The organism is Salinibacter pepae (assembly GCF_947077775.1).
Classification (GTDB): domain Bacteria; phylum Bacteroidota; class Rhodothermia; order Rhodothermales; family Salinibacteraceae; genus Salinibacter; species Salinibacter pepae.
In genome coordinates, this window is record NZ_CAMTTE010000001.1 from 3,358,891 (window position 1) to 3,416,166 (window position 57,276).

Here is a 57,276-nt window from a genome sequence, read left to right on the forward strand (position 1 = left end):
GTCACGCGCGGGTACTCGATCTCCGGAAGGAGGTCCACCGGCAGGTAGTAGAAGCTGACGCTGCCGACCACCAGGATGGCGAGGAACGTCATCGCCGTCGCGACCGGGCGTCGAATGGAGGCGTCGTAGAGGGACATGGGCAGGGGCGATCAGGCAAGGGCGAGAGCGACGAGGGGGGAAGAGCAACTACCGGCGTTGGGTCGTCGCCATGTTGGGGGCGGTGGTGTCTGCGGACGCGTCCGGGGGGGAGACGGACGACCGGGCCGTGTCGTCGGGCGCCGTGTCGGGCCCAAACCGCTGGTCCGCGAGGCGCTGCTGCCGTTCGAGCACCCGGTTCAGAAGGTCGGTGTCCTGTAGGCGCTGCAGCGCCATGAGGCGCGACCAGGGCACCGGACGCACCCGGGCGTCCACTCGCTCGCCCGCGCCGCTTTCGAGTAGGTTCTGACCCACCGTCACGACCCAGTCGCCAGGCTCGACGCCCCGGATGCCGGCGGTCTGTTGGCCCTCCGCGAGCACCTCCACCTCCCGAAACGTGGTGGGGGTCGGCGGCGTGAGCGGCGGTGGATTGGCCTCGTCAAAGCTCTCGGGCACGTCTACAGGGATTTCCGTTCCCAGTGTCGGGGCCACGAAGACGCCGCGGGCATTCGAGCCGGGGTTCTCGTAGAGGGCGCTGAGGGGGACGATCGTGGCCCGTTCGCTCTCCCCGTAGGCCACGTCCACCTCAACGAACATGCCCGGGTTCAGGAGGCCGGACGCGTTCGGGACCACAATTTCGGCCTCGGCGCTGTACGATTCCTCGCTCAGAAACGGGGACATGCGGGTCACCGACGCCTGAATGACGGTGTCCTGTTGCGGCACGTGGAGGCGGGCCGTCTGTCCGGGGCGGACGCGGCCAAACATCCGGTCCGTCACCTCCACGTGCACCTTCACAGAGTCGAGGTCGCCGATGGTGTAGAGGCGGGTGTCGGGGCCCACCCGCTGGCCCACCTGCACGTTGCGCTGCCCCACATGTCCACTGATGGGGGCGCGCACGACCGTCCGGCGGAGGGTTGTCTCCCGTTCCTGCAGGGCGGACTCGGCCTGTTCCACCTGGGCCTGAGCCTGCTCGTAGGTCGCCTCGGCCTGCTCCACCTGGGCCCGCAGCGATTCGAGCTGCTGCTGGCTCTCGAAGTCCTGGTCGGCGAGGCGTTCGGTCCGTTTCAGCTGAGAGCGGAGCTCGCGGAGGCTGGCCCGAGCGCCCTGCGCTTCCGCCTTGGCGGTTCGGAGGGCGGCTTTCGCCTGTCGAACCTGTTGCTCGTAGGTGACGCGCCGGAGCCGCACGAGGGGCTCGCCCTTCTCCACGTAGTCGCCCGTCTGGGCCTCCACGGCGACGACCGGCTGGCTTAGCTCCGCGTAGATGGCGACCTGGTTGCGCGCCCGGACCGTGCCGCTCATCCGTTCCTCCAGCGGGAGGGTTCCGTCGCGGGCCTGCACGGCCTCCACGGAGGGGGGGGAGCTGTTGCCCTGTCCCCGGCGGGGGGCGTCTCCCTCGTCGGAGGACGAGCCACAACCGCTTAGCAAGAGGAAAAACGTGAGACCGACGAAAGCCAACCGGGCCATGAGTGGATGCGGAGGAACTGGGAAAGGGATGGGAAAATAATACCGAATGGGCACCGATGATGTGTCCCCAGCACCGGGGACGGCAGCATCGTTGCGCTTGCAGGAGGGGGCCTCTTTGGATCGAACAGGGCACACGCACCCGTCCCTTCACTGCAGGTTTCTAGGCCGTCGATCAGTTGCACGACTGACGGTTCCAACTACACCTCGGCGCCGCGGAAATCAGACGGTTCCGCTTCGGAGAGCCGCCTGGGGGGATTGTCTTTCACACACGCTGGCCCATAGGTCATGACGGACACGTATCGCACCCTTGACGGCTCGGGGCGGGCCGAGCACACCGTCGACGGGTCCCGGTTCCTGGCGGAGGCGGCCGCGGTGGCGAGCCGGACGGCGGCCGAAGAGACAATTGCTGCCGTCCGCGCCCGGGAGCACAAGGCCACGCACCACTGTTCGGCCTACCGGCTGGGCGTGACCGGCGACACGTTTCGGTACGACGACGATGGGGAGCCGAGCGGCACTGCGGGCCGGCCCATCCTCCGTCAGATCGACGCGCGCGATCTTACAAGCACACTCGTCGTGGTGACGCGCTACTTTGGCGGCACGGAGTTGGGCACGGGGGGGCTGGCACGGGCCTACGGCGACGCCGCGGCCGCGGCGCTGGAGCGGGCGGACAAGGTCGAGCGCGTCGTGCGGACGCCGCTTCGGATTCGGTACGACTACGACGACACCGCCCCTGCGGAGCGGGTGCTCCGGCAGTTCGACGCGGACGTGCGGGCCAGTGAGTACACCGACGTGACGACCCTGACCGTTGGCGTGCGACAATCAGAGGTGGACGCGTTCGTTGACGCCTTTAGGAATGCCCTCTCCGATCGCGGCGACGTGTTGCGAGTTGGGCGTTGAGGGGTGGGCGTTGCGCAAGTGTGCGCACTTTTTTCTTTTTCCACCCGTTCCTCCACGCTCACTTGAACCGCTCCATCGCGGCCACGGCCAACTCGTCGGCCATAATGTTCAATTCGTCGTCGGCGTGGCCCTTCACCCAGACCCAGTCGACCTCGTGCCGGTCCGCCTCCTCGAGAAGCGCCTTCCACAGGTCCTGGTTCTTGACGTCGTCGTTCGAGGCGGTCTGCCAGTTGTTGTCCTGCCAGCTGTCGAGCCACCCCTCGTTGAACGCCTTCGAGAGGTACTCGCTGTCGGTGTGGAGCGCGACCCGACTCCGGTCGTCGAGGGCCCGGAGGGCCTCCAGGGCGGCCGTCAGCTCCATCCGGTTGTTGGTGGTGTGGGGCTCCCCGCCGGTGAGCGGATCGGTGGCGTCCGAGTCGTCGTCGGGAAGGAGAATGGCGGCCCAGCCGCCGGGCCCCGGATTCCCGCTGCAGGCGCCGTCGGTGTAGATGGTGACCTCGTTCATAAAGCCGAGAAAGCAAAAGAGAAAACGAATGCCTTCAAACGTACGCGGCGGGGCCGGACAGGTCCAGGACCGCGCCGAAAAAGCCCCGTGAAAACCTTGAGTGCAGAGCGGGCGTAAAGCAGAATCACGCATTTCCAAATCTAGACCAACCCGGGACTCATCCCTTCGGGCCCAGCATGAAGTTTCTTGATCAGGTCGATCTCAGGGTAAGCAGTGGCGACGGCGGCAAAGGCGTCGTGGCGTGGCGCCGGGAAAAGTATGTCCCCAAAGGCGGCCCGTCGGGGGGCGACGGGGGAGACGGGGGCTCGGTGTACGTCGAGGCCGACGAGAACCTCTACACGCTGATGGACCTGAGTCACAACACCCAGGTCTTTGCGGGGGACGGCGAGCCGGGCGGACGCCGCGAGCAGACGGGGGCTTCGGGCGCGGACAAGGTCATTCGGGTGCCGCCCGGAACCGTGGTGAAAAAACAGACGGGGGAAGTCCTGGGGGAGGTCGTGGAGCCGGGCCAGCGCATCTGCGTGGCCGAAGGGGGACAGGGCGGGCGGGGCAACGCCTTCTTCAAATCGAGCACGAACCAGGCCCCCCGCGAGTCGCAGCCGGGGGAGCCCGGCGAGGAGCGCGATCTGACGTTCGAGCTCAAGCTGATGGCGGACGTGGGGCTCGTCGGCTTCCCGAATGCGGGCAAGAGCACGCTCGTGTCGTCCGTGTCGGCTGCGGAGCCGGAGGTGGCGGACTACCCGTTTACGACGCTCACCCCCCAGCTGGGCATGGTCTACGTGAGCGAGTACGAAACCTTCGTGATGGCCGATATTCCCGGCATCATCGAGGACGCACACGAGGGAAAGGGCCTCGGGCTCCAATTCCTCCGCCATATCGAGCGCACGTCGGTCCTATTGTTCGTCATTCCCATTACGTCGCAGGACCTGGGCGAAGAGTACGAGGCGCTCCTCCACGAGCTGGAGTCCCACGAGGCCAGCCTTCTCGACAAGCCTCGTGTCGTGGCGCTGTCGAAGATTGATATCCTGGCGCCCGACGAGCGGGAGCTCCTGCCCGACGTGGTGGCCGATGAGTTTCCGGACGATGTGCCCCTGCTTCCGATTAGCGCCGTGGCCGACGTGGGCCTCGACCCGCTGAGGTACACCCTCTTCGACACCGTCCACTCCACGCAATCGGCGGACGCACTCGACGCATGAGACTTCCCCTACCGGACGACGACGAACCGCCGGGCCAACACCAGGCCCGCGACCAGCGGGCCCTGATCGGCCTCTCGCTCGTGCCGGGGGTGGGTCCCCAGCGGCTCCGGGCCCTCCTGGCGGCCTTTGAAACCCCCACTGCGATCTTTCGGGCCTCGCGGTCGACCCTGACGCAGGTGGACGGGGTGGGCGACCAGACCGCCGAGGCCATTCTCACGTTCGACGACCGGGCGGCGGTGCAGCGGGAGATGACACGGGCCGACGACCTGGACGCGTCGCTCGTCTCGCCGTGGGACGCGCGCTTCCCCGATCGCCTCCGCGAAATCTACGACCCGCCCGCGTTCCTGTGGATGCGGGGCACGCTGCCCGAGGGCGACCGCCCAATGGTAACGGTCGTGGGCACCCGCCGCTGCACGGACTACGGGCGGACCCAGGCGCATCACTTTGGGGCCGAGCTGGCCCGCCGCGGCTTTACGGTGGTGAGCGGGCTGGCCTACGGCATCGATGCCGCCGCGCACAAGGGCGCGCTCGACGCCGGGGGGCGCACGATTGCGGTCCTCGGGTCGGGGGTCGGCCGCATCTATCCGAAGAAGCACACGGCCCTCGCGGAGCGGATCACCGAACACGGGGCGGTGCTGTCCGAGTACGGGCTCGACGCGGAGCCGGACGCGCCCCACTTCCCGGAGCGGAACCGCATCCTGAGCGGGCTCGCCCTGGGCACGCTCGTGGTGGAGTCGTACTCGGAAGGCGGGGCCCTCATTACGGCCCGCCTGGCGCTGGAGCAGAACCGAGAAGTGTTCGCCGTGCCGGGCGCCATCACGAAGGACTCCAGCCGGGGGACCAACCGGCTCATCCAGAAGGGCCACGCCAAGCTGGTGATGGGGATGGACGACCTGCTGGAGGAGCTTCCGGCGATGACGGTAGAGGAGCCCGGCGACGTGGACGCGAACACCGTGGCCACCGGGGCTGGGCCCGACCCCGACGACCTGTCGGGCGACGCAAAGGTGCTGTACGACGCCCTGTCGGACACGCCCGTTCACGTCGACGCGCTGTGCGAGGAAACGGGCCTCGACCCGTCGTCGGTGCTCCCCACTCTTCTCGAGCTGGAGTTCAAGGGCCTCGTCCGTCAGCTCGCGGGCAAGCAATTTCGGCGCTCGTAAATTGGTGCTGCTCCGTCTTCAATGTTCCGTGCACAATATCGGATCTGACTCCCTGCGCCGGTCACGCCTCGCGTGTCAAAACGGCGCGCAGGTCGAGATGCGGCGAACGCCGGCGGGGAAGAACACGTGGTAGTGTCGTTGCTTCTTCGCAAAGGGACCCCGCTCTCCATGACCCCCGAAGCGCTCCGGAGCCACTACCCCCACACCGAGCACCAGACCTACCTCAACCACGCGGCGGTGAGCCCCATGAGCCGGCCGGTGCGTGAGGCCATCGACGCGTACGTGGGCGAACGGCACGGGGCCGACCCCGACGCCCCGATTGCCAACTTCGAGTCCTTCTTTCCGGTGATGGAGGAGACGAAGGAGCGGCTGGCGAGGGTCCTCGGCACCGACTCGGCCCGCGTCGAGTTTGTCCCCAACACCTCCGCCGGCCTCAACGTGCTCGCCCGCGGGCTCGATTGGGAGGCGGGCGACCGCATTGCCGTGCCCGACGGCGCCTTCCCAACCAACGTGTATCCGTTCCTAAACCTGGAGGCCGAAGGGGTCGAGGTGGACTTCGTGCCGACCGAGGAAGGGGCGTACACCGTCGACGACGTGGCGGACACCCTCCGGCCCGAGACGCGGGTGCTGAGTGTGTCCTGGGTGCACTTCCTCTCGGGCTTTCGGGCCGACCTGGCGGCGCTCGGCGCGCTCTGCGAAAAGCACGACGTGATCTTCTGCGTGGATGCCATCCAGGGGCTCGGCGCGCTCCAGATCGACGTGGAGGCGGCGGGCATCGACTTTTTGACCGCCGGCGGGCACAAGTGGCTGATGGCCGCGCAGGGGATCGGCGTGCTGTACTGCGCCGAGGCCTTGCAGGACCACCTCCGTCCGCCGACGGGCTGGCTCCACGGGCCGGTCGACTGGGAGCACCTCGACGAGTACGAGCTCACGTTCCACGACGACGCCCGCCAGTTCCGGACCGGCACCCTGAACAGCGTCGGCGTGGCGGCCCTGCACGCCGCGCTCGGGCTCTACCTTGAGGCCGGCCCGGAGTGGTGTGAGGAACGGGTCCTCTCGCTGTCGGGAACCCTCGCGGACGAGCTGAGCGACCGCGGACTGCCCCGCTACGGCACCGACGACCCGGCCCACGCGAGCGGCATCGTGACGATTGCGCCGGATGCCCCGGAGGCCCTGTTTGAGCACCTGAAGGCCCACGGCATCACGGGCGCCCTCCGCAACCGGAAGCTGCGCCTTGCGCCGACGTATTACAACGATGACGCTGACCTCGGCGCTATTCTCGACGCTGTTGACTCGTTCCGGTGAGAGGAAGCATGGACGGACGGTCGCTGCCCCGTGATGCGTGACGCGTGATCGGCGAGCCGCTCCCCGTTTTCATGCTTCACTCTTCATGCTTTACGCTTCACGCACAGTAGGGACATAGGGCAGGTCATGACACAGACGCCGGACGCATTTGACCCAGCTGACTACGAGGCCGACGTCCGTCGGGAGGAGAACGTCGTTGAGGTCGTCGTGCCGGAGACCGAAACCGGCGGGCCGCGCATCGACAAGTACCTCACGCGCTTCTACCCCGAGGCCTCCCGTACCAAGATTCAGCGGGCGATTAAAAAAGGGCACCTCAAGGTGAACGGGGCGGACGTCAAAAAGTCGTACCCGGTGGCGCCGGGGGATGAGATTGTCTTTCGGCTCATTCGCAAGCCGCCGATGCGGGCGGAGCCGGAGGCGATTCCGCTCGACGTCGTGTACGAGGATGAGGATCTCCTCGTGGTCAACAAGCCGGCGGGCATGGTCGTGCATCCGGCGCCGGGCCACCGGTCGGGCACGCTCGTGCACGCCCTGCTCCACCACGTGGACGGGGGGACGGTGGCCGCGGACGATGCACGGGAGGCGGTGTCGGAAGACGACGTTGGCCTTTCCCTGGTCAATGCGCTTCCGGAGTCGCCGGACCATCCGGTCGTACGGCCCGGCATCGTGCACCGGCTCGACAAGGGCACGTCCGGCCTGCTGGTCGTGGCGAAGCGGGGCCGCGCCCACCAGCCGTTGGCCGAGCAATTCAAAGCCCATACGGTGGACCGGCGGTACCGGGCAGTCGTCTGGGGACGCCTTGCCCCTCCGGACGGGACGATCGAGGGGGCCATCGGGCGGGATCCGCACCATCGCCAGCGCATGGCGGTCGTGCCCGACGAGAAGGGCAAGCGGGCCCGGACGCACTACGAGACCGTAGAGGCCCACGCCCATACGTCCGTCGTGGAGTTCGAGCTGGAGACCGGGCGCACCCACCAGATCCGGGTCCACGCCCGCGCCCAGGGGCACCCGCTCCTCGGCGACCCGAAGTACGGCGGGCAGCGGGTCCGGTACGGGACGCAGAGCGGGAAGCGCCGGGCCTTTTACGATCAGCTCTTCAGGACGCTTCCTCATCCCGCGCTTCATGCGTATCGCATTGGCTTCGACCATCCCACCATGGGGGAGCGCCTCCGGTTCGAGGCCGATCCGCCCCCGGCGTGGCGCCGCGTCCTGCGCGCGTTGAGACGGAAGGAGGGAGCAGGGACGACGGACCCGTGACCCAGGCTTTACGAAAAGAGAAACGTTACAGGCCTGCGGACTTGCGAGGCATCTCGCGGAGAAACAAAGGGCCCCACCCTTTGATACGGCATCGTGAACTTTTGGCTCTGCTTACAGCGTTGGTATCCCGAATAATCACCGGGCATGCCGGTGGAGGCTCTCCTCTTCCGTACTGATTCTACACAGGTCGTGCCACAGGTCCGTCCCGTCCCCACCGAGGTGGGGAGTGAACGACAGCCCTGCACTGCACGGGAGGCTCGCTGCCGATGAACGGGCATGTTCTCGTGCTAAACCAGGACTACAGCGCCCTCACCGTCTGCAGCGTGCAGCGGGCCGTCGTGCTCATGCACCTGCAGAAGGTCCACCTCGTGGAATCGGCGGACGATCAGTACGTGCGTTCGCCGAGCGTGGAGCTGCCGTGGCCAAGCATCGTGCGGCTGAAGCAGTACGCCAACGTCCCGTACAAGCGGGTCATGCTCTCCCGCAAGAACGTCCTCAAGCGGGACCGCAACACGTGTCAGTACTGCGGGGCCCAGAGCAACCTGACCATCGACCACGTGGTGCCCAAGTCGCGGGGCGGGCGCGACACGTGGGAGAACCTCGTGGCGGCCTGCGTCACCTGCAACAATCAGAAGGGAGACTCGACGCCCGAGGAGGCAGACATGGAACTGGCACGCCAGCCGTTCCGGCCCAGCTACGTGATGTTTCTGCGGGACTTCGCCGGCGAGATCGAGGACACCTGGAAGCCGTACCTCTTTTTGTCATAAAGCGGTTTCTGTCATGAAGCGGACCAGGGGCGACTTTTCACGCACAATCCCCGACGCCCCCCGATCGACCGTAGGCCGCCACCGTACAGACCCACTCCCTACCCCGTTCCCTCTCGTTAGGTCAACTCGCTTCCGATGATCCGCTGGATTGCCCGTGCTGCCTGGCTTGTCCCCGTCCTGATGGTGGTGCTGTCGCTGCACCAGGGGAAGGTGGCGTACGACCTGCACAGCACCAAGACCCAGGGCACCACGGCCACCGCAAAGGTCCAGACGGTTCACGCCTCGAACCGGACGCAGGTGACGTACGACTACGTGAGCCTCCGCGTCCCCATGCCCGACGGCTCTACGCTCACGCGAGAACGGCTCTCGCTCCCCCACGGCATCGTGCCCGCCCTCAAGGGACGAGAAACCCTGCAGGTGCGGGTGATGTCGGGGGGCAGCCGGTCCATCGTGGTGACGGAGGCCATCAATTCGACGCCGGTCGTGGACACCCAAATCCGGATCGCCGGGATCAACGGCCTCATGAGCTTCGGGGCGGCCCTGCTCTTCGGCATCGTCATTTGGTTCTGGAACCGAAGCCTGCGCCGAGACGGGGACCCGGCGGAACGCGGACTCACGGAGGCCGACCCCAACCACCCGGCGCGGCAGGTGGTGCGGTAGAGCGTGGACGACAGTGGAAAAAGTGCCGAGTTCTACAATGGAGACTCGGCGCCTCTGCGTGTGGAGGTCGCGACGGATCCGTGGTGGGGCCTCACACCGCCGGCTTGATGTAGACCATCTGGAGGTCAAGTGCCCTGAGGCGGGCCTCGGCGGCGTCAACGCGGTCGCCGGGCGCCCCGTCGGCATAGATGAGTGCAGCCCGGGCGGCATCCGCGGTGATGCGCTGGCGGACCGCGTCGGTCAAGCTGGACATCTCTACCGGTTCGTCGTCGATGAGGAGACGGCCCTCCTCGTTCATGAGGACGCGGACACGTTGAATCCCGGCCTTCTTGAAGAGGCGACCGCTGGCGTCTGTCCTAGACGACGGACTGGACGCAGTGGCATCGCTACCGGATCCATTTACTGCCCCGCCGGATGCGTTGGGGAGCCGGAAGGTGACCGGCAGCGACATCTGGACCTTCACCGGCTCGCCGTCCTGCCGGCCCGGGCTGAACGCCTGCTGCTTGACCGCTTCGAGGGCGGCCTCATTTAACTGCTCGTGCACGCCCCGGGCAACGGTCGGATTCGTTACGGCACCGTCCTTGTCGACGATGAACTGGACGATCACCCGGCCCTCAATCCCGGCCTCCTTGGCCATTTCAGGGTACTGGATGGACTTCTGGAGGGCCTTCATGCCCCCAGAGAGTTCGGGCGGGTCCTCGGCGACCATGTAAACCTCACCGTCGTCACCGGTGGCTGAAGAAGAGGACTCCGCGGTGGTGGAAGCCTCCGGTGACGGGGAGGGCCCGACGCTATCGGAGCAGGCCACCAGGCCGAGCGTGAGGCCGACCCCGACCACCACGAGGGCGGCGCCCAGGGCGAGGCGGGAGGAGAGAAACGAGGGCATCGAGGAGCGCATGGCGGAAAGTCGGTCGATGAGGGAAGAGGGCGATTCGGAGAGGGAAAGGGCACTGAGGCGCGGAGAGGAGGCCCGGTCCGCGAAGGCCGTCAGGAGGCGGGCGTAATCGCCCACGGGCGTCTCCCCGTCGTCGAGGACGGCCGCGTCGCAGGCCCGCTCCCGCGCCTCGTCAATCTGCCGCCGGAGACGGCCCACGAGCGGGTGCGCGGCGAACAGGGCGGCCACGAATCGCTCGAGCAGCTGCGCGCAGTCGTCCCAGCGGCGGACGTGGATGAGCTCGTGGCGGAGGGTCATGCGGAGGTCCGTCGTCGCCTCTGCGAGCCGATCTGGCACCAGAATCATGGGGGGGAGGCCGCCAAGTGTCATGGGCACGGCCGCGTCTGCGGAAGAGCAGACCTGGACCGGGCGACGGACGCCGAGCCGCTCCTGAAGGCGATCCGCCTCGGCGTCCAGGGACGGTGTCGTCGTCTCTAATTCCCGCCGCACGCGCCCCACGGCTGCGACCCCCAGCGCAAGGCGCCCCAGACGAATCAGGCCGATTCCCAGGGCGCCGACGGTGAGGAGCCCGAGCGCGTGCATCCACGTCCATGAGCCGGCCGGGACCGATACGGGGCCCGTCTCGACCGCCGGCACCACGAGGGCCGACCGGGCAGGAAGCAGGGCGGATTGTGAGGCGCCGGGCAGCATCTCGATGACGCAGACCACACCAAGACCGACCGGCAGGGCCGCAAGGAGGAGCTGCGAGAGGCGGTACTCCGCATTCGGGTGCAGCCGATCCGTCCACCGGAGGAGCGTCCAGAGAGGGAGCCCGAGGGCAGTCCATGCCAGAACCGGGCGCCACAGTGGATCGATCGTTGCCGTGCCGAGGGCGGAGAGCCCGTCAAGAATCATCTGCATCATCGGTCTCGGAGTCCTTCTCGTCGAGGGCGTCGATGAGGGCCTTGATCTCTTCCCGCTCGTCGTCGCTTAGGTCCTCCCGCCGCACGAGCGTCTGCACCAGGGCCGATGGGGAGCCCTGGAAAACCTTGTCCATGAGGCGCCGCAACAGGCTGTGCTGTACAGCGTCCGGGTCCTCCGCGGGCTGATAGACGTACGAGCGGCCCTCCTTGTGGTAGTTGAGGTAGTCTTTCTCGGCCAGGGTCTTGAGCACCGTCATGACGGTGGTGTACGCCACGTCGCGGTCCTCCAGGATGCGTTCGCGCACGTCGGCGACAGTGGCCTCGCCGAGGTCCCACACGTGATGGAGGACCTCCATTTCCGTTTCGCCGAGATGGGTCAGAGACTTTCGCTGCATGGATCAGTGCCTTTTGGTTTATTACTATCTTCTTAGTACTACGTAAGCCGTATTAATTCAAGCGTGTTTGTCGGGTATTCATATTGGGGCGGGTATCCGTCAGGAACGGGGCTGCTGGTCGACGGGGCCGGGTCGGTCGGGGTACAGGGACGCCAGTCGGTCCGGGTCGGTGCCCCACAGGTAGCGGCCCCACAGGTACAGGTTGAGGAGCTGCTGGCGGAGCGGGCCGTGGCGCCGAAACCGGCGGGCCGATGTCGTGACGGCTGCGTCCAAAAAACGAATCCCTCCGTGTCCCTGAAGCCGGGCGGCCAGCTCCAGGTCTTCGAAGAGGGGCCAGTCCGGGAAGCCGCCCACGGCCTCGAACGCCGACCGCTCCACGAACTGGCCCCGGTCGCCGAAGCAGAGACGAATCCACGGCCATCGGGTGCACCACGCGTAGAAGCGAAGAAGCGGCGTCGGGTCGTCGAAACACAAACGAAACGTGCCGGCGATGGCATCCGGTGCGGCCAGGGCCCGCCGAATCCGAGATAGTCCGTTCGGGGGAAGCCGGGTGTCCGCGTGCAGAAAGAGAAGAATATCGCCGCTGCTGCGGTTGGCCCCGTGGTTCATCTGGGGCGCCCGGCCCCGTGGGGCCTGCAGGACGGTCGCGCCGCGGGCCTGTGCCACCGACCGAGTGTCGTCGGTAGACCCCCCGTCCGCGACCAGAATCTCAACGGGCCCCTCCTGGCGGCGGGCCTGGCGCAGCGTGGGGGCGATCGCGTCTTCCTCGTTCAGGGTCGGGATGATAATCGAGACGAGCCGTGGGGCAATCACGCCGACGCGGTCGGGCGTTGTGACAAAGGAGCGCTAGGGGCGTCGAGGCACCGAGGACACGTATTGGTGCTGGGGGGCTGTTCTGGAGGCATCTCCCCACGCGTCCCACACTGTGCAGCCCCCTATGTTTGGGGCGCGACCCCCTATGTGCCCTCACCAGATCATCTGTTTCATGCAGAAGACCGACCCGCCGGACTTCATAAACTCGCTGGTGTCGAGCTCCACCGGGACGAAGTCGTGATTCCGCAGTTGGGCGTTGGTCCCTTCACAGCCTTCCTGGATCAGGACGTGCGCCCCGTCGGGGCAGTGAGCATTGCAGGCAAACTGGTGCCGCGCCTCGTGGTCCGGCACCTCGATGACCGTTTCGAAGAGGGCATCGATGAGGGCACGGCCCGCGTCGTCGAAGGCCTCCGGGGCCACGAGTGCGTGCCGGGCGTCCAGGGGACACAGGCAGGTATCGAGGTGGTAGTAGTCCGGGTCGACGAGGCGGAGGGCCACAATGGGCACGTCGAGCAGGTCCCCGAGTGCCTCGTACGCCTCCGGGCTCGTCCGGTAGCCGTACCCGCCCCACAGGAGGTGGTGGCCCGGATGCCAGAGGGCATCCCCCATGCCTTCGAAGTCTGCGTCCAGGTCCTCCGGCAGGGTTTCCACGGCATACCCGTCTTGCTCAAAAAACCGGGCGTAGTACGGCACCTCGTCCGCCCGTTGTTCGCTGTGCATGCGGCTGAGCACCACGCCCTTCGAGTCGGACGCGGGGTCGTAGAAGGGGAGGGTCTGGTTCGCGCAGAAGACCATGTCGGGCAGCCCGGACTGGCCGTTGACCAGGACGGGCGTGTGGTCGAGGGCCGTATAGGCGGCGCGGAGGGCCTTCCACTGCTGCCAGGCGACGTCCGTGTTCACCGCGCCCACGTTCTCCGACATGTGCGGGTTGATGACGTATTCGACGTCGAAGTGGGTCGGGGTCGTCAGAACGACGCGCCGCGGAGGGGGGAGCGGGGGAATTCGATCGAGCTGGAGGTCGAGGGCATCGGGCGTCTGGTAGATCATGGGGGGACGGACCGTGGATGGGCGATGGGGCTAAAAATAAGGAACGCGGCGGGGGAAGTCCACGCCCGGAGCGAAGCGGGCCGCCCCACGGTCAGAAGTCCCGTCGCACGAACCAGTAGCCGGTCACCGCGTAGGCGGTGCCGCCAAAGAGCAGCGACGAGACGAATGGATACCAGGACGACACCGCCTCGCCCTTCGCCAGGGTAGAGACAATCTGCGTGACTTCTGTGAAGTTGGGCAGGCCGTGGTACAGCCCCCAAAACACGGGGCCGCCGACGGGGCCGAGGGTGGGGCCAATCTGGTCGGCGGCGGCCAGCACCATCGAGATGAAGATGAGGCCGTACGAGACGATGAGCCCCAGCGCCGTGCTTTCGGTCCAGACCCCCATCAGCATGACGGCCGCGTACATCACGGCAAACATGCCCACGACCAGGAGCAGCGAGAGGAGAAAGCGCGGATTCCACACCCCCGTTTTGAGGGACATGATGACCCACACGCCGCCCAGCAGGTAGACCGCGAGGATGCCGATCGCGCTCCAGACCCCCAGCATGTGGCCGAAGAGCACGTTCAGGCGGCCGATGGGCTTTGACAGCAGCAGCTCCACGCGCCCGTCGGACTGGAGGTCGGGGAAGAGCGAAGCCGAGGCGAAGAGCGCCAGCAGGATGCCAATCCAGTACGCCACGCCGGCCACGACGGACTCCACCGCGACAACCACGCGCGAGAGCGTGAGCGGCGGGGCGTCCTCCCCGCCCATGTCCTCGGGGGCGGCCTCCTGGCCAAACAGGCGGATGCCCGCGAGCGATCCCTCCACCACGTCTAGGTTCAGGGCGAACGTGACCGCCAGCAGCACCAGGGAGCTGACGATGAACAGCCCCAGCACGATCTTCCGGGCCCAGAGCTCCCGGAACGTAATCAGGACGAGACCAAGTAGGGGGCGCATGATGCTCAGGTCGGGGAATCGACCACGTCGATGAAGTAGTCTTCGAGGGACTGCCGAAGGGGGGTGATGGACTCAATTTCCACGCCGGCACTGCGCAACCGGTCCACGACCGCATTGAGTGTGGCCCGGTCGTCGGCGTGGACCCGATACTGATCGAGGCCCGACGCTGCGGACGAGCCGTCGGGTCCGGGGGTCAGGGGAAGCTCGGACGTATTCAGGAGCGAATCGGGCACGGACGTGGCGACGAGGTCGTATACCCGATCCACGGCGGTCAGCTCCTCGACGCTGCCCTGCCGCACCAGCGACCCGTCCCGCAGAATCGCGATCTGCGTGCACACCTTCTCCACCTCGGAGAGCAGGTGTGAGTTGAGGAAGATCGTTTTGCCCTCGTCTCGAAGCTCCAGTACGATGTCGCGAATGGCACGGCGCCCCACCGGATCGACGCCGCCGGTGGGCTCGTCGAGAAAGAGCAGGTCGGGCTCGTTGAGGAGCGCCTGGGCCAGCCCGAGTCGCTGAAGCATGCCCTTCGAGAAGGTCTCCACCTTCGTGTCCCCCCGCCCGTCGAGGGCGAGGCGGTCCAGCAGGTGAGGAATGCGATCATTGCGCTCGGCCCGGGGCACGTCGGCCAGGCGCCCGTAGGCGTGAAGCGTCTGGGTGGCCGTGAAGAAGCCCGGAAAGCGGTGGTTCTCGGGGACGAACCCGATCCGGTGGCGGGCGGCCGGGGTGCCGGCGGGCCGGCCGAAGAGGCGCGCGGTGCCGGCGGAGGGGCGGACGAGCCCGAGCAGAATCTTGACGAGGGTCGTTTTCCCCGCGCCGTTGGGGCCAAGGAGCCCAAAAATTGCGCCCTCCTTCACCGCGAGCGAGATGCCGTCGAGCGCCCGCACCGTCGAGCGACGCAGGAGTCCGGTGCGGTAGGTCTTCGACAGCGACGAGACGGAGAGGGCGGGCATGGGAATTATCGATTCGCGTCCGGTTCCGGGGACGTCGGAGGATCTGGTGCGTCGCCTGCCCCAGGGGTGCGGGCCGGCGCCTCACGCCGAGCGACGTGCATGGTGCGCTGCGGGAACGGAATCCTGATGCCCTTTGCGTCGAAGGCCCGTTTCAGTCGCTGGCGCAGCTCGCGCTCCGCGGCGTACTGCTCCCCAGGCTTTACGCGAACGACCACCCGCGCTGTTACAGACGAGTCGCCAAAGTCCATCAGCCCCTGTACCCGGGGCGTCTCGTCCAGGACAATCTCCTCGTGTGCAGCCACCCACTCGTTCGCAACGCGTTCCATGACGGGGAGGATGGCGTCCACGTCCTGCTCGTAGCTGAGGCCCACCGGCACGATGGCACGGGCCCACTGCACGCTCTTGTTGCCGAAGGTGCGCACCTCTCCGGCGGGAATCATCACGAGCTCGCCGTCGAACGTCCGCAGCTTGATGAGCCGCACCCCGATCTCCTCGATCGTGCCGGTGTGCCCGTCAATCGTGACGAGGTCGCCGACGTGGAGAATGTCGTCGAAGAGCAGAAAAATGCCCCCGATGACGTCCTTCACGAGGGTCTGGGCCCCAACCCCCACGGCGAGACCGGCGATGCCGGCGGTGGCAATCAGCGCCCCGATGTCGAGCCCCACTTCGCTGAGCACCATGATGCCCGCAATCGCCCATACGACGTAGCCCGCCGTGGACCGGAGCAGGGCGCCGAGCGTGACGGCCCGCTGGCGCTTCGGGTCGGTTGCCGGACGGTCCGCGACGGTCGCGATCCACCGTTCCGTCCCCCGCCGGACCAGGGCGAGCACCAGCGCCGCCAGGGCGAGGATAATGACGATCCGCACCGCCCCCAGCAGAAGGACCTGCAGGCCGGGCGAGTCGAGCCACGCCTGCGGAGTACCGAGCTGGAGGAGGAGATCGATCAAGGCAGGAAGCGGGCCGTCGGGAAGACAAAGGAACGCCGGGATGGGCTAGGCATCCGTGAGGGCCTCAATGCCGGGAAGGGGGGCACCCTCAAGAAACGTAAGCAGGGCGCCGCCGCCGGTCGAGACGTGACTGATGCGGTCGTCGCACCCGGACCGGGTCAGCGCCGACACCGAATCGCCGCCCCCGACCACCGAAAAGGCACCGTCGTCCGTGGCGTCGGCCATGGCCTCTGCGATCGCGGTCGTGCCGTCCGCGAACGGGCCGACCTCAAACACGCCCATGGGCCCGTTCCAGACCACCGTTGCCGCGCCGAGGATGCGGTCGCGGTAGGCGTCGATGGTGGCGGGGCCGATGTCGAGGCCCATGAGCTCCGCCGGGATGTCCCCCTCCACGACCGAGGCCGTAGCGTCGGCCTCCGGCGCCTCGGCCACGACGTGATCCGTGGGGAGGGTGATGGTCCCCTCGGCCTGTTCGTACAGGTCCTCGGCCGTCTCCAGCCGGTCGGCCTCCACGCGGGAGGCGCCCACCTCGTGCCCGAGCACCTTGAGGAAGGTGTAGCTCATGGCGCCCCCAATGAGCAGGTGGTCCGCCGTCTCCGACAGGGCCCGGATCGTCCCCAGTTTGTCGGAGACCTTGGAGCCGCCGAGGATGGCAACCATGGGGTGGGCCGGGTCGTCCCGGACGCGCGTCAGGGCCTCGATCTCGTCCTCCATCAGGCGCCCCAGGGCCGCCACGTCCATGAACTCGGCCACCCCGGCGGTGGAGGCGTGCGCCCGGTGGGCCGCGCCGAAGGCATCGTTGACGTACACGTCGGCCAGGTTGGCCAGGGCCGTCGCGAAGGCCTCGTCGTTCGCCTTCTCGCCGGCGTCGAAGCGCGTGTTCTCCAGCAAGATCACGCTCCCCTCGCTCATGCCGTTGATCACCTCCTCGACGGTATCCCCCACCGTGTTGCTGGAGAACCGGACCCGTTCTTCGATGAGGGTGCCGAGGTGATCCGCCACGCAGGCGAGGCTCAGGTCCGGGTCGGGCTGACCGCCTGGACGCCCCAGGTGGCTCACGAGGATGGCCTTGCCGCCGTGGTCGAGGACGTGGCGAATGGTGGGAAGGGCCGCGCGGATGCGGGTGTCGTCCCCCACGCAGGGGCTTCCGTCCTCGGAGGTGTCGAGCGGCACGTTGAAGTCGACCCGGATGAGGACGCGCTGGCCGCGTACGTCGACGTCGTCGAGGGTGAACTTGTGCATGGAACGGGGAAGTTGGGCGACAGAACGGGCGATGGGGCACGCCGCCCCGGACGGGCCACAACCGGACGGGCCATAGCCTGGGCCGCGGGGCGGCACGAGGGCACAGCTATACGTTCATGAGCCGCTCCACGAGATCCACGGTCCGGTTCGCGTAGCCCCACTCGTTGTCGTACCAGCCGACCAATTTCACCTGCGAGCCGGCGACCTTCGTCCACGGCGCGTCGTAGATGCAGGAGTGCGGGTCGTGGATGATGTCACGCGAGACGATCGGGTCGTCGCTGTAGGCGAGGATCCCGTCGAGCGCGCCGTTGGCGGCTTCGTAGAAGGCCTCGTTGACGTCCTCGACCGTCACGTCCTGCTCCACGACCGCCGTAAGGTCGGTCACCGAGCCGTCCGGGGTCGGGACGCGCATGGCCATGCCGTCGAGCGCGCCGTCGAGGTGGGGCAGCACCTTGCCGACGGCCTTGGCGCCGCCCGTGGTGGTGGGAATGATGGACTCGGCGGCGGTCCGGGCGCGACGGAGGTCGCCGTGGGGGCCGTCGACGATGTTCTGGGAGGCGGTGTAGGCGTGTACGGTCGTCATGAGGCCGCTCTCCACGCCGAAGGCGTCGTCGAGAACCTTCACCAGCGGGGCGAGGCAGTTGGTGGTGCAACTGGCGTTGGAGACCACCTTCTCGTCGCCGGTGAGAATCTCGTCGTTGACGCCCAGCACCACCATGGCGTCCACCTCGCTCTTGGCGGGGGCGCTGATGACGACCTGGTCCGCGCCGGCCTCCAGGTGCTGGGAGGCCTTGTCGTAGGTCCGGAACACGCCCGTGGACTCGATTACCACGTCGGTGTCGTGGTCGCCCCACGGAAGGTTCGACGGATCTTTTTCGCTGAAGACGGGAAACCCTTGCTCGTCCACCACGAGGGTGCTGTCCTCCAGGTGCACGTCGCCGGGGAATTGCCCGTGGACCGAGTCGTACTTGAGCAGGGTGGCCAGCGTCTCGGCGTCTGTTAGGTCGTTGATGCCTACGATCTCGATCTCGTCCTCCTCCCGTTCCAGGAGGGCACGAAAGCACAGCCGCCCGATGCGACCAAATCCATTAATTCCAAGCTTGATTGACATAAGGGGTTAGGAGTCGTCTCAGTTCAACAGTGAGGCGAAGGCACGCCGCAGTGACGACGGCCCCAAGGAGGCAACGTATTCACAAACCCTCCCGTGCGGTGAGGCAAATGCACTATGCGTATCGCGTCGTTAAGGTATAAAAGAGCCGGAAGTCTCTTCGGTAAAGATCACATGCAAAACCGGACCCGCCCCGGGACGGCCTGGTCGCGGGGGAAACGAATGAACGACGGCACGTTAAACGGAATTCGATACCCAATGCGGATCAGTTCGTGTGAACGCCCTTCATCGACGATCCGTCTTCTCGCGTTATCTTGATTTCGGACCCTCTCGCTGGACATGGCTGCCCTCAAAACGCCCGAAAAGACATCGCGTCGCCAAGAGCTTCGACAAAACATTTTTGTCGACCTCTACGCGCGGGCCCTTCTGTTCTACGATGAGTACAAGCAACTCGCGCAGGGGCTTGGGGTGGCGCTTCTGGTGTTGATCCTGGCCATTCCGGGATACATCTACTACCATCAACAGCAAGAACAGGCGGCCAACCAGCAGCTCGGTCAGATTCTCCCGGTGTACGAGCAGGGCAATTTTCAGCAGGCCCTCGACGGGGCGGGCGACCGGGCGGGGCTTCTCGCAATTGCCGACGACTACGGTGGCACCGACGCGGGCAACCTTGCTACCTTCTACGCCGCAAACGCCCTCTACCAGCGAGGCGACTACGACCGGGCGCTCACCTACTACCAGCGGTTCGAGAAGGAGAACGACTTCATCGGCGCCAGCGCGTACGCGGCCCAGGCGGCCATTCAGGAAACCCGGGGGGCCTTTGAGCGGGCGGCCGGTCTTTACGAACAGGCCGCCTCACAGTACCAGAACAAATTGACGGCCCCCCGATATCTGCTCAACGCGGGACAGGCCTACGAAGAGGCCGGCCAGTACGAGGCGGCCATTGGGGTCTACGAGCGGATTCAGGAGGAGTACCCGGACTCCGAGCAGGCCCGCAACGCCGAGCGGTACCTAGCGCGGGCGAAGGTGCATCAGGGCAGCACATCCTCGTCGTAGTCGCCTCTTCGGTCCGGGGCCGGGCATTCCGAGAGCGGGGCGTCAGCATATGGGGGGCCGCGTTCAGGGCACCGAGCGCCCCCGTGTCGTCGGCCGGCCCTTTCACCTCCCGCACGTTTTACCTGTGGACGAGTCTCCTTTGGCGGCATGCCCACGATTCTGGTCGTAGACGACGAGGCGAGCATCCGGCGGACGCTCCGCGAAATTTTGGAGTACGAGGACTTTGGCGTGGAGGAGGCGGTCGACGGGGAGGAGGCGCTGGTGGCCCTCCGCGAGAATGCCTACGACCTGGTGATCCTCGACGTGAAGATGCCGAAGATGGACGGCATGGAGGTTCTCGAAACGATCGCCGACGAGGGCTACGAGGTGCCGGTCCTCATGATCAGCGGCCACGGCACCATCGAGACCGCCGTGGAATCGACCAAGCTGGGGGCGTTCGACTTTATCGAAAAGCCGCCGGACCTCAACCGCCTGCTGGTGACCGTCCGCAACGCCCTGGACCACGGGCAGCTGGAGGTCGAAAACCGCCGGATGCGACAGGCGATCACCGAGCAGAATACCGGGGACCTGCCCCCCATCATTGGGGAGAGCGACGAGATCCAAGCGATCAAGGACACGATCGAGCGGGTGGCCCCCACGGAGGCGCGGGTGCTCGTCTCCGGCGAGAACGGCACCGGCAAGGAGCTCGTGGCCAAGTGGCTGCACCACAAGTCGGGCCGGGCCGACGAACCGATGGTGGAGGTCAACTGTGCCGCGATCCCGAGTGAGCTGATCGAGAGTGAGCTGTTTGGGCACGAGAAGGGGGCCTTCACCGGGGCCACGGAGCAGCGCATCGGCAAGTTCGAACAGGCCCACGAGGGCACGCTGTTTTTGGACGAGATCGGGGACATGAGCCTCTCGGCGCAGGCAAAGGTGCTTCGCGTGCTGGAGGAGCACGAAATTGAGCGGGTCGGGGGGGAGCACACCATTTCGGTCGATGTCCGGGTGGTGGCCGCTACCAACAAGGACCTGATGGAAGAGATCGAAAAGGGACGGTTTCGGGAGGACCTCTATCACCGCATCGGGGTTATCCTCGTCGATGTGCCCCCGCTCCGGGACCGGCGGGAAGACATCCCGCCGCTGACCCGACACATTGCCGGGCGGGTGGCCCAGCGCGACGGCCTTCCGCCGAAGGACTTCGCGGAGGAGGCGATCCAGCGGCTGCAGCGGTACGACTGGCGGGGGAATGTCCGCGAGCTGCACAACGTCATCGAGCGCCTCCTCATTCTCGTTGAGGGCGATGTGATTGAGGGGGACGACATCGATCAATTTGTGCAGCCGGGCGGAAACGGGGACGGCCCGACCCAAGAGCTCATCGAGGCGTACGACGACTTTAGTGACGCCCGCGACCAGTTCGAAAAGCACTTTATCCAGCACAAGCTCCACGAACACGACTGGAACGTAAGCCAGACGGCCGAAACGATCGGCATCCAGCGATCCCACCTCTACAACAAGCTCAACAAGTTCGGGCTTGAGCGGGGGGACTAGCGAGGGGCCCGGCTCGCGGTGTGCCGAAACAGGGCGTGCGTCGGGGGGCTGCGACCCAGGGGCTTGTGCTCACCACTCCACTGTCGCCGTTTATTCTGTCTTTCGCCGTGGACACGCCGCTGCTTCAGGTCGACGCCCTCCTCAAGCAATACGACACTGGGGGGGACGAGCCCCTCACTGTGCTGCGGGACCTCGATCTGGCCGTACAGGAGGGAGAAATTCTCGCCATCGTGGGGGAGAGTGGAACCGGAAAGTCCACGCTCCTGCACCTGCTGGGGGCGCTGGACCGGCCGACCGACGGCACGGTCCGGTTTGCCGGGACGGACCTCTTCGCGAAGAGCGACGAGGAGCTCGCGGCCTTCCGCAATCGGTCGATCGGGTTCGTCTTTCAGTTCCACCACCTGCTCCCGGAGTTTACGGCCCTTGAAAACGTGGCCATGCCGGCCCTCATCCAGCACCGCTCCCTGGCGGACGTCACGCCGCGGGCCCAGGAATTGCTCGCCCTGTTGGGCCTGGACGACCGTGCCGACCACCGGCCCCGGACCCTCTCGGGCGGAGAAAAGCAACGAGTGGCCATTGCCCGGGCCCTCATGAACGAGCCGGCGCTGGTGCTCATGGACGAACCGACCGGCAACCTGGACGCCCGCACGGCCGAGCCCCTGCACCGCGAGATTGAGCGGCTAAGCCGAGAGATGGTCCACACCTTTGTGCTGGCCTCGCACGATCCGTCCCTGGCCGAGGTGGCCGGGCGCGTTCTTCGACTCGAACACGGCACGCTGCACCCGCTGGCCGCAGCCGACGAGATGGCCCCTGAAGCCAGCCCCTCCGATGACGGGCACGCGGGGGGCTGATCTGGGGATGAAACGAAAATGATCCTTTAGCCGCGGGTGTCGAACTCCGGGTTCGGGGGCTCGTTGGGCCCAATCGGACGATCAGGTCGGCATACACCCGCACACCGGGCCCGGTGCGAGACGAATCCCTTCAGGAGAGGCCTTCCGGGTGCAGTACGAGGAACGGTTGCCGGCCTGTCCCCGAGACGACGCCGTCCCAACCGGCCTGTTCGGGTGCTATCTCTGCGACATTAGGTGTTGTATCCCCATGGACTCGATTGACTCCCTTCCCCTGTTCCCGCTGAGCCTCGTCCTGTACCCGGGTGAGCAGCTGACCCTCCACATCTTTGAGGACCGGTACAGGGCCCTCACCGCGTACTGCCTGGAGCATGAGGTGCCCTTCGGCATCGTCCGGACCGACGGGGAGTCCTGGGCGGACGTGGGCACGACGGCCCGCATCGAGGAGATCGTGAAGCAGTACGACGATGGGCGTTCGGACATCGTGGTGCGCGGCGAGGAGCGATTCCAGATTGACACCGTCCACGACGACCAGGCGAGCTACTACACCGCCGATGTCGCGCTGATTGAGGACGAGGACACGACCGTCGACCTCGACCTGAAAGAGCGGGCCATCACGCAACACATGAAGCTGCTGGAACTGGCCGGCCGCACCGTTCGCCCCGACCTGTACGAGGATGTGGACCGCTTGTCGTTCGTCTTGGCCCAAAACGGTGCCCTGGACGGGGGGCAGAAGCAAGAGGTGCTTGAAGGAAGAACCGAGAACGAACGAATCCGCTACCTCATTCACCACTTCGAGTCAATCATCCCCCGCATCGAAGAGCAGGAAGGAGTGCGGCGGCGCATTCGTTCTAACGGGCACTTCAAAGACTTTCCCCCCGAAGAGGTCTAGCCCCCATGGACATTGGGGCCTGTGTTCGAGAGGTTACCTGTTCCCCTCTCTCGTCACGAACGCGCTGGTCCCCCGATGCCCGAAATTGGTCCCTACACGCTTCACACCGTCGATACCGGTCGCTTTGGACTGGACGGCGGTGCCATGTTCGGAATCGTGCCGAAGCCCCTCTGGTCGCAGCGCATCGAGCCGGACGGGCAGAACCGCATTCCGCTGAGCATGCGGTGCCTCCTGCTGATTGGGGGCGACCGCGTCGTGTTGATCGACACCGGCGTCGGCGATACGTTTGAGGATACGAAGTTTCAGGACATCTTCGCGGTGGACCACAGCGGGGCCACCCTTGAGGGCTCGCTCGCAGCACACGGGGTGGCGCCGGGGGACGTGACCGATGTCGTCCTCACGCATCTCCACTTCGACCACGCGGGCGGGAGCACGCGTCGGATCGACGGCGAGCCCGCGGTTGCCTTCCCCAATGCGACCTATCACGTCCAGCGACGACACTGGAACTGGGCCGCGGACCCGAACCCGAAAGAGGCACAGTCCTTCCGTGCCGATACGTTTGCCCCCATCGAGGAGGCCGGTCAGCTCAACCTCGTGGAGGGGGAGGCGACGCTCCTGCCGCACGTTGACGTGTCCCTCGTCCACGGCCACACCGAGGCGCAGCAAACCGTAACGGTGCGGGACGACGAGACGACCCTCGTCTACGTGGCGGACCTCCTGCCGACCACGCACCATCTTTCTCCGGCCTGGACGATGGCCTACGATGTCCGCCCGCTCCGGACGATTGAGGAGAAAGGCGAGTTTTTGGAGCAGGCGGCGGATTCGGAATGGAAATTGTTCTTTGAGCACGACCCGGAGGTTGCGGTTGCCGACGTGGAACGCACCGACCGCGGCATGCAGGTTGTCAACGAACGGCCCCTCGACGCTTTGTGAGGTTCTGCGACGGCTTCGGGCAGACCCCCCACCTCACATCATCCCCTCTCCATTCCGCCAGCAGCGACCCGATAAAATGAGCGACTTCGAAGAGCCCGAAACGACGGACGAGCTCCACGAGGCCCTGTCTACCGTCTACCACGATCTCAACAACCCCCTCTCTATCATTTCGGGAAACGCGCAGTTTTTACTTGAACTGAGCCGAGAGGAGGAGCTCGACGACCAGTTCGCCTCGTCGGCCCAGGACATCCAGGAAGCCAGCCAGCGCATGGCGGAATCCCTCCAGCGGCTGACTCGCCTCCGGGACGCGCTCGAAGATCAGGAGCAGGCATGAGGAGAACCAGGAAAGAAACTCGCGGGCGCCGTTCGGCTACCAAGTAGCCGTAGCATCTTTTGCGTTTGGAATATGTCCAGAATGGCTGTTACATTCATACCGGGCGGTGAAATACTTCCCGGCATGAGCAATCCCTCCGTCGGTTTTTCCTGCAAACCAGCCACGGCCTGTTGACCCACGAACGCTACAGACGACGCCGCACGAACTGAGCTGCACGAGAGGCATCTTGAGCTGATCCGGGCCCGTGCGCCGGCAAATCCTGGGGCGGTACGGTGCGCTGGTATAGGGGGGCACCCCGCCCGCAGGCGGGGGCCCGGAAGGCCGATGTGCTCTCGTCGCATCCGGCGTTGACGTTCACTCTGTACGCGACCAATCTTCCTCTCCTATGGCTGATCAGGTTCTTTCTCGCGCGCCCCGCTGGTTCGTTGCCGCCTTTGGACTGTTCCTCGTGGGGGGGCTGACGGTGCCGGCCCACGGACAGGTCGCCCAGTCCTCGGCCCTCTTCCTCCGCATTGAGCCCGACAGCCGAGCGGCCGGAATGGGCAACGCCGGGGTGGCCACCGCCGACAACGCCAATACCATTTTCTGGAACCCGTCCGGCCTCGCGTTCCAGAAGGACACGCAAGTCGGGGTCACACACGCGAACTGGCTTCCGGAATTCAACGCCAATCTCTTTTACGAGTACCTCGTCGGGTCGTACCACGTCGATGGGGTCGGGACGTTTGGGGGCAACGTCCAGTACCTCAATCTCGGCGAGACCGAGATCCGCGACCCGTCAGGGAACCGGCTCGGCGTGACGAACTCCTACCAGCTCGCCATCTCCACGTCCTACGGCGTGAAGGTGTCCGAGCGGTTGGGGGTGGGGACCTCGCTCCGGTACATCCGCTCAAAACTCACGTCCGGGCAACGAGTGGGCGGGAACGGGAGTGCCTCCACCTTTGCGACCGATATTTCAGCCCTGTATCGGTCGGCCCCTTTTGCGTTGGGCGGGGCGGACGCGACGTTTTCCGCGGGCCTCAACATTGCCAATCTGGGAGGGACGCTTAACTTCACGGAGGAGCCGGAGCCGGACCCCAAAGACCCAATCCCCGCGAACCTTCGCTTCGGCCCTGCGCTGACCATCGACTTCGACGAGTACAACTCGCTGACCTTCGCCACGGATTTCAACAAGTCGTTGGTAAGTGTAGACCGGGTAGCCGTGCAGGAGAACGACACGACCAGGACGGTTCGGGTCGGGAATACCGGCTTTGAGGCGCTGTTCGACTCGTGGGGCACCGCCCGCGGTCAGACAGGCCCCGACGACGAGCCGACGGAACTCAGCCTGATTGAGCAGTTCACGGTCGGGACGGGCGTGGAGTACTGGTACAGCGACCTGTTCGCGCTTCGGACGGGGTACTACTACGAAAATCCGGACAACGGGGACCGCCAGTTCCTGACGTTCGGGGCCGGGCTCCGGTACAACATCGTCGGCGTGGACATCTCGTACCTCTACACCGCGGAAAACGAAAGCCCCCTGGCCAACACCCTCCGGTTCTCACTCCTGTTCAACTTCCAGTAGGACCTGCGGCGGCGGCCCGGGACGGCGGGGCCGGCGGCCGTGCCCCGCTGTACAAGACCGGAGCCTGAGCCTGGAAGCGACCCGGGTAGAAACTGCGGGCTTGCCCAACGTGGGGTTGGATCAGTGCCGATCGTGTAGTACATTGCCTCGTAGAAACCGGGACCGTCGTGTGCTCGCGGCCCCACCGCATCATCCAGTCACGAGGTGCGTCCCCGCATGACTACGGCGACCGACGGGTCGGAGGAAGCCGAACTCCGCCGCCACATTTTGGACACGGCGCGTCACCTGCTCGTGCAGGAGGGCTACAAGGCGCTGTCGATGCGCACGATTGCCGACGCCATTGGCTACAGCGCCACCAGCATCTACCTTCACTTCGACGGCAAGGATGCGCTGCTCCACGCCCTCATCCACGAGGGCATGATGGCGTTGAGAGGTCGTCTCCGCGACGCGGCGGCACAACACCCTGAGTCCCCGGTTCAGCGCCTCGACGCCCTCTGCGGCTGCTTCGTCGAGTTTGGGCTCGAAAACCCGGAGTACTACGAGATCATGTTCCAGCTGCGGCCGGAGCGGATGGAACGCTATCCGCCCGAAAAGTACCGGGCGGCCCGTGAGAATCTGGACTTCTTTGCCCGGGCCCTCGACGAAGGCGTCGAGCAGGGCATTTTCGAGGTGGACGACAGCCGGGTGTCTGCGAGCACCGTCTGGGCGTCGCTGCACGGCACCGTGTCGCTGCTCCTGGCCGACCGCGTGGACGTGCACATCGACCCGGACGCGTTCATCGAGACCGCGATTCGACAGGTCCTCCGTGGATTCCGAGCGCCCGCCGCGTCCACGCCCTGATGCGCCCCTAGACGCCCTCGGCGTGGTGCCGGGTTTCCTTTCACCGATGCTGACCCGCAGCCCATGTCCGGCCCTACTCACACGGCCCCCCCGGATGCCGGCCCCTGCGTGCGGGGGCGGACCATCCCTGATCTGCTGTACGAGGCCACCGACGCGTACGACAACCCCCAGGCCCTGAACCAGCCGACCGATGAGGGCTGGGTTCCGATGTCGCTCAATCAATTTCGGCGGCGGGCGGAAGCGACGGCCCTGGGCCTGCGTGCCCTCGGCCTGGAGCAGGGGGCGAAGGTGGCCCTCCTCCTGGAGAGCGATGTGCACTACTGTGTCGTCGACATGGGGTGCCTGATCGGGGGCCTCATCGACGTGCCGCTGTACCTGTCGAGCGCGGCGGATCAGATGCAGTACGTCGTCGACCACGCCGAGGCGGAGGCGCTCGTCGTCTCCAACCCGAAGCGCCTCGGGCAGGCCGCGGCCCTGCTCCCGGACCTGCCTCGAATCGAGACGGTCATCGTCTGCGACCCCGGCGACGAGGACGCCCGCCCGGACCTGCCGGACCGGGTGACGCTGAGGACGCTGGAGGCCGTTCAGGCCCTCGGCCGCGCCGAGGTCGAGGACCCGTCCGCGGCCGTCGACGACCTGCGGGCGGAAATTGACCCCCAGGACCTCGCGACCATCATCTACACGAGTGGCACCACGGGGCGGCCCAAGGGCGTGATGCTGTCCCACGAGAACATCTCGTCGAACGCCATTACATCGATCGCGGAGATCGACGACTTCGAGACCGGGCCGGAAGGGGAGGTGGTGATCTCATTCCTGCCCCTCACGCACGTGTTCGCCCGCATGCTGCAGTACGCCTACATGAGGCGGGGCATCAGCATCTACTTCGCCCACCCCGACGACCTCGTGGACGCCCTGCCGCAGGTGCGGCCGACGGTCTTCGCGTCGGTCCCGCGTGTGCTCGAGAAAGTATACGCCGGCATCAAGAAGAAGGTGATGGGCATGCAGGGGCTTCAGAAGCGCATCGGGGAGTGGGGGCTCCAGGTGGCGCAGGACTACGACATGACCCGGTCGCAGCCGCCCCTCTACGCCCTCAAGCACGCAGCGGCCGACCGGCTCGTGTTTCGCAAGTGGCGAGCTGCCTTTGGGGGGCGGGTCAAATACGTGGTCGTAGGAGGGGCGGCCCTCCAGCCGGACCTCGCCAACATCCTGGCGGCGGCGGACATCACGACGCTTCAGGGATACGGCCTGACCGAGACGAGCCCTGTGATCTCTTACACCCGCCCGCAGCGCAACAAGCCCGGCACGGTGGGCGAGCCCCTGCCCGGCGTGGAGGTCAAAATTGCGGAGGACGGAGAAATCCTGACGCGGGGCCCCCACGTGATGCAGGGCTACTACAAGGCCCCCGACGAGACAAATTCCGTCATGGAAGAGAACGGATGGCTCCACACCGGGGACATCGGCGAGTTCGACGAAGACGGCTTTCTCAAAATCACCGACCGCAAGAAGGCCCTCTTCAAACTCTCGACCGGAAAGTACGTGATGCCCCAGCCCATCGAGAACCGAATGGGGAGTGACCCGCTGGTGGACAACGCCGTCGTCGTGGGCCGGGACCGCAAGTTCTGTGCGGCCCTGCTGTTTCCGGCCCCGGACCAGGCGCAGGCGCTGGCGTCCGAACGGGGCCTGGGCGCCGAGCGAGACATTGAAGATCTCCTGACTGAGCCCGACATTGTGGATGCGTACCGGTCGATCGTGCACAGCGCGAACGAAGGGATGGAGCCCTGGTCGACCGTCAAGCGCCTGGCCCTCATCCCCGACGAATTGACCGTGGACTCGGACCTGATGACCCCGACCATGAAGATCCGCCGGCCGGAGGTGCGCACGGCCTACGCCGACGAGATTGAGGCCCTGTACGACGAAGACGGAGCGGGGGGGGGACGGGGGGTGGTTCTGGTGGAGGTGTGATGTGCGCAGAGAGGCGGGGCTGTCTGGGCGCCTCCCACGGGCTGGACGCGATTCCGGGCCGTGGCGCCCGCGGTTAACGCCGTTAACGTCGACAAACCTGTTCTCATTCACGTCCCGAACTGACGCCATGGACACCACATCTCTCGATACGCGCGCCCTCGATTTGGAGGCCCCCCCCACGCACCCCCCGTTCCGGACCGCGGCCGTGCTGGGGGCCGGCACCATGGGCGCGCAGATCGCGGCGCACCTCGCCAACGCCGGCCTGGAGGTGCACCTGCTCGACATTGCGCCGGACGACGACGATCCGAACGCCGTTGTGCGGGAGGGCTTTGAGCAGGCCCGTGAGGCGAGCCCCGACCCCTTCTTCGCCGGCGAGGCGGCCGACCGGGTGCACCTCGGCAACTTCGAGGAGCATTTCGGTCGAATCGGGGACGTTGACTGGATCGTGGAGGCGGTCGTGGAGCGGATGGACGTGAAGCGCGACGTGCACGCCCGCATTGAGGCGCACGCCGCGGACGACGCGGTCATCTCCACGAACACCAGCGGGCTGCCCATTCACGCCATCACCGAGGGGCGGTCCGCGGACTTCAAGCGCCGCTTCCTGGGCACCCACTTCTACAACCCGCCGCGCTACCTGAAGCTGCTGGAGCTGGTGCCCACCGACGCCACCGATCCGGACGTCACGGAGCGGGTGGCGCAGTTTGGGCGGCTGCGGCTGGGGAAGGGCATCGTCGTGGCGAACGACGTCCCCTACTTCATCGGCAACCGGATCGGCGTCTTCGCCCAGCTGCAGGCGATCCGCCACTTCACCGACGGCGACTACACGATCGAAGAGATCGATACGCTGACGGGCAAGATCTCGGGCCGGCCCAAGTCCGCAACCTTCCGCACCGCCGACCTCGTGGGGCTCGACGTGCTGATGGACGTCGCCACCAACCTGCGGGAGCTGGTCGACGACGAGGCGCAGCGCGAGGCGTTCGCCGTGCCGGACGTGCTGGAGCGCCTCGTGGACGACGGCCGGCTGGGGGAGAAGACGAAGGCCGGATTCTACAAGAAAGCGGACGGTGAGATCAAGTCAATCGATCCGGATACCCTCGGCTACACGAGCGCGGCGGACGAGGAGCTTGGCGATCTCGGGGCAGTCTGGAACGCGGGGGGGCTGTCGGCCCGCCTCCAGGCCCTGTACGAGGACGACGGCCGAGCGGGGCAGTTCTTCCGGGAGACGACGCTGGAGCTGCTGGCCTACAGTGCGAACCGACTGGGGGAGGTCTCCGACAACCCGGCGGACGTGGACCGGGCCATCCGGTGGGGGTTCGGGTGGACGATGGGGCCGTTCGAGATGTGGGACGCCCTCGGAATGGGGACCGTCCTCGACGGCCTGGAGGCGCACGCCCTCGACGTGCCGGGTTGGGTCCACGCCATGCACGAGCGGGGCGAGACCTTCTACGACACCCGCGACGGCGAGCGGGCGGTCTTCATGCCCCACGCCGACCGGCACGAGCCCGACCCGCGGCCGGCAGACGAACTTCGCCTCGCCCCGATCAAGCAGGACGCCGCGAATGAGCTCTGGAGCACCGACGACGCGGCTCTGCTCGACGTGGGCGACGGGGTGGCCCTCTTCGAGTTTCGGTCGAAGGCCAATACCCTCGGGCGCGACGTGATGATGGGGCTCCGGGAGTGCGTCGGGCGGGTGGAGCAGGACGCCAACCTGCGCGGAATGATCGTGGGCAACGAGGGCAAAAACTTCTCCGTCGGGGCCAACCTGGGGGAGATGGCAATGGCCGCCTCGGAGGGCGCGTTCGACGTGATCGACCAGTACATCGACGAATTTCAGCGGACGATCCAGCAGGTGCGGTACGCGTCGTCGCCGGTGGTGGTGGCCCCGCACCAGCGCGTGCTGGGGGGCGGCTGCGAGATGGCGATGGCCTGCCCGCACCCGGTGGCCGCCGCCGAGACGTACATCGGCCTTGTGGAGCTGGGCGTGGGGCTCATTCCCGCCGGGACCGGCACCATGCGCCTCGCCGCCAGGGCCGCGCAGGACGCCCCGAACGACACCCACAACGCGATCCAGGATCACCTGCGCCCCTACTTCGAGACGGTGGCGATGGCCGAGGTGGCCGAGAGTGCCGCCCAGGGCATCGAGATGGGCTTCCTGCCCGAGAATACGCGCGTCGTGATGCACGAGGACCGACGCCTCTACGCCGCGAAGCAGGAGGTGCTGCGCCTCAGCGAGCAGGGCTACGCCCCGCCGCCCGTGATGAACAAGATCAAAGTGCTCGGGGAGACAACGCTCTCCACCTTCAAGGTGGCCTTGATGCAGTACCGCGAGGGGAAGTACATCACCGAGTACGACGAGCACCTCGCCACGCAGCTCGGCAAAGTGATGTGTGGCGGGAAGCTAAGCAGCCCGCAGGAGGTGCACGAGGACTACCTGATCGAGTTGGAGCGGGAGGTCTTCCTAAGCCTTCTGGGCGAGGAGAAGACCCAGGCCCGCATCCAGCACATGCTGGAGCACAACAAGCCCCTCCGGAATTAGGTGCTTGGCGTTGGTGGGTTGTGCGTTAAGTGTTTTCGTCTACGGTTCCTGTCCCACCGCTCACCCCCAACCCAAAACATTCAACGCCCAAACCCTCCAACCTTCAACCCAGACCCATGAAAGCAACAAACGACGCCTACATTGTCAGTAGCGTCCGCACACCTGTCGGGAAGGCCGAGAAGGGCACCCTCGCACACTACCGGCCGGAGGACCTCGGCGCCGCGGCCGTGACGGGGGCGCTGGGCCGCGTCGACGGCCTGGAGCCCGAGATGGTGGACGACGTGCTGATGGGCTGTGCCTTTCCGGAGGGCCCGCAGGGGATGAACGTGGGCCGCCTGATCGCGCAGAAGGCCGGATTGCCGGACCACGTGCCGGGCGCGACGGTCAACCGCTTCTGTTCGTCGGGCCTGCAGACGATCGCCCAGGCCTCGCAGCGAATCGCCACGGGGACGGCCGACGTGGTCGTGGCGGGTGGGGCGGAGTCGATGAGCCAGGTGCCGATGAGCGGCTTCTTCTTTCAGCCGGACCCGGAGCTGACGGAGGAAAAGGTGGGCACGTACGTCTCCATGGGCATCACCGCCGAAAACGTGGCCGACGAGTACGGGGTGTCGCGGGAGGACCAGGACCGCTTCGCGCTGCGCTCCCACGAGCGAGCGGTGGACGCCATCGACAGCGGCCGCTTCGAGGACGAACTCGTGCCGCTGACCCTGGAGGAGACGCACTACCAGTCGGCGAACGGACACGCCGGGGAGGCCACGACCGAAACCGTGACGTTGGAGGTCGACGAGGGACCGCGTCGCGACACGAACCTGGACGTGCTCGCCAAGCTGCCCGCCGCGTTTCGGAAGGGCGGCAGCGTCACGCCGGGCAATTCCTCCCAGCGGTCCGACGGGGGCGCCGCGACGGTCGTGATGAGCGGCGATCGGGTGGATGAACTGGGCGTCGATCCGCTCGGGGCGCTGAGGGGGTTCGCCGTGGCGGGCGTCGACCCGGAGCTCATGGGCATCGGGCCGGCGGAGGCGATCCCGCAGGCACTGGACCAGACCGGGCGCTCGCTCGACGACATCGGGCTCGTGGAGCTGAACGAGGCCTTTGCCTCGCAGTCGCTGGCCGTGATTCGGGAGGTGGGGCTCGATCCGAACATCGTCAACGTGAACGGCGGGGCGATTGCACTGGGGCACCCGCTCGGCTGCACCGGGGCGAAGCTCACCGCCACGCTGCTGCACGAGATGATCCGCCGCGGGGTGCGATACGGCCTCTGCACGATGTGCGTGGGGGGCGGGATGGGCGCCGCGGGCGTGATCGAAAACCTCCGGCTTTGACGGGCCGGGGGCGCCTCTACATCAGACACGGCAGGTCTTTTTGTACGCCCCGCTTTGTATATGAGCGCAAGAATTGAAGGGAAGGTCGTCGTGATTACGGGGGCGAGCAGCGGGCTCGGCGAGGCGGCCGCGCGGCATCTGTCCGACCACGGCGCCCGTGTCGTGCTGGGGGCGCGGCGCACCCAGCGCCTCGACACGATCGCCGACGAAATCGTCGAGGGCGGCGGGGAGGCACGGGCCGTCTCCACCGACGTCACTGAGCGCCAGCAGGTCCAGGCCCTGGTCGACGCCGCGGTCGACGCGTTCGGCCGCATCGACGTGATGCTCAACAACGCCGGGGTCATGCCGCTCTCCCCGCTCGATCGGCTCAACGTCGACGAGTGGGACCAGATGATCGACGTCAACGTGAAGGGCGTCCTGTACGGCATTGCGGCGGCCCTGCCCTACATGAAAGAGCAGGCGTCCGGCCACATCATCAATGTCGCCTCCGACGCGGGCCATGACGTGCACGCGGGCAGTGCCGTGTACGCGGCCACGAAGCACGCCGTTCGGGCCCTCTCCGACGGGCTGCGCCAGGAGGCAACGCCCTACGGCCTCCGCACGACCATCATCTCCCCCGGGGCCGTCGAATCCGAGCTGCCGGATACGATCTCCGAAGGGGACGTGGCCGAGGAGACTGAGTCGCTCTACGACGAGCACGCCGTATCGGCCGATTCGTTTGCGCGGGCCGTCGCGTTTGCGATCGAGCAGCCGGAGGACGTTGACGTGAACGAGATCCTCTACCGGCCCACCACTCAGAATCTCTGATGCCGATCAGCTTCGGCGACCGAGGATTCGCCGGGATATGCGTTGGGGACGAGGAGCGTTGCTTCGGTCTGCGCCCATGCGCATCGCGGAGCGCGCCAAGCAGAACGCTTCTGGGAGCCGTGACTCATTTCTGGGGCCGCTCGGACGTTCCGCTACAGCAGTAGGCGATGGGGAGGGCCGTGGGACGATACAGATATCCGGATGGAATCCGAACAGGACCTGTCGGTGAACTTGCAGAGGATAACACCGTTAATTATAATGATAACGTAAATTAACGGTGTTAACCAGCGCTCCTCAGCGGTTTGCACCCGGTTCGACGATCGGGCCGGGACGCACGAATCTGTTCACCAGTTCAGAGGGCCCGCCATGACTCTTCCGTTGTTTGACTTCTTTGCCGGCATGCCGACGGTCGGTATTGTCGGGGGAATGCTCCTCGTGCTCGCTGTACTCGGCTACACCGGGGCGCCGCTCTGGTCGTGGGCCTTGGCCGGAGCCGTCGGGCTCTACGGGGGCGGCGCGCCGCTCTGGGTCTGGATCCCGTACGGGGGCCTCGTGGCTGTCTTCAACATTGGGCCGATCCGGCGCCAGGTGTCCGCGGGCGTGATGGGGCTGATGGAAGCGCTTCAGTTCCTGCCGACCATCTCGGAGACCGAGCAGACGGCCATCGACGCGGGAACCGTGTGGATGGAGGGGGAGCTGTTCTCCGGAAAGCCCGATTTCGAGAAGACCCTCGATCAGCTTTACCCGGAGCTCTCCGACGACGAGCAGGCGTTCCTGGACGGGCCGTGCGAGGAGGTGTGCGCGATGGTCGACGACTGGCAGGTCCACCAGCGCGGCGACCTGTCGGCCGAGACGTGGGACTACCTGAAGGAGAAGGGATTCTTCGGGCTCATCATTCCGGAGGCGTACGGCGGAAAAGGGTTTTCCGTTGCCGCCCGGAGTGCGGTGGTGCAGAAGCTGGGTGGGCACTCGGTGCCCCTGTCCATCACGGTGATGGTGCCTAACTCCCTCGGCCCCGGCGAGTTGCTGCTCCACTACGGCACCGACGAGCAGCAGGACCACTACCTGCCGCGGCTGGCCCGTGGCGAGATCCTGCCGTCCTTTGCCCTTACGGAGCCGAACGCAGGATCGGACGCGGGGGCGATGGAGTCCACCGGCGAGGTGTTTGAAGACGAGGATGGGGAGCTGAAGCTGCGCCTGAACTGGGAGAAGCGCTACATTTCGCTGGCCGCCGTTTCTGGGGTGCTCGGCCTGGCGTTCAAGCTGCACGACCCCGAACATCACCTGGGCAAAGGCGAAGACCTGGGCATTACCTGTGCGCTCGTGCCGACCGACACGCCCGGCGTCAGGCTGGGGCGTCGCCACGACCCCCTCGGCGTGGCGTTCTTCAACTGCCCCACGGAGGGGGAGGACGTGGTGTTGCCCCTGGACGCCATCATCGGCGGGAGAGACGGGGCGGGCGAGGGCTGGGCCATGCTGATGGACGCCCTCTCGGCGGGGCGGGGCATCATGCTGCCGGCACAGGCGGTAGGGGGCGGCAAGATGGTGACGCGCGTGGCGGGGGGACACGCCGCCATCCGCGAGCAGTTTGGCCTTTCGATTGGGAAGTTCGAGGGCATCGAGGAGCCGCTGGCGCGCATTGCCGGGTACACGTACATCATGGATGCCGCACGGACGTACACGAACGGCGCGGTGGACCAGGGGGAGAAGCCGGGCGTGGTGTCGGCCATTATGAAGTACAACACCACCGAGCTGCAGCGCGACCTGGTGAACGACGGGATGGACGTGCTGGCGGGCAACGGGATCTCGCGCGGCCCCAACAACCTGATGGGACTGGCCTATCAGGCGCAGCCGATCAGCATCACGGTGGAGGGGGCGAACATCCTAACGCGGACGATGATGATCTTCGGGCAGGGCGCGATCCGGTGCCACCCGTACGCCCTCGACGAAATTGAGGCCTTGATGGAGGGGGACGTGGACGCCTTCGACGACGCCTTCTGGAGCCACATCGGGCACGTGGTGCGCAACGGCTGTCGTGCCCTTGGCCTCAGCCTCACTCGGGGCCGCCTGGCGAGCAGTCCGGTCCGCGGCCCCGCTGCGCCCTACTACCGCAAGATGGCGTGGGCCTCGGCCAGCTTCGCCTTTTTCGCCGACCTGGCGATGGGCAGCCTGGGGGGCATGCTGAAGCGGAAGGAGAAGATTACCGGGCGTTTTGCGGACATCCTGTCGTGGATGTACCTGGGCACGGCGGTGCTCACGCGGTTCGAAAAAGAGGGGCGGCCGGAGGAACAGAAGGCCTTCCTGCAGTGGAGCATGCAGCATGCCTTCGCGCAGATGCAGGAGGCGTTCGACGGCCTGTTCGAGAACCTGAAGGTGCCGGGGGGGACCTGGCTCCTGCGGGGCCTGGTGGCGCCGTGGTCCCGCCTCAACACGATCGGTGAGAGGCCGGGGGACGACCTGGGGGGCACGCTCGCACGGGCGATTCAGGAGAAGGCGGGCGCCCGCGAGTGGCTCACGGAGGACCTGTACGTGCCCGACGATCCCGATCAGCCGCTGGGGGAGCTGGAGCGTGCGTTCCGACTCAGCCGCGAGGCCTACCACGTCGGCCAGAAAATCAAGGCGGCGATTCGCGCCGGCGACCTACCGAAGCGGCGTCCTCATCAGCTCCTAGGGGCGGCGGTGGAGCACGGCGTAATTACCGAGGAGGACCGCGACCTCGTCCGCCGTGCCGACGCGGCGCGGGAGCGCTACATCCAGGTGGACGCCTTTGACCTAGAAGAGTATCGACAGGGCCGCATGCTTCCGGGACAGCCCGCCGACCGGGGCGCCCTCGATTCCTCGATTGTGGAGGGATTGGATCGGGACGTGACGGACGTGGAGGTCACGCCGGAGGACGTGGAGGGCGGGGCCCCGCATCCGCGGGGAGACGGCGCCCCCGACGCGACGGACGAGGACGAACCGGAGGCCGACCGGTCGGGGACCCGTGAACCGGCGTAGGGGGCCCGGCATACGGACTGTGCATATCGGTTTCCACGTGAACGTGCGTTTCCTACCATGTCCGATTCCTTTGCGCCCGACCTCCTCGCCGATCAGCACATTGTCGTCACCGGCGGCGGGACCGGGCTGGGCCGCGCAATGGCCCTCCGGTTTGCCGACCTGGGCGCGGCCGTGACGATCAATGGGCGTCGCCCCGATCCGCTGGCCGAGACGGTCAGCGACATCGAGGAGGCGGGGGGCGCCGCGGAGGGCATTCAGTGCAACGTGCGCGACCCCGAGGCCGTGCAGGCCTTCTTCGAGGAGGCGGAGGACCGACAGGGGCCCGTGACGCGGCTCGTCAACAACGCCGCGGCCAACTTTCTGGCGCCGACGGAAGATATTTCGCCGAACGGCTTCGACGCCATTGTCCAGACGAACCTGCACGGGTCCTTCTACTGCACGCAGGCCTGCGGGCAGCGGTGGCTGGAGCGGGACGCGGAGGGCGTCGTGCTCTCCATCGCCACCACCTACGCGGAGACGGGCAGCGCCTACGTGGTGCCCAGTGCCATGTCGAAAGCCGGCATCGTCGCCATGACGCGCTCGCTGGCGGCGGAATGGGGACGCGAAGGAATCCGCCTCAACGCCGTGGCCCCCGGCCCCTTCCCGACCGAGGGCGCGTGGGACCGGCTTGTGCCCGACGACGACCTGGAGCAAAAAATGCGGGAGCGCGTCCCGGTGCGTCGATTTGGGGAGCCCGACGAGCTGGCCACCCTGGCCAGTTTTCTGCTCAGCGACCTGTCCGCGTTCATGAACGGCGAGGTCGTCACGTTCGACGGCGGGGAGGCCCTGGCGGCGGGCGGCCAGTTCAATACCTTCACCCGCATGCCGCGTCGCCAGGTGAAGGCCCTCATGGAACAGATGCGCCCGGAGTGACCGGGGACGGTGGGAAGCCGGAATGGTTTTTGGGCGATTGACAACCCCGTGCATGAGTTCTATGCACAATGTTGTCCGTCGCTTCACCTCCACGTGTTCAGCCCCAGTCCCATGGAGCCCCTCAGCCTGAATCTATTTACCAGTGCCGTCGAGGACATTGAGCGCACCCAGTACGAGGTGCTTGCGGGCCTGGAAACGGCCCGCTCCGCGTTCGAGGAGCAGCGCGTCTACCCCCACCTCGGCCGGCTCGCGAAGCTCCACGGCGCGCTTTCCACCATCCTGGACCGGACGGAACATTTTCGCACCCCGGACACCGGCCGCCTCGCGGGCATCGATTGGGAGGACAAAACCCTCACCTACGAGTGGCCGGACCTCGACGGGGGCGAGATGGCCGAGGTGGAGGACCTGATCCGCTGGGCGCTGCCCCACATCCGAGAGGTCATTGACGAAGGGACGGCCGTCTACGAGGAGGTGGAAGACAACTTGGCGCTTGAGACGGTAGGCATCGTGCCGTCCTACGTGCAGGAGGGCTATCTCATGGTGCCCCACCGGGACGACGAGGAGCTCCACGTCCTCCGTTATACCCTGTCGCTCATTGAGGGGGACGGAGAGACCCACCGCGCCCTGAAAACGGTCCACTGCAAAACCGTCCCGGAAAAAGAGGTGGACGCGAACCCATCGACGATCAAGCTCCAGCTCATCGAAGAACGCCGCGACCTGCCCACCCCGGCCACGTACTTTTCAAAAACCGACCTTGACGTCCCGTACCAGGAAACGCTCCTGCCGGTCGTGAAGCGCCGGCTGATGCGGCAGCTGGCCGCCGAAACGGGGGCGGCCGATGCGCGGCGTCAGTGAGGCTGCGCGGCCCGCTCGTCCATCTCGAGCAGGCGGTCGGCTGCCTCCAGGCCGGACGTAAGCGCATCGCCCACCGACACGCCCGCCCGGTAGTTGCCGGCAAAGGCAAGCCGAGGGTGGGCCGCTTCCAGGGCGTCAAATGTGTCTTTGACCGTTCCATATCCGAGCTCGTATTGCGGAATGGCGTGGGGCCAGTGGACGAGGCGCCGAAAAACCGGCGACGCGTCCACCCCGAGGAGCGAATCCAGGTCGCGGGCCACGCGGGCTTGGAGGGCCGCCGCGTCGGACGTGGCGTGGTGGGGGGCGCGTGCGCCGCCGACGAAGGTGGTGAGAAGCACGTGCCCCTCCGGGGCGCGGCCGGGAAAGAGCGTGGAGGAAAAGATGGACCCGAGGATGTCCAAATCGTCCTCCACGGGGGGCACGAGCATCCCGAATCCGTCGAGGGCGTGGTCGATGGCGTCCCGCTCGTAGCCGAGGGCGAGCACGCTGAGCGGGGGATAGGTCACTTCCCCAAGGGGCGCAAGATCGACGGGGGTGTCGATCTCCATCCCGGCGAGCCGATGGAGCGGCACGGTGCAGACGAGGGCGTCGAAGGACCGAGTGCGGGCGCGGGCATCTGGGGGCGAGACCGTCACCTGCCACGCGGTGCCGTCGTGCGTGAGGGCCTGCACCGGGGCATTCAGGCGGATGCGGTCGCCGAGCGCGGCGGCCAGTGCGTTGGGGAGCGTCTGCAGGCCGTTGCGGAAGGAGAAGAGGCCCGACGGAGTGTCCGGGGCTTCATCGTCGTCGCTGGCGAAGGCCCGTCGGATCGCGCCGAGGAGAAGAGAGCCGGACTCTTCTTCGAACGCAGCGAGGCGACGGAAGGCGTGCTGGACCGACAGGTCATCGGGCCTCCCCGCGAACACGCCGCCTACGAAGGGGGCGACGGCATAGTTGAGCACCTCGGGGCCCAGGCGTCGCTTCGTGAACCGGGCCACGCTCTCCTCGTCCGCCGCGGCACGCCCGATGAAGGGCTCTGCCAGGAGGCGCAACTTCGCTCGGGTCGAGAACAAATCGGTCGTCAGGAACGAGCCGACGGAGCGGGGCAGGGGGGTGGGTTGGCCGTCGCGCACCACGTACCGGGTGTCGGCCACGTCGTTGGCCCAGACGCGCTCGTCGTGCAGGTCGAGGGCATCGATCACGGTTTCCAGGGGGGCGGCGCCGGCCCGGATCGAGTTGGGGCCGTGCTCCACCAGAAAGCCCTCCGACGATTCCGACCGGATGACGCCGCCGACCTGTCCGGAGGCTTCCAGGACGCGAACGGAGTGGCCCTGCTGGTCCAGTCGGTGCGCGGCCGCGAGGCCGCTGATGCCGGCTCCGATGATCCCGACGTTGGGCATGTGGGGGGTGCCGCTTTTCTACAATCAAATGCGTGCTTGGTACTCAATGGCAGGCCTGCCGTTCGGGGCGGCAGGGGGAAGCGATCAGTGATTGCGTTCAAATTCCCGAGGCTTGGCTGGGCGAGCCGTGAAGGAGCCCCCCTGTACGCCCCCTCGAAACTGAGGAAACCCCGGTGCTGGGAATGCGGTATTATTTGTCTTGCAGGCCGCAATTCTGTTCACGAACCTACAAAGTTGGTCATGGCGACGGAAAAAATGAATGAGGACTGGCGTCGGATTCGGGATCAGATTAAAGACATCTGGGACGAGGCCGACTTCGACAACAAACAAATGAAGCGGGCGCGGGGCGACTTCACGAAAATTGTGGGCCTGATCCACGACAAAACAGAGGAGCCCATCGAGGAGATTCGCCGCAAAATGAGCGCCATCCTGTAGCTTGTTTGGGGCTGAGGCCCAGCGACGCGCACGTCAATCGGGCGCCCTGGTCAACAGGTCCTCCAGGTCCCATCCACAAGGGCTCGTCCCCAAACCGGGGGCGGGCTTTTTGTATTTTTTGAGCGGGCGAGGGGGGCAATCGGCGGTGTTCTGCCAAATCCGCCTGAGCTCAGCCTCAGACCACACGGGCGCCTTCGCGTCCGTGTCTCGGCGTGCTCGGCGGACCCTCCGGGGTTGCTCCAGTGGGTCCGTTGGGGGAAGAGGCGACGCCTTGCCGCCCGGCGGCGGCGAAGATCTTTGGGGCTTGGCGGGCATGTCGGTCGTCCTCTCCTGCGTGAGGCAGGCGTTGAGGGGGGCGGTTTGGGGACCACGATAAAACCGCTCGCCGCGTGTGCGCGGTCGTGCGCGGGCGACGAAAACGTGGAGTCACTTCTTGGGGCGTCCGGCCCGCTGGAGGGCCTTTCGGATCTGCTTTGCCCGTCGCTTTTTCCGGGTCCGGAGTCCACCCAGCCGGGTCCGCCGGCGGGACCGATGCACGCGACGAAATGGGCTAGAAAAGAGCGTCTTCTGTTTGTTCATGCGTCTACGTCTCTTTGTCACCAATAAGTGTGGATCGAGGCCCCCCTTGGACGCTTTGCCCCCGATAGGTTCCCGGTCGGAGTCATTTTTTAGTCGCCCGGGGCCCCGCGTGACGCCGTGAGGCGGACAGCATCCCGGGCGCGGCGACGCGTTTTGGATTGGGGGCCGCGTCGGTTAGTTTAGGGGCAGCACCACACTCGTTTTGTCGTCCGCAACGTTTCTTGCTGCATGTCTAACTCCGGCACACTTGGCACCGAATCCCCCGTTGAAAGCGCTTCGTTTCAGGAGCAGGCGGCCCACTACCAGGCCCTCGTCGAAACGATGAAGGACCGCGCCGCGGAGGTGCGGATGGGGGGCGGGGCGGAAAAGCTTGAACGTGAGCACGAGCGGGGCAAGCTCACGGCCCGCGAGCGGATCGAGTACCTGGTCGACGACCCGGCGGCGTTCGGGGAGCTGGGGCTGTTTGCCGGGTACGAGATGTACGAGGACGAAGGGGGATGCCCGGCAGGGGGGACGGTCATGGGGCTGGGGCCCGTGAGCGGCCAGGAATGCATGATCGTGGCGAACGACGCTACCGTGAAGGCGGGCGCGTGGTTTCCGATTACGGCCAAGAAAAACCTCCGCGCGCAGACGATTGCGCTGGAGAACCACGTGCCCATCATCTACCTCGTCGACTCGGCGGGTGTGTACCTGCCGATGCAGGACGAAATTTTCCCGGACGAGGACGACTTCGGCCGCATCTTCCGCAACAACGCGAAGCTGTCGAGCAAGGGCATTCCGCAGATTGCGGCCATCATGGGGAGCTGCGTGGCCGGCGGGGCCTATCTGCCCATTATGAGCGACGAGGCCATCATCGTAGAGGACACCGGCTCCGTGTTTTTGGCGGGGCCGTACCTCGTGAAGGCGGCCATCGGGGAGGACGTGGAGAAGGAGGAGCTTGGGGGCGCCACCACCCACGCCGAGATCTCCGGCGTGGTCGACTACAAGGTGGAGGACGACGAGGCGGCGCTCGACAAGATCCGCTCGATCGTGGACCACTCCGGCCCGGGGAAGCGCTTCGGGTACGCCCGAAAGGAGCCGGCCGAGCCCGCCCACCCGGCGGACGAGCTATACGGTCTTTTCCCGGCGGAGGGGAACGGCCAGTACGACATGCGCGAGATCCTCGCCCGGATCGTCGACGCGGAGTCCTGGACCGAGTACAAGGAGGGCTACGGGCGCACCCTCCTCACCGGCTACGCCCGCATTGACGGATGGAACGTGGGCGTCGTGGCGAACCAGCGGGCCGTGGTGCGCAACCGGACGGACCTCGACTCGAAGGGGGAGATTCAGGTGGGGGGCGTCGTGTACGCCGACGCCGCGGACAAGGCGGCCCGCTTTATCATGAACTGCAACCAGAAGGAGATCCCGATCGTCTTTTTCCAGGACGTGACGGGCTTCATGGTGGGGAAGCGGGCCGAACAGGGGGGCATCATCAAGGACGGGGCGAAGATGGTCAACGCGGTGTCCAACTCGACCGTGCCCAAGCTCACGGTCGTGGTGGGCAATTCGTACGGCGCCGGCAACTACGCGATGTGCGGGCGGGCCTACGACCCGCGCCTCGTCCTGGCCTGGCCCACCGCCAAGATCGCGGTGATGGGCGGGCAGCAGGCCTCCAAGGTGCTCAAGCAGATTAAGGTGCGCCAGCTCGAGAAACAGGGGAAGGAATTGTCGGAGGAGGACGAGCAGGCGCTGCTGTCCAAAATCCAGGACCGCTACGAGGAGCAGACGACGCCGTACTACGCGGCGGCCCGTCTGTGGGTCGACGCCCTCATCGACCCGGTCGACACGCGCGAGTGGCTTGCCCGCGGCCTGGACATGGTGGACCACAACCCCACGCTGGAACGGTTCAATCCCGGCGTGATGCAGACGTAGGCCGAAGGGGATGAGGCGGCATCAATCACCGATCGGCAACTACTCGTCCTGCTCGTACCGCTCGCCGTTGACGGTGAAGGCGAACGTGATGGTGGCGGTCTGGTCGACCATGTTCGACACCGAGCAGTACTTGTCAAGGCTCAGGTTGATGGCCCGGCGCACCTTGTCCGGGGCGAGGTCGCCGTCGAGCCGGTAATGCAGGTGCAGGTCGGTGAAGACGCGGGGCGGGTTCTCGGCCCGCGTCCCGTCAATCTCGGCGTGGAAGTCGTCGACGGTCTGCTTCTGCTTCTCCAGGATCGTCAGGAGGTCGATGCTGCTGCAGCCGACGACACTCAGGGCGGCCATCTCCATTGGGCTCAGGCCCTCCTGGTCGCCCGTCGAGGCAATCGTCACGTCGTGGTCGCCGTTCGTGCCGCGAAACTGGACGGCATCGTTGATCTGCTCTATGCTCAGGTGCATGTGCGCGGAAAGGGGATGGTGAAAAGAGCTCGAGGCTCAGTATAAAAAACGGAGGGGAGAGAGTCAGTGGGCGTAAAATGCCGTTATTGCAAGCCAAATTTCAGCGTTGATTGGGCGGACGGTCGGGAGGCGGGGCGGGAGCATTCGTCCCCGCATCTCGTAGGGTTCTTCCCGTGTTTCGCACATCGCTCCGCCCGACATGGTCGACGGTCAGCCCACTCCTTCGCCTGCCCCGCAGGGCGATCCGCCGGAGGATTCCCCTCCCGCGTCCGTCCTTGCCCGACTCCGCGAGCGAATTCAGGGCGTCCGGGATACGCGCCTCGCCGACCGGCTGGCCCAAATCGATGCCGAGTTCGTCCGAAAGAATGCACGGCGAATTACCGAGGCGGACCTGGACACGGTGGTCGATCGCGCCGAAGCGATCGAGGCGCGTTTTCGGAACGACGGCGGAATCCGACGGCTGCTGGACGAGGGCCGGCTGCTTCTAAGTCTGGTTCGGGATGTCCGACGCGGGCGCTACCGGGCCCTCCCGGTGTGGACCCTCAGCGCCGCCGGGTTTGCGCTTCTCTACGTCCTCAACCCGTTCGATCTGGTGCCGGACGCCCTTCCCGTCGTGGGGCTTCTCGACGATGCCGCCGTCGTCTCGGCCTGCCTTTCCCTGGTGGAGCAAGATTTGCGGGACTACCAAGCATGGCGACGCGCCGGCCGAAACGAGGAAGATCCCACCGACCGGGACGCGTCCGGTCCGGACCCAAGTTCCTCGTAACAGTAGGCTCCATGACGCGTCGTATCATGCGCGTGAGATGCTTCCGTTTCCTTCTGACTGGCCGCCGGTAGGCGATGCCCGCCATGCTTCCCTGGAACTTTGAGGGCGAGGCCTCCGAGCCCGCACAGGACCCGACCATGGCGCCGCACAAGCGCCAGTCCTACGAAGAGGAACTGGCAAACGCCATCACGCACGGGGTCGGGCTCGTGCTAAGTCTGATTGGCTGGGTCGGGCTGCTCGTCCTGTCGGGGCTGGCGGGCGGCGGGTGGGACCTGGCCGCCTCGGCGGTGTTCGGGGGCACGCTGGTCTTCCTCTACGCCACCTCCACCCTCTACCACAGCGTCGGCACCGCCCGCCTGAAGCGGACGCTCCGCATCCTCGACCACGTCGCCATCTTTCTGCTCATCGCGGGCACCTACACGCCCTTTGCCGGGGTGCTCATGCGGGAGGGCTGGGGCTGGTCCGTGCTTGCGCTGGTGTGGGGGATTGCCCTCGCGGGACTCCTGTTCAAGCTATTCTCGACGCACCGCTTCCACCCGGCGGCCACGACGCTGTACCTGCTCATGGGCTGGCTGGGGGTGCTCTTCGCGGACCCGATGAGCGCCGCCCTGCCGCTGGGGGGACTGCTCCTCATCGTGGCCGGCGGGCTGGCCTACACGATCGGGGTGCTCTTCTACGGGTGGCACTCCCTGCGCTACAGCCATGCGATCTGGCACGTCTTCGTGCTGGTGGGGAGCGCGTGCCACTACGCCGCGGTCGTGCTGTACGTCCTGTAGCCCCACGTCTCGTGGCCCCGCGCTACCATGCGTACGTCCCGAGTTCCGCGCCGAGGTCCGTGTGGGGAAAGACCTGGCGGGCCTCACGCAGGGCAGTGCTCTTGTCGCCGGGGGGGAGGTGAACCAGGAGGAGCCGGTCCACCCCGGCCTCGGCGGCCACCTCCGCCGCGCCCGCCGCGGTCGAGTGCCCGTCCCCGACGCCGTTGGCCTCGTGCACCAGCACGTCGGCCCCCTGTGCCAGGTCCACGACGCTGGAGGTGGGGGCCGTGTCGCAGGAGTACGCCAGCACGCCGTTGCCGCCGGCGTGCTCGACCCGGAGCCCCACATTCGCCGTATCGCCGTGATCCACGGGCGCCGCGGTCACGGCCCACGGGGCCTGGGTCCAGACGGGGGCGCCGTGCTCGTGCGGCACCGTGCGCCAGTCGATGGGCGGGATGCCGTCCCAGCCCTCGTGCACCGGCGCAAACGCATCCCACAGGCGCTGGGCCTGGGCCCGGGCCGGCTCGATGCCGCAGACGGGGAGGGGGCGGTCGCGCCCGTCCAGCCAGATCTTCTCCATAAAGAGCGGAAAGCCGCTCGCGTGGTCCATGTGGGCGTGCGTCACGATGAGGCCATCGACCTCGTCAATGGACCGGCCACAGGCCTGCAGGCGCTGAAGCACGTCGCCGCCGCAGTCCACCACGAGCGTGTTTGCGGGGGCGGTGTCGTCCGACACCGCGAGCATGGTAGTGGTGCGGTGCGGGTCGCTGAGGGCGGCGCCGGTGCCAAGGAGGTGAAGGGCAGGCATGGCGGGCAGGGTTGAATGGCGAGTGTCGAGTGGCAACGTGCAGGGGCCGCACCCAGACCTGCTCGCCCTCCGCCCCTTCAATCCGCCGCGGCCCTACCGGGAGCGCTGGATGGCAAACTCCGTGAGTCCGGCCAGCGAGGCGCGGGCCTCGGACGGCGGAAGGGCGCTTAGCAACGAGCGGGCGTCCGCGGCCAGGGATTCCATTTTCCGGCGGGCGTGCTCGATCCCGCCGTACTCGTTTACGAAGTCCGCGATGGTGCGGAGGTCGTCGCGGTCCTTCTCGTCCTGGTCGACGATGGCGAGAATGCGCTTCGTCTCGCGTCGCCCCGCCTCGCGCAGGGCCACGATGAGGGGCAGCGTCATCTTCTTTTCCTGCAGGTCGATGCCGATCGGCTTCCCGGCGTCCTCGGCGCTGAAGTCAAAGAGGTCGTCCCGAATCTGGAAGGCCAGGCCCAGGGTTTCGCCAAACTCGTCCATGCGTTCGACGAGCGCCTCGTCGTCGGTGACGCTGACGGCGCCGCTCTTGGTGCAGGCGGAGATGAGAGAGGCGGTCTTGTCGGAGATGATGCGGAAGTACGTCTCCTCGTCGATGTCGAGCAGGCGGGACTTCTCGATCTGCAGCAGCTCGCCCTCGCTCATCCGGCGCACCGCGTCGGAGAGGGTGTGGAGCACCGAGTAGTCGTCGTGGTCGAGCGAGAGGAGAAGCCCGCGGCTCAGCAGGAAGTCGCCGAGCAGGACCGCGATCTTGTTTTTCCAGAGGGCGTTGATCGAAAAGACGCCCCGCCGCTCCTCCGCGTCGTCCACCACGTCGTCGTGCACGAGCGTCGCGGTGTGCAGGAGCTCGACGAGGGCGGCGGCCCGGTGGGTCTGGTCCGTCGCGCCCCCCCCGCACGCCTGGGCCGACAGGAGCACGAGGATCGGGCGGATGCGCTTCCCCTTCTGCCACAGGACGTACTGCGTGACCTTGTCCAGCAGCATGTGGTCCGAGCGCATCGCCTCCCGAAAGTACGAGCGGAAGGCGTTGAGGTCGTCCTCCACCGGCACGCGGATCTCGTCGAGCGTGGTGGGGAGGGGGCGGTCCAGGGGGAACGACTCTCCGTCGGCGCTGGAGGCATCGGCGGAGGCGCGGCCGTTCGTGGCGGCGGACGAGGCGTCGGGCATTTGGGGTTTCAGTTTGGATTGAAACGTCTATCTGCGATACGTCCGGGCCCGGGAAAAGGTTTGCTGAAAGGCTGCGGGGCCCGTGACGGGACGAGCGCGGCCCGGCCCACGCTGGGGCGGTCCGATTACCCGAAGTGGTAGGCGCGGCGGCGGAGCAGCACCAGGAAAAAGGGCACCCCACACAGGGCGGTGAGGATGCCCACGGGCAGCTCCTGGCCCGGCAGGACTGTGCGGGCGGCGAGGTCGGCCCAGCAGAGGAAGATGGCCCCGGCGACGAAGCTCAGGGGGACCAGGCGCCGATGCGGCACGCCCACGAGCAGGCGGACGGCGTGTGGCACGATGAGGCCGACGAATCCGATGGCCCCGGAGACGGCCACCAGCGTGCCCGTCACCAGCGTCGCCAGCAGAATGAGGCCCCGCTTGAGGTTCTCGACCGGCATCCCGAGGCTCCGTGCCGGCTCCTCGCCCACGAGCAGGGCGTCGAGCGGGCGGGCGAGAACCAGCAGGGCCCCAAGGCCGAGGGCCGTCGTGACGGCCGGGATGGGCAGCAGCCCCCACCGCGCCCCGCTCAGCGAGCCGAGCAGCCAGAAGAGCACCGCGCGCAGCTTGTCCGGCTCCGGCGACGAAAAGGTGACGAACGAGGTGAGGGAGGCCATGAGGGCGGACATCGCCACGCCGGCCAGCAGCAGCCGGGCCACCGACACGCGGACGCCGTCGCGGGCCACAAGGTACACGATCGTGATGGAGGCCAGTCCCCCCACGAAGGCGGCCAGGGGCATCGTCAGGGGCTTGCTGAGCAGGGGCGGCAGGAAGCCGAGGTAGAAGAACGACGCCCCGGCCGAGGCGCCGCTGGAGATGCCCAGGATGTAGGGCTCGGCGAGCGGGTTGCGCACGAGCGTCTGCATCGCCACCCCGATGATGGAGAGCCCGCCGCCCACCACACAGGCCAGAGCGGCCCGCGGGAGGCGCAGGCGCCACACGATGCGGTCGACCGTTGGGTCCGGGGCCGGGCCGAGGCCGAAGAGGCGGTGGGCGAGGACCCGGTACACGTCGCCCCAGGCCGTCGTCGTACTGCCCACGGCCACGGCCGCCCCGATCGTGCCGATGAGGACCGCCAACAGTCCCAGACCGACGAGCCAGGGGCGCTTCATGGGGCCGCGGGGGACGACATCGAAGAAGAGAGGGGGCTGGCGGAGTCCGGCCGGGCCGAAACCCGATTGGGGTGGAGGTGCCGGGCCAGTCGTCGGGCGCCCTGCAGGACGCGGGGGCCGGGGCGGGCGATGAGGGACGTGGGGACGCTCAGGACTCGATCGTTCTGAACGGCCGGCACCACGTCCCACGTTGGGTGCAGGTCGAGTAGACGATCCGGGTCGTAGTTGCGGCCCCACAGCCCAAGAATCACGTCCGGCTTTTCCTGGAGGACATACTCGTCGCTAAGGGTGGGGGCCTGGTTCTCGATGTCGGCCGTAATGCTCGTTCCGCCGGCCGCGCGGACGAGGGTGTGCACGTAGCTTCCGCGCCCAAAGCTGTAGAGCGTATCGTCTCCGACCAGCACCAGCACGCGGGGCCGCTCGGCGTCCGGGAGGGCGCCGGTCCGGGCGCGAAGGGCGTCGAGAGAGGATTGCAGGGCGGCGGCGCTGTCCGCGGCGGCGGCCCCGGTTCCCAACAGCTGGCCCATGGTCTCGATGCTGGTCAGAATGTCGTCGACCGACCCGAACGAGAAGAAGTAGATCGGCACGCCAAGGGCCTCGAAGGTGTCCGTGTCCCCGGGCGCGTTGATCTGGTCGGTGGCCAGCACGAGGTCTGGCTCCTGCGCCGCCACGGCCTCGAAGTCGACGGGCAGGGCGCTCACGTGGGGCAGGGTGTCGACCGACGGCGGGTGGTCGCCCGACGACGTGATCGCCACCAGGCGGTCCCCGGCGCCGGCGGCGTGGGCAATCTCGGTAAGGTTGGGGGCGAGGGACACCACGCGCTGGACGGTGGGATCGAGGGGGACCGTCCGATCGAGGGCGTCGGTGACGGTTCGACGCCCATCGTCCGGGGCAGGGTCCCCACACCCGCCCGTCAGCACGACGAGGAACAGCAGAAGGCCGAGAGAACGGGACGTCATGAAGATGGCAGGAAAGGGAGAAGCAACAACTGGCCCGCTTGTACTGCGGGGTGGGAAGGGTGTTGGCAGGGTGCGGGCCGCGGGGCACAATGTCTACATCTTTACGGGCCGGTCGACGCAAAATGGAAGAATCTTCTAGGGCGTTGGACAGGAAGGAGGACGCTCTTTACATTGGTTATCTCTTCTTCCGGGCACAGTCAGCCGCTGCGGGCGGAAACGGGCACGGCCGTCACGGTCCATCATCGGTGCAAAGACCCCAGGATTGTTATGAGCAAGCGGATCTTCGTTGTCGACGACGAGCCGAAAATTGGAAACTTGTTCAGCAATGTGCTGGAGCGGGACGGCTATGACGTTGACGCCTTCGTCAATCCGAACTCGCTGCTCGAGGCGCTCGACGAAGGCAGTGGAGAGCCCGACGTGGTCGTGACGGACATGATCATGCCGCAGATGGACGGGGTGGAGCTCATGGAGAACCTCAACGAGCGGGAGCTGGACGTGCCGATCATCATCATGACGGCCCACTCGTCGGTGCAGACGGCCGTGGAGGCCATGCGACAGGGGGCGTTTCACTACCTGGAAAAGCCCGTCAACCTGGAGGAGATGCGGGCCCTTTTGGAGAAGGCCATTGAGCTGTACGGGGCGCAGCAGGAGCTCAAGCAGATCAAGACCGAAAAGCAGAAGCAGTATCCCATCGAGGGCATCCTCGGCGAGAGCGATCCGGTCGTGGAGGTGCGGGAAACCCTCGAGACCCTCTGCAATGCGTCCAACACGACGGTGCTCTTTACCGGCGAGACGGGGACCGGAAAAAACCTGGCGGCCCAAACCCTCCACTACAACTCCCCACGGGCCGAGGAGGCGTTTACCGACATCGACTGCGCGTCCCTTCCCGACAACTTGCTGGAGGCCGAGCTGTTTGGCTACGAAGAGGGGGCCTTTACCGACGCCCGAGACTCGAAGGAGGGGCTAATCGAGGTGGCCGACGGGGGGACCCTCTTCCTTGACGAGATCGACTCGATGAGCCTCGCCCTGCAGGCGAAGCTGCTCTCCTTCCTGGAAAGCCGCGAGTTTCGGCGCCTCGGCGGGGTGGAGGACAAGAGTGCGGACGTGCGGATTCTGTGCGCCACCAATTCGGACCTCGAAAAGAGCGTGCAGGAGGATGAATTCCGCAAGGACCTGTTCTTCCGCATCAACGTCGTGAACGTCAAGATGCCACCGCTGCGGTCCATGGGCGACGACGTGCTGCTGATCGGGAGGCACATCGTCTCCGAGTTTAACCGGGAGTTCGGCAGCGACGTGAGCGGCTTCACGAACGCCGCCCGGGAAAAACTTCTGAACCACACCTGGCCCGGCAACGTCCGCGAACTGCGGAACGTGATCGAGCGGGCCATGATTTTCGTGGAGGGCGACCAGATTCAGGCCGAGGACCTGACGCTCGCCCCGCCCAGCCGGCTCGACGAGCGGGAGCAGCCGGTGGGCAACAACGGGTTTCAGTTCGCCCTGGGCCAGACGCTCAAGGACGTGGAGAAGGCCTACATTCGCCGCACGCTCGAGACGCGGGCGGACGACAGCTACGCCGACATTGCGGACGACCTCGGCATCTCCAAGAAGACGCTGTGGGACAAGCGCAAACGCTACGACCTCGACGAAGTGGTGGATCGGTAGCCCCGCTTCCCCCTGCGTCGGGATCGGTCTGTGATCCCACTCGTTTTGGGCAGTCCCTTGATGTCCGTTCCCCAGCACCACTTTGGCCCAACCCGGCCCGCTCCATGCCACAGTCCCCCCCCGCCGCGTACCGCCCTCCGCAGGTGCCCCCCGTCGACGAGGTGGCCGCCCGGGAGCGCGCCTCCCGCCTCGCCAGTCGCAGCATCAAAACAGAGGCGAAGGTGGAGGGCCTAAAGCGCCTCATCGCCATGCTCGACCTCACGACGCTAGAGGGGGCGGACACGCCGGGCAAGGTGAAATCCCTCTGTCAAAAGGCCCGCACGCCGGACCCCGGCAGCGACCAAGACCATCCGTCCGTCGGGGCCGTCTGCGTCTACCCCCCCATGGTGCCGGTGGCCCGCGAGCATGTGGGGGACACGGACATTCAGGTCGCGTCGGTGGCGAGCTACTTCCCGAGCGGGCAGGCGGCCCTTGAGGAGCGCGTGGCCGAGGTGGAGCGGGTGCGGGACGCCGGGGCCGACGAGATCGACGTCGTGATCAACCGCAACGCGTTCCTCGCCGGCGAGTACGAGCGGGTGCACCGTGAGGTCAGCGCGCTGGCCGACGCGTCCGGCGAGAAGCACCTGAAAGTGATCCTGGAGACGGGCGAGCTGAAAACCTACGACGCCGTCCGTCTGGCCAGCCGCATTGCGATGGACGCCGGGGCCGACTTCATCAAGACCTCCACCGGCAAGGTGACACCCGCGGCGACGATGCCGGTGACGCTCGTGATGCTGGAGGCGATCCGCGACTACTACCGGGAGACCGGCCGCCCGGTGGGAATGAAGCCGGCGGGGGGCATCCGCAAGGCGAAGCCGGCCCTCCGGTACCTCGTCATGGTCAAAGAGGTGCTCGGCGACGCGTGGCTCACGCCCGAGCGGTTCCGGATCGGGGCCTCGTCGCTCCTCAACGACCTGCTCCTGCAGCTGGAGAAGGAGCGGCACGGGCGTTACCACTCGAAGCGGTATTTGTCACTGGGTTGAGGGTTGTGCGTTCTGAGTTGAGCGTTGGCCGATATGCATCGTCTGACGCCTGAGAAGGTCTTCTCGTTGAATCTTCCAATCTGCTAATTTGCGTCATGGCTGAGTTAGAGGCGCCCCCCGACACGGCTCGCGAGTTGCTCTTCGGCGACGAATGGGAGTACGCCCCCGCCCCGCAGTCCGCCGACCACGTGCGCCTGGACGACCGCTACGGCGCGTTCGTCGACGGGGCGTTTCGGGAGACGGACGAGTACTTCCCCTCGATCAACCCGGCCACGGAGGAGCCGCTCGCGGAGGTCGGACTCGCCGACGAGGCCGTCGTCGACGAGGCCGTCGGGGCCGCCCGGACGGCGTACGAGTCGCACTGGCGCGACCTGCCCGGCAAAGAGCGGGCGAAATACATCTACCGGATCGGGCGGATGATCAAGGAAAAGTCCCGCGAGTTTGCGGTGCTGGAGTCGATGGACGGGGGCAAGCCGATCCGCGAGTCGCGCGACATGGACATCCCCCTGGTGGCGGCGCACTTCTTCCACTACGCCGGCTGGGCCGACAAGCTGGAGTACGCCCTGCCGGGCCCCGGCCGGCCCCGCTCGCTGGGCGTGTGCGGCCAGATCATCCCCTGGAACTTTCCGCTCCTGATGGCGGCGTGGAAGCTGGCCCCAGCCCTCGCCACGGGCAACACCGTCGTGCTAAAGCCCGCCGAGACGACGCCCCTCACGGCCCTTAAGCTCGCGGAGGTGATTCAGGAGGCCGGCCTCCCGCCCGGCGTCGTCAACATCGTGCAGGGGGCCGGCGAGGTCGGCTCCGCCCTCGTGGAGCACCCGGACGTCGACAAGATTGCGTTTACCGGCTCCACCGGGGTGGGCAAGCACATCCAGAAGCAGCTCGCCGGGACGAAGACGCGCCTCACGCTGGAGCTGGGGGGGAAGGGGGCGAACATCGTCTTCGAGGACGCGCCCATCGACCAGGCCGTGGAGGGCATCGTGGACGGCATCTACTTCAACCAGGGGCACGTCTGCTGTGCGGGGTCGCGGCTGCTGGTGCAGGAGAGCGTGGCGGGGGAGGTGACGCGGAAGCTGCGGGACCGCATCGCGACGCTCCGGGTGGGCGACCCGCTCGACAAGAACACCGACATCGGGGCGATCAACTCGAAGCCACAGCTGGAGAAAATCCGCCGCCTCGTGGATGTCGGCGAGCGGGAGGGCGCCGACAAGTTCCAGCCGGACTGCGACCTGCCGGACGACGGCTTCTGGTTCCCGCCCACGTTCTTCACCAACGTGACCCAGTCGCACCGCATTGCGCAGGAGGAGATTTTTGGCCCGGTCCTGTCGGTCAGCACGTTCCGCACCCCTGAGGAGGCGGTCGAGCGCGCCAACAACACCGAGTACGGCCTCGCCGCCGGCATCTGGAGCGACAAGGGCTCGAAGCTCTTCTCGATCTCGCAGGCGCTGAAAAGCGGCGTGGTCTGGGGCAACACCTACAACAAGTTCGATCCCGCCAGCCCCTTCGGCGGCTACAAAGAAAGCGGCTTCGGCCGTGAGGGGGGCATGCACGGTCTTCTTCCGTACCTCGAACGTCCATCGCAGTCATGGCAGCCACAGACGCCCACGAACGGCTCCCCGTCTACAAGACCCGCAAGCTCTACATCGGCGGGGGCTTCCCCCGAACCGAAAGCGGACGATACATAACCGCCACCGACCATCAAGACGAATTCGTGGCCAACATCTGTCGCGCGTCGCGCAAGGACTTTCGAGAGGCCGTGGTCGCGGCCCGCGAGGCCCAGGACGGGTGGAGCGGCCGGAGCGCCTTCAACCGCGGCCAGATCCTGTACCGGATGGGCGAGATGCTGGAGTCCCGCCGGCAGGCGTTCGTCGACACCCTCGTCGACACCGCCGGCTACGCCCCCGACGCGGCCGGGGCGGAAGTGGACGCGGCGATTGACCGGCTGGTTTACTATGGGGGCTGGACCGACAAATTCGCGCAGGCGTTCGGGAGCATCAATCCCGTGGCGAGCTCGCACTTCGACTTCTCCGTCCCCGAGCCGTCGGGCGTCGTCGCCGCCTTCTGTCCGGAGGCCGCGCCGCTCCTGGGGCTCGTCTCCTGCATGGCTCCGATCATCGTGCCCGGCAACACGGTCATCCTGGTGGTGGAGAACGACGCCCCGACGCTGGCCCTCGACCTGGCGGAGGTGCTCGACACGAGTGACCTGCCGGGCGGGGTCGTCAACATTCTCACGGGCCACCGGGAGGAGCTCCGGGGACACGTGGGCGGGCACCGCGACGTAGATGCCATTCTGAGTGTTGGCGCGTCGACCGAGGAGCGCACCATCCTGGAGCGAGAAGGGGCCGAGAGCGTCACGCGGATGGAGTTTCGCCCGGACCGGTCGCCGGCCGAGTGGCGGGCCGATGAGAGCCAGTCGCCCTACTGGATCACGCCGTTTGTCGAGTTTAAGACCACCTGGCACCCGGTTGGGCGTTGAGGGGGGTGTTGAGTGTTGGGCGTTGAGGGGTGGGCGTTGAGGGGTGGGGGATAGGGGTTTTGTGTTGGGGGTTTTATGTTGAGGGCTGAGCTCGTGGGCCGTTTCCTTTCATTTGGTTTTAAGGCCAAGCATTCTGTTGTGTATGCATCGTCGCTCGCCATTCGCCATTCTCGCGCTAGCCGTCGTCCTGGGCGCCTGTACTGGGGCGTCACAGACCTCCGGGCAGGGAGGTCCCGCTGAGCCGGAGCCCGCAGAGGCGGCCCCGTCGGTGGCCGAGTACGAAACGTTCGACCCGTCGACGTACGACGCCCGCCCGCCGGAGCGCACCGTAGAGGTGACCCACCAGGTGCCCGATCGGCTACTGCAGGGGCGGGCGGACGAGGGCGTGCAGCAAACCGTTGAGGGCTTTCGGGTGCAGGTGTTCTCGGCGCGGGACAAGCAGGCGGCGCAGGACTTTCAGGTGCAGGTCCGGCAGTGGTGGGAGGAGAACAAAGCGGAGGCCCCGACTGCGGTCCTGGGGAATGAGCCGCCCATTGTCGTGCAGTACTCGCAGCCTTACTACCGGGTGCGGATGGGGGCCTTTGCCGAGCGCGACGCGGCCGAAGAAGCCCTTGCGTTCGTCCGGAGTGCGTACCCGAACGCCTTCATTTCTCGGGGGACGGTGACGGTGACGAGGTAGGAGAGCGGCGGGCGCATCACGTTGCGGCGGAATCGAGCGACTGGGCCGTGGTCGCGAGCCGGTCCACCAGATCGGCGGCGTACGTCTCGTGCTCCGGCTTCATGAGGACGCTGCGCAGGACGGCGGCCTCGTCCCGATCGGCGTTGAGCGACGGCCGCAAGGTCGTCAGTGCGTCCGCGGAGAGCCGATACACGCTGGTGAAGATGGGGGCGTCCGGGTCGTTCATGGCCGTGTCGAAGAGGGCCTGGCTGGCCTCGTGGACGGCGGAGAGGGACGATTCCGATGTTGCCGGCACGTACGAGACGATGTCGGTCTCCGGGGGCGCCACGACCCGGAGGGCATCGGTGTCCGCCACCGCGTCGGTCCAGGTGCGGGCCGCCCGCACGCAGGCGGCCAGGATGGGCCCGAGCCCGTCGTCTGGCGCTAGGGGCAGGGCCTTGAGCGTGCACCAGAGCGCCCCGGCCGCCGCCCCGGCGCGCGAGCACTCCAGGCTGATCTCGCCGAGGTGCAGGTCGTCGGACGTGAAGTAGGTGTAGGGCGAGTCGTGCTGATAGAAGCGCCCGACCGCCGGATCGCGAAAGAGAATGCACCCGCAGCCGTAGGGCTGGAGGCCGTGTTTGTGCGGGTCAATGGCGACGGAGTCGGCGTCTTCGATGGCGCGAAACCGCTCCGCGGGAAAGCCTTCAATCTTGGGCGCGGCGTCTTCTGTGAGGAGCCGAAAGAAGCCCCCGTACGCGGCGTCGACGTGAACGCGGGCGTCGTGTGCCCTGCACAGCGGGAGTGCGTCGTGGATTGGGTCGACGGCCCCGAGGCCCGTGGTTCCGGCGGTGAGCACGACCGTCCCGATGCCGCCCTGCTCCAGGGTCTGTTCGAGACTGTGCAGGTCCATCCGCCCCCGCGCATCGGCCGACACCGGGACCACCTCTACGTCGAGTACGTCGCTCATGCGGCCGTGGGTGTAGTGGGCGTTTTCCGCCACCGCGAGCGCCTGATCCGGGTGGAGCTCGCGCGCCACCCAGAGCGCCTCCAGGTTCGCCACGGTGCCGCCGCCGGTGAGGTGGCCAAGGCTGGCCTCAGGCAGCCCGAGCATGCCGGCCAGATCGGCCACGACCTCCGTTTCCATGTGGCTGGTGGGCGGGCCGCCGTCGAGCGCGTGGTTGTTGGGGTTGATGCGCTGGGCCGCCGCGTACGCTGCACAGGCGACCGGGTGGGGCGGCTTCAGCATCTGCCCCGCGTAGCGCGGGTGATGGAACGGGTAGTTGCCCTCCAGCCGCTCCAGGTACTCGTCGAAGACGCTGTCGAGGCGGTCCGGATCGACGCCGAGGGCGTCGTGGCGGTCGAACGCGCCCCAGGACTGTTCCCAGTCCTCGATGTGCTGGAGGGCGCGGCGGAAGAGGGCGTCAGTGGTGGGAGAGGGCCGGGTAGACACGTTGAGCAGCTGGCGGTTGGAAGCGAGGAGGGGTGGACTTTGGCGGCTACTTTTTCTGCGTGGAAACAGAATCGGGAACCTTGCCGGGAGCGCCGAGGCAGGTGGGAAGATCGAGGGCGAGGAGGGGAGCGGTGAGCAGGCCTTTCGAGCCGAGGGCGGTGAACGCCCAGAGCCGCTCGCGGCGGGGAAGGGGGCCGAGAAGTGGGAGGTTCGTCGCCGAGTGCTTCACCCGCACGCCTGCCACCTCGCCCCGCACCTCGGCGTGCTGTACCCCCGGGATCAGGTCACTGGTTTTCTCCTGGATGTAGGCCGTGGCGTCGGGGGTGGGCGAGAGGTCGTCGAAGTTGTTTTCGTAGTTGCTCCCAAGGACGAACGTGTCGCCCTCGGGCACGATGTAGCCCCGTCCCGACATCGGCGGGAGGGAGCCCGAGAGGGAGTCGGGGCGGCGGACGCGGACGGTCTGGCCCTTCACGCCGTCCAGTCCCAGTCGCCGCAGTTCCGGAAACGGGGGGTAGCCCTGCCCGAGCGCGAGGAGCACGCGGTCGGCCCGCAGCTCTTCGGTGTCGTCGCCGCGGTCGACCTCCACCACCGCGGCGCCGGGCGTCTCGCGCCAGTAGAGCACCGGCGCCTGCGTCTCGACCGTCGCCCCGCGGGCCTGTGCCGCGTCCAGCAGCGCGTCGACCATCGCCCCGACGTTCACGGCGCCGCCCTGCGGCACGAAGAGGGCGCCGCGGTCGGGCTGCACGGCGGGGTACCGATCCCGAACCGTGGCCGGGGAGAGCCAGGTGGCGAGGTCCGGATGCGTCTCGGCGGCGTCCTGGAAGGGGGCGACCTGATCGGGCTCCACGGCGGGCCGGAGCACGCCGGTGTCGGGAAAAAGCGCCGGGGCACCGGCCTCGTCCAGGAGCGTCGGCACGGCATTTAGGGCCTCGCGCAGGCGCCAGACGGGGCGGGCGCGGCGCCCCATGAACGGGTTGACGAGGCCCGCAGCGGCCCCGGAGGCCCCGGACGCGGGCTCGTCCGACTCCAGCACGCGGACCTTGTGATCGCGGCTCAGGGTGAAGGCCGCGCAGGCCCCGGCCAGGCCCGCGCCCACGACGATTACGTCGGCGTCGTAACGCATACGAAAACAACAATCATTCGTGCAACGGTCGTTCCCCACACGCGTCCCGTGCCGCAGCGTTCGGGACACTTCTGGAAAATGACGCGTTCGACACTGCGTTGCAAACAAAGCGGGTGTTCTTCTGCACAGAAGGGCGCCGGATACTCCACTGGATGCGTTGCACGAATTGTTCGTTTTGCGATGACCCGAGACGTGCTGATCGTCGGGGGCGGCACCGTCGGACTGAGCATCGGCTTTGAGCTCGTCCGCCGCGGCACGCCCGTGACCCTCTTCGAAAAAGAGACGGCGGGGCGCGCCACCTCGTACCAGGCCGCAGGCATGCTGGCCCCCGACGCCGAGATCGAATTCGAGGAGCGGGAGCTCTACGACTTCAACCGGGAAAGCCTGCGGCGCTGGCCCGACTTTGCCGACCGGGTGGAGGCCGCGTCCGGCCAGTCGGTCGACTACCGCGACGAGGGGACGCTCATCGTGGCCGATGACCGCGACGCCGCCGAGGCGCTGGAGCGGCTTTACGAGTTCCAGCGGGACCAGGGCCTGGACGTGGAGTGGCTCACCGGG

At 66.9% G+C, this 57,276-nt stretch carries 52 protein-coding genes (2 of these 52 cut by a window edge); 32 read left to right on the top strand and 20 right to left on the bottom strand.

The features are described 5' to 3' along the window. Both OJA40_RS14145 and OJA40_RS14150 read right to left on the bottom strand, forming a co-directional pair. On the bottom strand, positions 1-137 hold the 5' end (the start) of the coding sequence (locus tag OJA40_RS14145) for an efflux RND transporter permease subunit (protein ID WP_208427317.1). The gene continues 2,995 nt to the left of window position 1, outside the view; only the first 137 of its 3,132 coding nucleotides appear in the window; its start codon is at positions 135-137; its stop codon lies off the left edge, out of view. 49 nt (positions 138-186) lie between these two features. Further along, on the bottom strand, positions 187-1,599 hold the full coding sequence (locus tag OJA40_RS14150) for an efflux RND transporter periplasmic adaptor subunit (protein ID WP_263810931.1): 1,413 nt from the start codon (positions 1,597-1,599) through the stop codon (positions 187-189). Positions 1,600-1,884: 285 nt separating this feature from the next. Between OJA40_RS14150 and OJA40_RS14155 the strand changes: the two genes are divergently transcribed. Continuing rightward, positions 1,885-2,496, top strand: coding sequence for an IMPACT family protein (locus OJA40_RS14155; RefSeq protein ID WP_263809110.1), 612 nt, complete (start codon positions 1,885-1,887; stop codon positions 2,494-2,496). Between the two features lie 58 nt (positions 2,497-2,554). On the opposite strand, the gene rnhA is transcribed toward OJA40_RS14155, so the two are convergent. After that, positions 2,555-3,001: a ribonuclease HI gene (rnhA, locus tag OJA40_RS14160; protein ID WP_263809109.1), complete on the bottom strand. Its 447-nt coding sequence runs from the start codon at positions 2,999-3,001 to the stop codon at positions 2,555-2,557. Positions 3,002-3,177: 176 nt separating this feature from the next. On the opposite strand from rnhA, the gene obgE reads away from it, so the two are divergent. The 6 genes from obgE to OJA40_RS14190 all read left to right on the top strand — a co-directional run bounded on the left by obgE (position 3,178) and on the right by OJA40_RS14190 (position 9,346). Then, the gene (obgE, locus tag OJA40_RS14165) at positions 3,178-4,197 is read left to right on the top strand and encodes a GTPase ObgE (protein ID WP_263791726.1); all 1,020 of its coding nucleotides are present in this window, start codon (positions 3,178-3,180) and stop codon (positions 4,195-4,197) included. Beyond that, positions 4,194-5,357, top strand: a complete 1,164-nt coding sequence (dprA, locus tag OJA40_RS14170) for a DNA-processing protein DprA (protein WP_263810932.1) — start codon at positions 4,194-4,196, stop codon at positions 5,355-5,357. Before obgE ends, dprA begins: the two co-directional genes overlap by 4 nt. A gap of 168 nt (positions 5,358-5,525) precedes the next feature. Further along, a complete protein-coding gene (locus OJA40_RS14175; protein ID WP_263810933.1) occupies positions 5,526-6,662 on the top strand; it encodes an aminotransferase class V-fold PLP-dependent enzyme in 1,137 nt (378 codons plus the stop codon). Positions 6,663-6,788: 126 nt separating this feature from the next. After that, positions 6,789-7,919, top strand: a complete 1,131-nt coding sequence (locus tag OJA40_RS14180; RefSeq protein ID WP_263810934.1) for an RluA family pseudouridine synthase — start codon at positions 6,789-6,791, stop codon at positions 7,917-7,919. A 266-nt stretch (positions 7,920-8,185) separates the two neighbouring features. Then, positions 8,186-8,686: an HNH endonuclease gene (locus tag OJA40_RS14185; RefSeq protein WP_118838640.1), complete on the top strand. Its 501-nt coding sequence runs from the start codon at positions 8,186-8,188 to the stop codon at positions 8,684-8,686. 135 nt (positions 8,687-8,821) lie between these two features. Continuing rightward, positions 8,822-9,346 carry a hypothetical protein gene (locus OJA40_RS14190; protein WP_208426922.1) on the top strand — a complete coding sequence of 175 codons (525 nt, stop codon included), beginning with the start codon at positions 8,822-8,824 and terminating at the stop codon, positions 9,344-9,346. A 91-nt stretch (positions 9,347-9,437) separates the two neighbouring features. On the opposite strand, the gene OJA40_RS14195 is transcribed toward OJA40_RS14190, so the two are convergent. From OJA40_RS14195 to gap, 9 genes are all read right to left on the bottom strand, one after another. Then, complete coding sequence (locus OJA40_RS14195) at positions 9,438-11,141, bottom strand: M56 family metallopeptidase (protein WP_263810935.1); 1,704 nt, start codon at positions 11,139-11,141, stop codon at positions 9,438-9,440. Beyond that, positions 11,125-11,538, bottom strand: a complete 414-nt coding sequence (locus OJA40_RS14200; protein ID WP_208426924.1) for a BlaI/MecI/CopY family transcriptional regulator — start codon at positions 11,536-11,538, stop codon at positions 11,125-11,127. The genes OJA40_RS14195 and OJA40_RS14200 overlap by 17 nt, the downstream gene beginning before the upstream one ends. 99 nt (positions 11,539-11,637) lie before the next feature. Further along, on the bottom strand, positions 11,638-12,351 hold the full coding sequence (locus OJA40_RS14205; protein WP_208426925.1) for a TIGR04283 family arsenosugar biosynthesis glycosyltransferase: 714 nt from the start codon (positions 12,349-12,351) through the stop codon (positions 11,638-11,640). Between the two features lie 153 nt (positions 12,352-12,504). Further along, complete coding sequence (locus OJA40_RS14210; protein ID WP_208426926.1) at positions 12,505-13,398, bottom strand: dimethylarginine dimethylaminohydrolase family protein; 894 nt, start codon at positions 13,396-13,398, stop codon at positions 12,505-12,507. 91 nt (positions 13,399-13,489) lie between these two features. Beyond that, positions 13,490-14,338, bottom strand: a complete 849-nt coding sequence (locus OJA40_RS14215; protein WP_208426927.1) for an ABC transporter permease — start codon at positions 14,336-14,338, stop codon at positions 13,490-13,492. Positions 14,339-14,343: 5 nt separating this feature from the next. Next, complete coding sequence (locus OJA40_RS14220) at positions 14,344-15,288, bottom strand: ABC transporter ATP-binding protein (protein WP_208426928.1); 945 nt, start codon at positions 15,286-15,288, stop codon at positions 14,344-14,346. A 5-nt stretch (positions 15,289-15,293) separates the two neighbouring features. Then, complete coding sequence (locus OJA40_RS14225; protein WP_208426929.1) at positions 15,294-16,235, bottom strand: mechanosensitive ion channel family protein; 942 nt, start codon at positions 16,233-16,235, stop codon at positions 15,294-15,296. 45 nt (positions 16,236-16,280) lie between these two features. Further along, on the bottom strand, positions 16,281-17,477 hold the full coding sequence (locus OJA40_RS14230; protein ID WP_208426930.1) for a phosphoglycerate kinase: 1,197 nt from the start codon (positions 17,475-17,477) through the stop codon (positions 16,281-16,283). 106 nt (positions 17,478-17,583) lie between these two features. Beyond that, positions 17,584-18,588, bottom strand: a complete 1,005-nt coding sequence (gene gap / locus OJA40_RS14235) for a type I glyceraldehyde-3-phosphate dehydrogenase (RefSeq protein WP_208426931.1) — start codon at positions 18,586-18,588, stop codon at positions 17,584-17,586. A gap of 336 nt (positions 18,589-18,924) precedes the next feature. Between gap and OJA40_RS14240 the strand changes: the two genes are divergently transcribed. From OJA40_RS14240 to OJA40_RS14310, 15 genes are all read left to right on the top strand, one after another. Beyond that, entirely contained in the window at positions 18,925-19,641 is a 717-nt protein-coding gene (locus OJA40_RS14240; RefSeq protein WP_263810936.1) for a tetratricopeptide repeat protein, read from the top strand. Between the two features lie 147 nt (positions 19,642-19,788). Next, positions 19,789-21,168: a sigma-54-dependent transcriptional regulator gene (locus OJA40_RS14245; protein ID WP_208426322.1), complete on the top strand. Its 1,380-nt coding sequence runs from the start codon at positions 19,789-19,791 to the stop codon at positions 21,166-21,168. A 107-nt stretch (positions 21,169-21,275) separates the two neighbouring features. After that, on the top strand, positions 21,276-22,019 hold the full coding sequence (locus OJA40_RS14250) for an ABC transporter ATP-binding protein (protein WP_263810937.1): 744 nt from the start codon (positions 21,276-21,278) through the stop codon (positions 22,017-22,019). A 247-nt stretch (positions 22,020-22,266) separates the two neighbouring features. Next, positions 22,267-22,908, top strand: coding sequence for an LON peptidase substrate-binding domain-containing protein (locus tag OJA40_RS14255; protein ID WP_208426323.1), 642 nt, complete (start codon positions 22,267-22,269; stop codon positions 22,906-22,908). A gap of 75 nt (positions 22,909-22,983) precedes the next feature. Then, positions 22,984-23,841 carry an MBL fold metallo-hydrolase gene (locus OJA40_RS14260; RefSeq protein WP_263809097.1) on the top strand — a complete coding sequence of 286 codons (858 nt, stop codon included), beginning with the start codon at positions 22,984-22,986 and terminating at the stop codon, positions 23,839-23,841. Between the two features lie 76 nt (positions 23,842-23,917). After that, positions 23,918-24,175: a histidine kinase dimerization/phospho-acceptor domain-containing protein gene (locus tag OJA40_RS14265; RefSeq protein WP_208426325.1), complete on the top strand. Its 258-nt coding sequence runs from the start codon at positions 23,918-23,920 to the stop codon at positions 24,173-24,175. 385 nt (positions 24,176-24,560) lie between these two features. Further along, positions 24,561-25,733: a type IX secretion system outer membrane channel protein PorV gene (porV, locus tag OJA40_RS14270; protein WP_208426326.1), complete on the top strand. Its 1,173-nt coding sequence runs from the start codon at positions 24,561-24,563 to the stop codon at positions 25,731-25,733. Between the two features lie 216 nt (positions 25,734-25,949). Then, entirely contained in the window at positions 25,950-26,573 is a 624-nt protein-coding gene (locus tag OJA40_RS14275; RefSeq protein ID WP_208426327.1) for a TetR/AcrR family transcriptional regulator, read from the top strand. A gap of 63 nt (positions 26,574-26,636) precedes the next feature. Continuing rightward, positions 26,637-28,535, top strand: coding sequence for an AMP-dependent synthetase/ligase (locus OJA40_RS14280; protein ID WP_208426328.1), 1,899 nt, complete (start codon positions 26,637-26,639; stop codon positions 28,533-28,535). 127 nt (positions 28,536-28,662) lie between these two features. After that, the gene (locus OJA40_RS14285) at positions 28,663-31,071 is read left to right on the top strand and encodes a 3-hydroxyacyl-CoA dehydrogenase/enoyl-CoA hydratase family protein (protein ID WP_208426329.1); all 2,409 of its coding nucleotides are present in this window, start codon (positions 28,663-28,665) and stop codon (positions 31,069-31,071) included. Positions 31,072-31,187: 116 nt separating this feature from the next. Continuing rightward, the gene (locus tag OJA40_RS14290) at positions 31,188-32,393 is read left to right on the top strand and encodes a thiolase family protein (protein WP_208426330.1); all 1,206 of its coding nucleotides are present in this window, start codon (positions 31,188-31,190) and stop codon (positions 32,391-32,393) included. 60 nt (positions 32,394-32,453) lie between these two features. After that, positions 32,454-33,200 (top strand): SDR family oxidoreductase, encoded by a 747-nt coding sequence (locus tag OJA40_RS14295; protein ID WP_208426331.1) that lies wholly within the window; start codon positions 32,454-32,456, stop codon positions 33,198-33,200. A 366-nt stretch (positions 33,201-33,566) separates the two neighbouring features. Continuing rightward, complete coding sequence (locus tag OJA40_RS14300; RefSeq protein ID WP_208426332.1) at positions 33,567-36,197, top strand: acyl-CoA dehydrogenase; 2,631 nt, start codon at positions 33,567-33,569, stop codon at positions 36,195-36,197. 57 nt (positions 36,198-36,254) lie between these two features. Further along, positions 36,255-37,109: an SDR family oxidoreductase gene (locus OJA40_RS14305; RefSeq protein ID WP_208426333.1), complete on the top strand. Its 855-nt coding sequence runs from the start codon at positions 36,255-36,257 to the stop codon at positions 37,107-37,109. 111 nt (positions 37,110-37,220) lie between these two features. After that, on the top strand, positions 37,221-37,964 hold the full coding sequence (locus OJA40_RS14310) for a hypothetical protein (RefSeq protein ID WP_263809091.1): 744 nt from the start codon (positions 37,221-37,223) through the stop codon (positions 37,962-37,964). Here OJA40_RS14310 and hemG read toward each other — a convergent pair. Beyond that, positions 37,958-39,343, bottom strand: coding sequence for a protoporphyrinogen oxidase (gene hemG, locus OJA40_RS14315; RefSeq protein WP_208426335.1), 1,386 nt, complete (start codon positions 39,341-39,343; stop codon positions 37,958-37,960). The two genes, OJA40_RS14310 and hemG, sit on opposite strands and share 7 nt — an antisense overlap. Before the next feature lie 240 nt (positions 39,344-39,583). Here hemG and OJA40_RS14320 point away from each other — a divergent pair, with 240 nt between their 5' ends. Together OJA40_RS14320 and OJA40_RS14325 are read left to right on the top strand one after the other, a co-directional pair. Continuing rightward, the gene (locus OJA40_RS14320) at positions 39,584-39,778 is read left to right on the top strand and encodes a general stress protein CsbD (protein WP_208426336.1); all 195 of its coding nucleotides are present in this window, start codon (positions 39,584-39,586) and stop codon (positions 39,776-39,778) included. A gap of 807 nt (positions 39,779-40,585) precedes the next feature. Further along, positions 40,586-42,268 carry an acyl-CoA carboxylase subunit beta gene (locus OJA40_RS14325; protein ID WP_208426337.1) on the top strand — a complete coding sequence of 561 codons (1,683 nt, stop codon included), beginning with the start codon at positions 40,586-40,588 and terminating at the stop codon, positions 42,266-42,268. 39 nt (positions 42,269-42,307) lie between these two features. Here the strand turns inward: OJA40_RS14325 and OJA40_RS14330 are convergent, their stop codons facing one another. Beyond that, complete coding sequence (locus OJA40_RS14330) at positions 42,308-42,727, bottom strand: OsmC family protein (RefSeq protein WP_208426338.1); 420 nt, start codon at positions 42,725-42,727, stop codon at positions 42,308-42,310. 199 nt (positions 42,728-42,926) lie between these two features. Between OJA40_RS14330 and OJA40_RS14335 the strand changes: the two genes are divergently transcribed. Next, positions 42,927-43,493, top strand: coding sequence for a YkvA family protein (locus OJA40_RS14335; RefSeq protein WP_263809088.1), 567 nt, complete (start codon positions 42,927-42,929; stop codon positions 43,491-43,493). 74 nt (positions 43,494-43,567) lie between these two features. Continuing rightward, complete coding sequence (gene trhA, locus OJA40_RS14340; RefSeq protein ID WP_013061754.1) at positions 43,568-44,269, top strand: PAQR family membrane homeostasis protein TrhA; 702 nt, start codon at positions 43,568-43,570, stop codon at positions 44,267-44,269. A gap of 22 nt (positions 44,270-44,291) precedes the next feature. On the opposite strand, the gene OJA40_RS14345 is transcribed toward trhA, so the two are convergent. From OJA40_RS14345 to OJA40_RS14360, 4 genes are all read right to left on the bottom strand, one after another. Next, positions 44,292-45,056: an MBL fold metallo-hydrolase gene (locus OJA40_RS14345; RefSeq protein ID WP_263810940.1), complete on the bottom strand. Its 765-nt coding sequence runs from the start codon at positions 45,054-45,056 to the stop codon at positions 44,292-44,294. Positions 45,057-45,149: 93 nt separating this feature from the next. Next, entirely contained in the window at positions 45,150-46,217 is a 1,068-nt protein-coding gene (locus OJA40_RS14350) for a polyprenyl synthetase family protein (protein WP_208426340.1), read from the bottom strand. A 125-nt stretch (positions 46,218-46,342) separates the two neighbouring features. After that, complete coding sequence (locus OJA40_RS14355; RefSeq protein WP_263809086.1) at positions 46,343-47,368, bottom strand: FecCD family ABC transporter permease; 1,026 nt, start codon at positions 47,366-47,368, stop codon at positions 46,343-46,345. Beyond that, a complete protein-coding gene (locus OJA40_RS14360) occupies positions 47,365-48,327 on the bottom strand; it encodes an ABC transporter substrate-binding protein (protein WP_263809085.1) in 963 nt (320 codons plus the stop codon). The genes OJA40_RS14355 and OJA40_RS14360 overlap by 4 nt, the downstream gene beginning before the upstream one ends. 267 nt (positions 48,328-48,594) lie before the next feature. On the opposite strand from OJA40_RS14360, the gene OJA40_RS14365 reads away from it, so the two are divergent. From OJA40_RS14365 to OJA40_RS14385, 5 genes are all read left to right on the top strand, one after another. Then, positions 48,595-49,989, top strand: coding sequence for a sigma-54-dependent transcriptional regulator (locus tag OJA40_RS14365; protein ID WP_263791794.1), 1,395 nt, complete (start codon positions 48,595-48,597; stop codon positions 49,987-49,989). A 104-nt stretch (positions 49,990-50,093) separates the two neighbouring features. Continuing rightward, on the top strand, positions 50,094-51,011 hold the full coding sequence (deoC, locus tag OJA40_RS14370; protein ID WP_263791796.1) for a deoxyribose-phosphate aldolase: 918 nt from the start codon (positions 50,094-50,096) through the stop codon (positions 51,009-51,011). Between the two features lie 95 nt (positions 51,012-51,106). After that, entirely contained in the window at positions 51,107-52,696 is a 1,590-nt protein-coding gene (locus OJA40_RS14375; RefSeq protein WP_208427664.1) for an aldehyde dehydrogenase family protein, read from the top strand. After that, entirely contained in the window at positions 52,597-53,487 is an 891-nt protein-coding gene (locus OJA40_RS14380; RefSeq protein ID WP_208427663.1) for an aldehyde dehydrogenase family protein, read from the top strand. Before OJA40_RS14375 ends, OJA40_RS14380 begins: the two co-directional genes overlap by 100 nt. Positions 53,488-53,629: 142 nt before the next feature. Further along, positions 53,630-54,166 (top strand): SPOR domain-containing protein, encoded by a 537-nt coding sequence (locus OJA40_RS14385; protein WP_208427528.1) that lies wholly within the window; start codon positions 53,630-53,632, stop codon positions 54,164-54,166. Positions 54,167-54,182: 16 nt separating this feature from the next. Here the strand turns inward: OJA40_RS14385 and OJA40_RS14390 are convergent, their stop codons facing one another. After that, positions 54,183-55,595, bottom strand: a complete 1,413-nt coding sequence (locus OJA40_RS14390) for a pyridoxal phosphate-dependent decarboxylase family protein (protein WP_208427527.1) — start codon at positions 55,593-55,595, stop codon at positions 54,183-54,185. Between the two features lie 46 nt (positions 55,596-55,641). Then, positions 55,642-56,718: an NAD(P)/FAD-dependent oxidoreductase gene (locus tag OJA40_RS14395; RefSeq protein WP_263810941.1), complete on the bottom strand. Its 1,077-nt coding sequence runs from the start codon at positions 56,716-56,718 to the stop codon at positions 55,642-55,644. Between the two features lie 180 nt (positions 56,719-56,898). On the opposite strand from OJA40_RS14395, the gene thiO reads away from it, so the two are divergent. Next, positions 56,899-57,276, top strand: the beginning of a protein-coding gene (gene thiO, locus OJA40_RS14400) for a glycine oxidase ThiO (protein ID WP_263810942.1). Its footprint extends 762 nt past the window's final position; only the first 378 of its 1,140 coding nucleotides appear in the window; it begins with the start codon at positions 56,899-56,901; its stop codon lies off the right edge, out of view.

Coding starts and splice junctions, on each gene's coding strand:
- OJA40_RS14285 (WP_208426329.1), top strand. CDS start 28,663: ATGGACACCACATCTCTCGATACGCGCGCCCTCGATTTGGAGGCCCCC.
- OJA40_RS14395 (WP_263810941.1), bottom strand. CDS start 56,718: ATGCGTTACGACGCCGACGTAATCGTCGTGGGCGCGGGCCTGGCCGGG.
- rnhA (WP_263809109.1), bottom strand. CDS start 3,001: ATGAACGAGGTCACCATCTACACCGACGGCGCCTGCAGCGGGAATCCG.
- OJA40_RS14345 (WP_263810940.1), bottom strand. CDS start 45,056: ATGCCTGCCCTTCACCTCCTTGGCACCGGCGCCGCCCTCAGCGACCCG.
- dprA (WP_263810932.1), top strand. CDS start 4,194: ATGAGACTTCCCCTACCGGACGACGACGAACCGCCGGGCCAACACCAG.
- OJA40_RS14180 (WP_263810934.1), top strand. CDS start 6,789: ATGACACAGACGCCGGACGCATTTGACCCAGCTGACTACGAGGCCGAC.
- OJA40_RS14175 (WP_263810933.1), top strand. CDS start 5,526: ATGACCCCCGAAGCGCTCCGGAGCCACTACCCCCACACCGAGCACCAG.
- OJA40_RS14305 (WP_208426333.1), top strand. CDS start 36,255: ATGTCCGATTCCTTTGCGCCCGACCTCCTCGCCGATCAGCACATTGTC.
- OJA40_RS14335 (WP_263809088.1), top strand. CDS start 42,927: ATGGTCGACGGTCAGCCCACTCCTTCGCCTGCCCCGCAGGGCGATCCG.
- OJA40_RS14265 (WP_208426325.1), top strand. CDS start 23,918: ATGAGCGACTTCGAAGAGCCCGAAACGACGGACGAGCTCCACGAGGCC.
- OJA40_RS14240 (WP_263810936.1), top strand. CDS start 18,925: ATGGCTGCCCTCAAAACGCCCGAAAAGACATCGCGTCGCCAAGAGCTT.
- OJA40_RS14355 (WP_263809086.1), bottom strand. CDS start 47,368: ATGAAGCGCCCCTGGCTCGTCGGTCTGGGACTGTTGGCGGTCCTCATC.
- OJA40_RS14275 (WP_208426327.1), top strand. CDS start 25,950: ATGACTACGGCGACCGACGGGTCGGAGGAAGCCGAACTCCGCCGCCAC.
- OJA40_RS14245 (WP_208426322.1), top strand. CDS start 19,789: ATGCCCACGATTCTGGTCGTAGACGACGAGGCGAGCATCCGGCGGACG.
- deoC (WP_263791796.1), top strand. CDS start 50,094: ATGCCACAGTCCCCCCCCGCCGCGTACCGCCCTCCGCAGGTGCCCCCC.
- OJA40_RS14260 (WP_263809097.1), top strand. CDS start 22,984: ATGCCCGAAATTGGTCCCTACACGCTTCACACCGTCGATACCGGTCGC.
- obgE (WP_263791726.1), top strand. CDS start 3,178: ATGAAGTTTCTTGATCAGGTCGATCTCAGGGTAAGCAGTGGCGACGGC.
- hemG (WP_208426335.1), bottom strand. CDS start 39,343: ATGCCCAACGTCGGGATCATCGGAGCCGGCATCAGCGGCCTCGCGGCC.
- OJA40_RS14360 (WP_263809085.1), bottom strand. CDS start 48,327: ATGACGTCCCGTTCTCTCGGCCTTCTGCTGTTCCTCGTCGTGCTGACG.
- OJA40_RS14310 (WP_263809091.1), top strand. CDS start 37,221: ATGGAGCCCCTCAGCCTGAATCTATTTACCAGTGCCGTCGAGGACATT.
- OJA40_RS14350 (WP_208426340.1), bottom strand. CDS start 46,217: ATGCCCGACGCCTCGTCCGCCGCCACGAACGGCCGCGCCTCCGCCGAT.
- OJA40_RS14330 (WP_208426338.1), bottom strand. CDS start 42,727: ATGCACCTGAGCATAGAGCAGATCAACGATGCCGTCCAGTTTCGCGGC.
- OJA40_RS14255 (WP_208426323.1), top strand. CDS start 22,267: ATGGACTCGATTGACTCCCTTCCCCTGTTCCCGCTGAGCCTCGTCCTG.
- OJA40_RS14155 (WP_263809110.1), top strand. CDS start 1,885: ATGACGGACACGTATCGCACCCTTGACGGCTCGGGGCGGGCCGAGCAC.
- OJA40_RS14215 (WP_208426927.1), bottom strand. CDS start 14,338: ATGCGCCCCCTACTTGGTCTCGTCCTGATTACGTTCCGGGAGCTCTGG.
- OJA40_RS14385 (WP_208427528.1), top strand. CDS start 53,630: ATGCATCGTCGCTCGCCATTCGCCATTCTCGCGCTAGCCGTCGTCCTG.
- OJA40_RS14220 (WP_208426928.1), bottom strand. CDS start 15,288: ATGCCCGCCCTCTCCGTCTCGTCGCTGTCGAAGACCTACCGCACCGGA.
- OJA40_RS14185 (WP_118838640.1), top strand. CDS start 8,186: ATGAACGGGCATGTTCTCGTGCTAAACCAGGACTACAGCGCCCTCACC.
- OJA40_RS14230 (WP_208426930.1), bottom strand. CDS start 17,477: ATGCACAAGTTCACCCTCGACGACGTCGACGTACGCGGCCAGCGCGTC.
- OJA40_RS14300 (WP_208426332.1), top strand. CDS start 33,567: ATGACTCTTCCGTTGTTTGACTTCTTTGCCGGCATGCCGACGGTCGGT.
- OJA40_RS14150 (WP_263810931.1), bottom strand. CDS start 1,599: ATGGCCCGGTTGGCTTTCGTCGGTCTCACGTTTTTCCTCTTGCTAAGC.
- OJA40_RS14295 (WP_208426331.1), top strand. CDS start 32,454: ATGAGCGCAAGAATTGAAGGGAAGGTCGTCGTGATTACGGGGGCGAGC.
- OJA40_RS14365 (WP_263791794.1), top strand. CDS start 48,595: ATGAGCAAGCGGATCTTCGTTGTCGACGACGAGCCGAAAATTGGAAAC.
- OJA40_RS14320 (WP_208426336.1), top strand. CDS start 39,584: ATGGCGACGGAAAAAATGAATGAGGACTGGCGTCGGATTCGGGATCAG.
- OJA40_RS14190 (WP_208426922.1), top strand. CDS start 8,822: ATGATCCGCTGGATTGCCCGTGCTGCCTGGCTTGTCCCCGTCCTGATG.
- OJA40_RS14290 (WP_208426330.1), top strand. CDS start 31,188: ATGAAAGCAACAAACGACGCCTACATTGTCAGTAGCGTCCGCACACCT.
- OJA40_RS14380 (WP_208427663.1), top strand. CDS start 52,597: ATGGCAGCCACAGACGCCCACGAACGGCTCCCCGTCTACAAGACCCGC.
- OJA40_RS14210 (WP_208426926.1), bottom strand. CDS start 13,398: ATGATCTACCAGACGCCCGATGCCCTCGACCTCCAGCTCGATCGAATT.
- porV (WP_208426326.1), top strand. CDS start 24,561: ATGGCTGATCAGGTTCTTTCTCGCGCGCCCCGCTGGTTCGTTGCCGCC.
- OJA40_RS14280 (WP_208426328.1), top strand. CDS start 26,637: ATGTCCGGCCCTACTCACACGGCCCCCCCGGATGCCGGCCCCTGCGTG.
- OJA40_RS14195 (WP_263810935.1), bottom strand. CDS start 11,141: ATGCAGATGATTCTTGACGGGCTCTCCGCCCTCGGCACGGCAACGATC.
- OJA40_RS14200 (WP_208426924.1), bottom strand. CDS start 11,538: ATGCAGCGAAAGTCTCTGACCCATCTCGGCGAAACGGAAATGGAGGTC.
- trhA (WP_013061754.1), top strand. CDS start 43,568: ATGCCCGCCATGCTTCCCTGGAACTTTGAGGGCGAGGCCTCCGAGCCC.
- gap (WP_208426931.1), bottom strand. CDS start 18,588: ATGTCAATCAAGCTTGGAATTAATGGATTTGGTCGCATCGGGCGGCTG.
- OJA40_RS14325 (WP_208426337.1), top strand. CDS start 40,586: ATGTCTAACTCCGGCACACTTGGCACCGAATCCCCCGTTGAAAGCGCT.
- OJA40_RS14375 (WP_208427664.1), top strand. CDS start 51,107: ATGGCTGAGTTAGAGGCGCCCCCCGACACGGCTCGCGAGTTGCTCTTC.